The following is a 52,172-nucleotide window of genomic DNA, read 5'->3' on the forward strand; positions in this document are numbered from 1 at the left end:
GCTCCCTCTCCCCGGCGAGAGACTTGTTTTGCGTTTGGCTTTCTTTCCGGGGAGAGGGTCGGGGTGAGGGGCCAGATTTGCACCTGGGAATAGGGGCGTCATTATTGCTTAACGGCATTGAGGCTAGAAACTCTCCCGCCTCCCCGGAAATGCTCCCGCATTGTGCCTGCCTTGCGCATCCATGGGCATGCGTTGCGATGGCCTATGAGACGGCGGTGATGCTGCGTTGATGAGGTAACGCGCACTGAACTCCAATCTAATTGCACCCATGAAAACACTACTCGCTCCGCTCCTCCTCAGCTTGGCCATGACCGCCACCGTCTTCGCCGCCTGGCCGATCAACGACATCTGCCCGGTGGATGATAAACCCGCACGGCCCATTTACCGCGTGAAGACCGACGAAGGCTTCGTCGCTTTCTGCTGCACCGACTGCATGCAGACCTTCGCCAAATCACCGGGCAAATACACGGTGAAAAAGAAGGAAGTGGCGAAGTAGCCTGTGGCCGCATTTGTCGAAAGACAGCCTTTAACCGCTGATACGATGCGGGTTGAAGCCACACCGCAGAGATTGGAACGCCGCAGAGACTTGATGCAGAAGGCCATTCTCTGCGGCGTTCCTGACTCTGCGGTGTAAATCAGTGTTTCATTACCGTCACATCAGCGATTGAAATCGGTTTCGATGAATCAGCGCTGCCGTTTTAACCGGGCGCTGACATTTTTGTGCGGGATGACGCCAGTCTCGGGCGTTGGTTGGGCATGATTCCTTCCGTGTTTTCTCTCAATCAGCATGACATCTGGGTCTTCGGCGGCGCGGGCTACCTCGGTCAGTCCGTGGTGAAACAACTCGTCGCTATGCAGGCACGGGTGCTGTGTGTTGATCTCGAAGGCCGAGCGGCAGCGATGATCGAAACAGCCGGATTGCAGGCCGCCGTGACCGCCGCATCACTCAATGCAGCCGATACCACGGCTGTGGAGCAGTTTGTGCAGGATCAAATCGCCGTGCGCGGCGTGCCGCACGGCCTGGTGGTGATGACCTACGCCTCGACGGCGAAGCACTTCGACGATCTCAGCGTGGAAGACTTCGATCATGCAAACCACGGCAATCTCACCGCCACCTTCGCACTCGCACGGGCTGTCGGTCAGCGCATGGCGGAGCAGGGTAGGGGCAGCATCGTGCTGTTTTCGAGCATGTATGGCAGTGTCTCACCCGATCCCTCGGTTTACGCGGCCCCGATGAATCCGAATCCCATCGAGTACGGTGTCGGCAAGGCGGGCATCCAGCAGATGGCACGCTACCTGGCCGTTCATTGGGGACCGCAAGGCGTGCGCTGCAACAGTATCTCGCCCGGTCCTTTCCCGAATCCATCGCTCCAGCAGGAGAAGCCGGAGTTCATCGAACGCCTCGCGCAAAAAGTGCCGCTGCGCCGCGTCGGGCAGGCGGATGAGATCGCTGGCTCTGTCACCTTCCTGCTCAGCGATGCCGCATCCTTCATCACCGGCCAAAATCTGGCTGTGGATGGTGGTTGGACGGTGTGGTAGCCGATTTTCTGCGTTCAGCGAATGATCCACTGCCGCCGCGACGTGCATGAAGCCTCACTCATGACATCCTCACGCCGCCTTCCCCACAACGACCTGCTCCAGCTCAAACGTTGGAACACACCCACGATCTACAACGGCTGGGAGCAGATCACGCAGCACAACCCTGGAGCCGACGCTTTCAACATCGAGGAGACACGCGATTTCATGCCGCAGATGGGCCCGATGGTCGGCTACGCGGTCACGTTGGTCATCGAGCCCGGCAACGCTGAGCATCGAAAAACCAACCCAGGAGCCGGAGAAGAATTCCGCCGCTACATCGCCAGCATTCCCGGCCCGAAGATCGTGGTCGTGCAAGATCTCGACAAGCCGCGCGTCCTCGGCTCCGCCTGGGGTGAAGTCAGCGCGAACATGTTCCGCGCCCTCGGCTGCGTCGGCACCATCACTGACGGTGCCATCCGCGATCTCGATGAAATGACCAACGCCGGCTTCAAAGCCCTCGCCCGCCGCCTCTGCGTCGGTCATGCGCATGTGCATCCCGTGCGCTGGAACTGCGAGGTGGAAGTCTTTGGTCGCAAAGTCAGCCCGGGCGATCTCATCCACGCCGACAAGCACGGCTTCCTCGTCATTCCGCCCGAAGATCAGTCCAAACTGCTCGAAGCCGCCCGCTTCATGGACAGCAACGAATGCAACACCGTCATCCCCGCCGCTCGTGACAGTGCCGGACGCAGCAACGATGAACTCCTCGCCAATCTCGAAGCCTCCATCACCCAGTTCAGCGCCAACGTGAAAGCCAGGTTCAGCCGCGCAGGCGAGTGGTAATTTTTCAATCCTATCCTTCCTCCTCATGCGAAAATCTAAAATCCTCGCCAAGCTCCGCGCTGGCAAAGTCGCCCGCATCTGCTGCTGCGGCTCACCCATCGCCTTCTTCCCGGCCATGGCCGCCCACTTCCACTACGACGGCATCTGGCTCGATGGCGAGCACCGTGCGTGGGAAGCCCGTGAAATCGAAACCATGCTCGGGCGTCATCACGCCGCCGACATCGACTGCATGTGGCGTCCGCCCACCAAGGAAAAAAACGGCCTCTACCGCCTCCTCGAAGACGGTGCGGCCGGCCTCATGATTCCCCACGTCAGCACCGCCGAAGAAGCCCGCGCTCTCGTCAACGCGATCAAATTTCCCCCACTCGGTGATCGCGGCTTCTGCGGCGGCGGACGCGATGCCGACTACTGGATTGGCAAACCCGCCGACTACACCGATCAAGCAAACCGCGAGACCTTTCTCACCGTCCAAATTGAAACACCGCAAGCTCTCGAAAACGCTGAAGCCATCGCCGCTGTTCCCGGCGTGGACATCCTCTTCCTCGGCCCCGGCGACATGTCCCTGCGTCTCGGTTGCTCCCCCGCCGTGAACGATCCCGTCATGATGGACGTGCAGAAGCAAATCGCCGCCGCATGTCGCACGCACGGCAAAGCCTGGGGCCGCCCTGTCGGCACTGCTGCCGATGCCAAAGCGATCATCGACCTCGGCGCTCAATTCATCGTCCACGGCAGCGAGTTCGGTGCCGTCCACGCCCACTTCACCGCCTGCGCCGCCGACTTCGACTCCATCCTCAACGAAACCGCCGGTGCGCCTGTGATTCCTGAAGGCAAAACGTACTGAGGCGGCAATCACGCTACCATTGCACACGATGCCCGCCAAGCCGCCACCAGTCCCCATCTCCTTCGCCATCTTTCGTGATGACGAGCCGGCCATTGCCACCCTGGAGTTTGCGGACAATGCCGACATCATGTCTGCTACGCGCTGGCGCGTGCCCTCAGAGCTGGATGCCGATCCAGTCATGCGCGCTCGTGCCGCTGATGCCTGCGAGTTTGCCTTGCTCGCCGCCAAACGCTGGCGGCACTACCGCGACACCTCCGCCGTCGCGCTCACGCTTGGCGAATTGAGGCGGATGATTGCGAAACAGCCGAGTGGCGAGTTCTGCTTTCATCTCAAAATATCCGCTGACTGGTTTCAAGGCAGCCTGGGCGGTGCCATGGTGCGGCGCACCTGGCGTCACAACCTGATGATCGACTTCCTCTACGTTCACCCGCGCATCTCGGGTCGTGTGTTGAATGTGAAAGGCGTCGGCATTCGAGTTCTCCAGGCCTTGTGCAACATCGCTCAAGATCTCGGATGCTCCTTGGTGTGGGGTGAAGCCACGCAGGACTCGGCACCCTTTTACCAGCGGCATCTGCATCGCGATGTGGGAGATCAATTTGCCATTCAGCCTGATGAGATCGCCAAGTTTGCCGCTGAGATCGAAGCGGAACGGAAAAACCCTTGATGCGGCAACAGCCGCCTCTATCCTCGCCGCATGAAGAAGCCCTTGCACCTGCTCACACCCGCCGAAAAAGCCGAACTCGTCGCCCGCATGAAGGAACAGTTTGCCGCCGAAGAATTTTTCACCGGCGTTCTTGGCAACCGCCACGCCGTCGTGCTTCCACGGCGGCGTTCTCGCAAAGTGACCGCGAACAAGCCTCACACGACGGTGAAGTCGTCTTGATCTTGAGATCGATGGCGTGGTAACGGGCGCGTGAGTCAAAGGTGATGTTCATGAACTGAGAACAATGTAGCCGATGACCCTCCGGGAAAGAATGTCGCCGAGTTCGATGGCTACCTGACATGCAGGATGGCAGGAAAGAACAGCGTTTGAGCAGTACCTCACCGCAGACTGCTTCCATCATGAAACCGCTCATTTTCAGCCTCCTATTCACTTCCGTCGCATTCGCAGAGCAGCCCTCGGCATGGATGGAGCCCTTCCCGCCGCACAAGATCGCCGGGAACCTCTATTACGTCGGATCGAAAGACCTCGCGTCGTATCTCATCGCCACGCCGGAGGGCCACATCCTCATCAACAGCAGTTTTGAAGAGTCCGTGCCGCTCATTCGCGACAGCATCGAGAAACTCGGCTTCAAATTCACCGACGTGAAGATTCTGCTCATCAGCCACGCGCACTCCGATCATTGCGCTGGCAGTGCGACGATCATTCAGCAGACGAAAGCGCAGTATTTCGTCATGGAGCAGGATGCCGATGCCGTGGAGAGCGGCGGAGCGAAAAAATCCCGCCTCAAAGCCGACTACACGCAGTTCACGCCCGCCAAAGTGGATCGCCGACTCAAAGACGGCGATGAAGTCAAACTCGGCGGCAGCACACTCATCGCGAACCTCACGCCCGGCCACACACGCGGCTGCACCACCTGGACGATGAAGGTCGATGGACTCAACGCCGTCATCATCGGCAGTCCGAACGTGAACCCCGGCTACATTCTCGTCGGCAACAACGACTACCCCGCCATCGCCACCGACTACGAGCACACCTTCCGCTTCCTCAAAGCGCAACCCGTCGATCTCTTCCTCGGTGCCCACGGCGGTTACTACGACATGAATGCCAAGCATGCCCGATTCCTCATCGCTGGCGGCACCAATCCCTTCATCGACCCCGAAGGCTACCACCGCTACGTCGCTGACCGCGAGAAAGCCTTTCTCACAGAGCTGGCAAAGCAGCAGGCCAAGTAGCGCCCCGTGACTACCGCCGAAATTCTCCCGCATCTACAAACCGCAGGTTTGACCGCTGGTGCGGTGCGGGTCACACCACTCACCGGCGGTGTGTCGAGCGACATCGTGCTCGTGGAGTCCGACAACGCCCCGCTCGTCGTCAAAACGGCCTTGGAGAAGCTCCGTGTCAAAGACGACTGGTTCGCCGATGTCTCGCGCAATCGCGTGGAGCAGGACTTCTTCGAATACGCCGCCCCGATCATTCCGGAATCCGTCCCGCGCATCCTCGGCGGCGGCGCTGGCTGGTTCGCCATGGAATACCTCGGCGACATGCCGAACTGGAAATCGGCTCTTCTCACCGGCGATGTCGATGAGAGCACCGCGCAGCTCGCTGGCACGGTCTTGGGACGCCTGCACGCCGTGTCTTGGCTCGATGAAGCCGCACGCACGCGATTCGACACGCTGCCCAACTTCCACGCCCTCCGCATCGAACCGTATCTTCTCACCACTGCTGCTCGCGTCCCCGAAGCCGCCGACATTCTCCGCGCTGAGGCCGCACGCCTTGCCAAAACCAAACTCGCGCTCGTCCACGGCGACTACAGTCCGAAAAACCTCCTCATCGGCCCGCAGCGCCTCATCGTGCTGGATGCCGAATGCGCCTGGTTTGGCGATCCCGCCTTCGACACCGCCTTTCTGCTCACGCACCTGCATTTGAAGGCGCTGCTGCATCCCCTCGCCATCGCACTTGTCCCCGCGTTCTGGTCCGCTTACACCGCTGCATGCGATCATGACATTGAAGAACACACCGTGCGCCTGCTGCTCTGCCTCCTGCTTGCCCGCGTGCATGGAAAATCGCCCGTTGAATACCTCACCGAGGTACAACGCGGCTTCATCACGCGTTTTGTGCTCGCGCATTTGTCCAGCCCACCTTCGCTCGCAGCGCTCACGTCGGCCTTTCATCAAACCCTGATCCCACCATGAACACGCCCATCGACTACCCACCCGTCAGTCCGTATCTCGCCGTCGGCGATGCCGCAAAGGCCATCGCCTTCTACCAGGCCGCCTTTGGTGCCACCGAACTCTACCACATGAAGATGGGCGACAAAATCGGCCACTGCGAGCTGATGATTAACGGCACGCACTTCATGCTCGCGGACGAGTTTCCCGGCATGAATAAATCACCCGCCACACTCGGCGGCACAGCCGTCACCTTCTGCCTCATCGTTGCGGATGCAGACGCAGCCATCGAGAAGGCGGTGGCGGTAGGTGCCACGCTGCTGCGCCCGGCGGCGAACCAGTTCTACGGCTTTCGCAGCGGCAGCGTGCGCGATCCTTTCGGCCATGAGTGGATGCTCCAGCACATCCTCGAAAAACTCAGCCCGGCGGAGATTCAGCAGCGCATGGATCCGACGGCAGCGTGCTAAGCCGTAACCATGCAGTTGGGTTTGCGCTGAGCGCGGCAGCGTCCTGGAGTGCTCCAGCCCTCTGGAGCTTTCCGCAGGCCCGGGGACGCTTGAAAGCGCCAGAGGACTGGCGCACTCCAGGACGCTGCCGCGAGCCTTCACCTGCGGGTGTTTGAGTCTGTCTTCGTCCACTGCCTTTGACTGCATCGTTACGGCTAAGCCGTAACCATGCAGAAGGTGAACCACAGAGGCACCGGGTAACGAGGTGCGCTCCGAATGTGCGCTCCGAATGCTCACCAACTCAAGAAGGTCTGCGAAATAGCAGTGGGGTGATGAGCGTTGATGCTGTCCCATGAAACTGCTTACCCTCGCCACCACCCTCCTCGCTGCGGCCGCACTCAGTGCCGCCGACGCTCCAAAATCTGTTTACGACGTGCCGCTGAAAGACATCGACGGCAAAGACACCTCCCTGAAGGCTTACCAAGGCAAAGTGCTGCTCATCGTGAACGTCGCCTCGAAGTGTGGCAAGACGCCGCAGTACACGCAGCTCGAAGCGCTCAATCAGGAGTTCCAGAAAGCCGGTCTGGCCGTGCTGGGCTTCCCGAGCAATGACTTTGGCAAGCAGGAGCCTGGAACGAATGAGGAGATCAAGGAATTCTGCTCCACGAAGTACAAAGTGACCTTCCCGATGTTCGACAAGGTCGTGGTCAAAGGCCCGGAGCAGCATCCGCTCTATCAGGTGCTCAGCGGCCCGCAGTCGCCGTTCCCTGGCGATGTGAAGTGGAACTTCGGCAAGTTCCTCGTCGGCAAGGATGGCAAGATCTTGAAGCGCTTTGAGCCCGGCGTGAAACCCGATGCTCCTGAAGTCGTGGAAGCCATCAAATCGGCGCTCGCGGCGAAGTAACCGACAACATCCTCAAAAACGACAGCGGCGATGGCTCAGTGGAGTCATCGCCGCTTTTTTGTCAGTTGCATCGGGCTATGCGGATGTACTGCGGCCTTGAGGAGGGGGCTGGCTGATATTGTTGCCGCCCTCACGTGGTGCGGGGTGGCGTGACGGGTTTTCACCACCGCCGGGACCGGGGCGCACCTCGATGCGGGTGCCGTTGCCTGCGCCGTCCATCATGTGCAATGCGATGAAAAACGCGGGTGGGAGTTTCATGGTGGGGTTGGGACTTGGAGATGATGGGTTATTGGAAGGAGACGGGCTGCAAGAGTCTATTCTGGCTGGGGATTTCCACGGTCATCTGCGCGTAGCGGGGATCAACCCACGTCTGGAGCTCACGGGAGATGACGAGGGCGCGCTTCTCGGTCACACGGCCGCGGTGGATGCCGCTGCCATTCGAGTCATCCCATTCACGAATGGTGGAGACGGGCAGCATGGCGGACGTGGTGGCCAGCGTGGCTGAGCCACCTTGGCCATGCTGCTGCGGCAGATAGCTCATCACCGCGATGGCGGCGGCGGCGCCCATGGCGGCCCAGCCTGCTGACATGAGCCAGCGTGGCAGGGGCCGGGGTTTGCGATGGCTGGTGCTGAGCCAGCTCATGTCGAGCTTCAGCTCTTCATCGACGCGTTGCGCCAGGGCAGGGGATGCCGCCGCAGGGGCAAGTCCGCGCAGCAGGTTTTCGAGCTCTTGTTCATTCAGGTTGTTGTTCATGAGATGGCCTCGGTGGGGGGTGAAAATGGCAGGATGTTGATGGCGGGAGAGGTGGATTCACCGAGGAGATCGGCACGCAGGTGTCCGAGTCTTCGGTGCAGCGCCTGAATGGCGTAGCGATAACGTCCGGCGATGGTGTTGATCGAACTGCCGGTCAGCGCGGCGATTTCATTGAAGGTCAGATCGCCCCAAAGCTTGAGCGTGACGACTTCGCGCTGATCTTCGGGCAGGGCTTGCAGCGCCTGTTCGACGATGGCGGCGGTCTCTTTCTGTTCGGGGAGCGGATCAAAGGTGGGCGCGTTTTCATCTGCCACCACGAGGTCTGACTTGGCCTCGCGGTTCACCCGGCGGTGGTCGGAGCGGCGTTGATCAAGGGCGATGGTGCGGACGGCGGCGTAGAGCAGAGGGATGTGATTGTGGTCGCCATCCGGAAACCGCCGCCACCAGCGCACGAAGGCCAATTGGACGACGTCTTCAGCGTCGGCCTTCGAGTCCACGAGCTGACGCGCATACAGCACGAGCTGCGGGGCGATTTGCTCAAAGGTTCGTTTCCAGTCGAAGGCGGGTTCCATGCGGGGGCAGGTGTTCAACCCGACTAACGCCTCCGGGTTCGCGTTTTGTGTGCTTTATCGCGAAAAATCAGGCCTGCGCCAGGCCTTGCGCACCAAAACTCTGGGATCAGAAAGCCTGATTCATTGCCGCAGATTCAGGAAAACCGCAGATTTCCAAAGAAGAAAGCAATCTGTGGCTTCCCTGAATCTGTGGCTAAAACCAACTCAGGAGCGGAAATTAGATTGATCAGGTTCTTCGGTTTGTTTCATGCGTAAGCCCTGGGCCTGCGCCGCTCCGGGCGGAGATTTGCCGAACTTCAGGCCGTAGCCGATGAACAGCCCGCCGACCACATACATGAAGGTGGAGAAGAACTGGCCCTTCGTCAGGCCCAGGATCATCGCCGAGCCGCTGTCCGGCTGCCGCACATACTCCAGCGCGATGCGGGCGCTGGCGTAGAGGATGAAGAACAGCCCGGTGACGATGCCCTGGCGCAGGCGGGGGAACTTGAGGCGGATGAAAATCAAAATGGCGCTGAGCAGCAGGCCCTCACCGAGTGCCTCATAAAGCTGCGAGGGGTGCCGCGGATGCAGGATGCTTTCCAGCTCGGCACGGCCGCCGCGATACTTCTCAAAGTGGGCGATGATGTCTGGGCTGTGCTGCAAACCTTCAGGAATCAGCCCCGGCTGGCCGCCTTGCTTGTAGAAGTCCTCATGTAGCAGCTCGGTGGGGAATTTCACCGCCCATGGCACGTTCGTCACGCGGCCAAACAGCTCGCCATTGATGAAGTTCGCGATGCGTCCCAGAAACACGCCCAGCGGTGCGCCGCAGACGATCGAGTCGCCGATGCCGGCCCAGGAGATCTTGTGCTTCCAGGCATACCAGCCGCAAAACAGTGTCGTGCCTGCGATGCCGCCATGACTCGCCATGCCGCCTTGGTTCAGCAGGAAGAAAATCCACGGCGCACGGATGAACTCATCGAAGTTGTACAGCAGCAGGTACCCGAGACGACCGCCCAGCACGAGACCGAACAGCGACACCATCGTGATGAAGTCCGCCACCGCCTCCTCCTTGATCTCCGACAGGCCACGCTTCGCCAGAAAGCGCATGACCACGTAAGTCAGGTAAAATCCAAGCACATACGACAGGCCGTACCAATGCACGGCGATCTTGTCCGTGATTTTGAGCAGGTGCGGGCTGAGGTCGTGCAGGTAGTAGGCGAGAAACATTCCGCCACGCTTGGACGGGAGCTGCGTCTGCACAAGGAGCAAAATGTGAGACCGGCAGCGGAGAAACGGTGGCGAACATGAGGTTGCGGGCGCGGAGCTCCGTTGACGGTGGTTGACGCGCGTCCTCCGGCTCGTTCTCGTCCTCTGCCCGCAGCGCTACACGCAGCGTTGCAGGCGGGTCGATCACGGCGTGCGAATGGCAGCCAGGAGATTCAACCTGCCGTGAAGCGTGGTTAGCGTGGGCTTGAATGCTGGGAGTGTTGGCGGAGCGAAAGCATCGATGACGAGTAGGGTGCAACTGGCTGACCAATCATCGGGAGCACTCGGGTCATGCTATTTTGTCAAGCAGTTGCACCCTGACCCCGTTTCCTGACCCCGTTTCCCAGCGATTATTCGCATAGTCATAGCCATACGGAACATTGATGTCGTCCTTGATCGAACTGGTCTTAATTTTGAAGCGATACCGCGCTCTTTCCGCAAGGGATTCGAGAGTAGGGGCGCTTCGAGACGGAAGCTGCAAGCGCACAGCATCTGCCGGGATCAGGTGCGGGCTGGAGGTTCAGCGTCAGGTCTCAAATGGCCTTCATCGTCATATTGAGGCGGGTATGGGGACGGTCTTTTTTGAAGTTCTGTTCCAAACAATTCCATGTGACGTGCATTGATTTCAGATAAAGAAACTGTTTCTCCAGCGGACATCCGTTCCAGGAACGGCATGAACCATTCTGCATTAAGTCTTTGAAGTTCACCTTTATACCTTGTCAGAGCTTCTTTTGCTGAGACTGAACCTCCATCAGAGTTTGGCCCCGCAAAGGCATAGTCCCAAAAAGTTACGGGCAACGTAACTCCTGGGACATAATCTATTCCGGACTTTTCATTTTTGGTGCCGGCGACAAGTCCCCGCGCGATGATGTAAACTTTATTGGCCATTGCTCAGAGTGATTATTTCTTGGATGGTGAGGTTGCGACCCAGAGCGTAATCAAATATTTCAACGCCGTCACCAGTTAATTCAGAAGGTGTGACAAGCTGTGGCGAGCGCCCAATCCCGAATTGAGGGTTATCAGAAGTCATCGACTCGAGACGGTCTAACAGGCGTTCATTCGCATGATCATATCCATAAGGGATCTGGAGGTCTTGTTTGATTCCTTCTGTGCGGATTTTCATTCTGAAACGAGCACGTTCAGCATCCGAGACTCCAGGACGTGGCTTTAACTGCAATCGTCCAACAGCCTCCTCAGAGGCATTAAACAATTCCGGAGTCAAATAATGCACTCCATTATCTAATCTTGCCTGAAATGTAGCGTAGGCCGTGTCTCCTTCGCCTATTATTTTAACGCGATGCAAGCTGGTTTCTGGAAAGTAGTAATAAAGCGATGGATATACATCCGCTCACATAATGCCTGGCATCTTTTCTGGCATCTTTTCAACGTTTGCGGAATGCTCGACAAGCCAGGGCGATGACCAAGATCAATCCGCCGAGCAAGCCCAACCACATACGCCAGTCCGTCGTGCTAACTGGTGGCTCAGGCGAGACGGTGGTCGTGGTTGACGGCGCTGGCTTTGGCGTCGGAAGAGAAGCAGTCGCGGCTTGGGTCCGGCCTGTGGCTGCTTCCTGCTTCAGCCGGGTTTCCAAGGCTGTCACATGCCCGTTCAGCTCCTTCAAAAACCAGTACTCCTGATTTTTAGCTTGGAGACGTGCGGCCATCTGACGCATGGTTTCCAATGATTTACCGCCGCCAATGGCGGACAAAGTTCTAAAGGCCGACAAAAGGGTATGCACTTGCCGGTCATCACGCTCCAAGAACCGGAGGACGAGATCTTCGTGCTCAGGGGTTGGGTAATGACTCAAGAGGTTGATTCCCCCATTGACAAAGTATTTGTTATCCCCAGCCGACACCAACCGTTCCAACTCGTCGGCAATGATCTTTTGCTCGGCAGGGTTTAGATCCTTTCTCAATGCCAAAGCACCCAAGGCTGAAAAGCTGATCGATGCACCGGGAGTTTGTTTGGCGATAAAATACTCACGCTGAAGTTGCCGGAGCAGGTCCGGCTTGATGTCCGGTCGGGTGGTCAGTTCTTGTTGGGCTTTGGTCCAGGCGTTCACATCCGCCCATGGGGCATCGGTTTGATAGGCATCTAGCAACGCCTGCACCTCCGGCCGCATGGGGGCCGGCAGCGGTGTCTGTCCGCTGGCGGCGGAACTTAGAAGCAAAAGGCTGCAACAGCCAGCCAGCATGCTTCCATATTTGAATCCCAGGAGCGTTTTCATGGTTATTTCTTCCCCACGGTCTCAATGATTTTACTTTCTTGATACTGCGCGTCGATGCGGCAACTCGCGCCAATCTCAGGTCGGCGGCTGCCATCTCCCGCGCGCATCAGGTTGTTATAGATTCGCCATCCGTCCAGCGGGATGAGCGTCTCGTCCTTGTCTTTGCGACGCGGGTAGTTCACACCAAAATGCCCCTCGTTGGTCAGCAGATGCCCCAGCTCATGGGCCAGCACCATGAGCATGCCGTCGTTGCCAGGAGAGCCGTTCTTATCAAAGCCTGCCACAAAGGCCGTGTTGCCCAAATTGGCAGCCGTGCAGGAGGATGGTGGATAGGCATAACCACCGTATTGGGGTTCACCTTTGTTGTCCAAAACTTGCTTGCAGTACACGATGCTGAACTCGGACGGCAGCCGGTCGCAGGCCTCGATCAGCTTTTTTCCTTCTACCGAGGGGGTGCCAACGATGCGTTTCCGTGTTTCCTTGTCAGCGTTATTCGCCACAAATTCGTGCGCCCTGACGGCCGAATCCGTCATACTCGAAGGCAGTGGTACAACCTTCGGAAACCCCGCCGCCAGCTTGATCCGCACGCCGACCTGGGCGAACACGTCCCGCGCCACTTGCAGATCATTCCATATCCTGCCGCCGAAGGCGGTGCCGTTGACCACGCCAGAATCTGCGAAGGCATAGATCTTCACGGTTATGGTGTGTGGTGCCTTCACTGCAATCTCGAGCTGAGGATCACGGGATGGGATCTCTTTCAGCGGGTCTAGGGGGTAATATTTCAACGCCTTGATTTTAATCCTGCTCCCAAGCGCCGCCAAGTGAGTGCGGTCGCTGGCCGTCGTGAGGTGGTTGTCAGTCTGGTTCACCTCATCACTGCCAAACAACTGCGAAGAAGTCGGCGATGAAATATAGTTTTCTTTTCCAGCCGGGTAATCGTCGTCAGCCTTGTGGGCGACCAGGATTTGAGGGCGTGTTCCGTAGCCATACTTGGCTCCATCGTTGTAAGAGTGCAGCGGAATCTCTGTGGCTTCATCGTTTCGTATGTAAAATGGATCTACCGGATCCAAGTCCTTGGTTTCCAATAGCACAGTGAATTTTCCAGGAACAGTGGGGCACTGCGGCAGACGTACCACGAACTGATCCGGTTCGCTTTTAATGTCGAGAGTACCAACCCATGGCTCTGCCCCAAGCGCTGTGACTTGATTCGCGTGGCGCATGATGACGCTGCTGGGATTAGTATTGCTGAGTTTGGCAATTTTCAACTCGCTGACAGGATTGAAACTGCCCTCAGTAAACACGGCATTGGTGGCATTATAAAGGTCAACTGTGCCACCCACCGTTGCCCCGCCGCCTTCGGCCAGCGGTTCTGTTGCGGGTACGGGCGGAGGCTGGTCTGCATAAACCACAGGAACTTCAGGAACAGCGAACTCGATAGCAACCAGGCCAATCCTGATCGACTGGCCCATTTCCTCGCGCGGGATGATTTCGACGCGGTCGTTGCCGGTGATTTTGACCTGGCCTGCAGCCGTGCCTGAGAACGTCACGCTCTTGGTACCGTTGGCCGTGCGGCTGAAGTTCACGCTGCCCAGCACCTTGTTGAGCGGCAGGCTCCAATAACCGGCATATTCCTCTTTGGAGCCGCTGTATTCCACCACCAGGTAGCTGCGGCTCCAGTCTTCGGCTGGCGCATTCGTGATCGTCGGGGGCATGAGGCGCAGCTCCATCGCGGTCCCGCCTGCGCCCTTGTGCCCGGACGGCCCGTCCAGGTTGCCAATCGTGTAGGCAGTGGAGGTGGCATAGCTAGACTCGGCCACAAAGACATAGGGCCAGCCGCTGTCAGGGTTCAGTTCGTCATAACCGCCGTTCTCAAAGGCGGTGCGCATTTCTTGCGACCGATCAGCGCTGTCGATGATCGGGAAGGAGCCGTCGAAACCGGAAACGTACAAGTAGGTTTCGCCGCCATAGAGGCCGGCTGCTCCGTAATAGGTTGTCAGCACGGCGTTGTTTGAGTCTTGGGTCCATTTGTCGTAATGACTGATATAATTCTTTTCTCGAACTTCGATGGACGGCAGGGGGCGGCTGTCGAAATCAAACAGGTCACTGCCAAGCCGATATTCTTCCACGTCCGTGAAGCCATCCTGGTCATGGTCCCAACTGGCATTGGAGGAGAGCGGGTCGAGGCCATGCTTGATTTCCCAGGCGTCGGGGATGCCGTCACCATCCGCGTCGGGCGCAGGCGGGGGCGGCGCGGCCGCACCACCCCAGGGGCGGGCGGGAGACCCGCTCCCGGCCACCATCGAGCCTGCGAGTATGTGGAGGTTAAAACTCACGCTCTGGCTGCCGCCGGCCAGCGTGGCCGCCACCCCGGCGCTGCCGGGCACGACCGCCGCCAGATAACTTGCGCTAGCGATGCCGCCCGAGCCGGTGGTCATCGTCACCTGCACGCCGGTGCTGGCCGCCGCCGCGCCGCTGCGCAGCAGCCCCCCGCCCGTGATCAACGTGAACTCCACCTGCACTCCGAGCACCGGCTGCCCGCCCTGCGTCACCCGCACCGCCAGCGGGGCCGAGGCACCGCCGCTGCTCACATAGTGATTGCCGCTGGAGAGCAGCGCCAGCACCAGCGGCAGGCCCACCGCCCCGTCCAGCGGATCACCGCCCTGCGTCAGTTCCACGCCGTCCTCAAAGCCATCCCCGTCGCTGTCAGCCAGGCGCGGGTTCGTCCCCGCCGCGTATTCTTCGCTGTTGACCAGTTCATCTCCGTCCGGGTCGGTCCCGGCGTCCTCTGCATCACGCAGATTCAGCTCGTAACGGTATTCCCACAGGTCCGGCAGGCCGTCGCCGTCGCGGTCCACATCACTCGTGCCATCGCCATCGACGTCGATGAGGTTCCCGTCCCCGTCATAGGCCAGCGGCGGGTTTTCGATGGTCCATGCGTCCGGGTTGAGCCAGCCGAGATACTGGAGGGGATCGCACACATAAGTGCGGAAGGTCGCCAGCCCGTCGGGCACGTTGTCGTTGTTGGCATCGCCATCATCCAGCCACTCCAAATGAGTGTCCAGCGAGTTGGCAGCCAGCCAGCCCGTATTGATCGTCTCCCAAAACAACCGCACGGCATCCGTGTCCGTGTCTGGCGTCAGAGGGGCGCCGGCATTCAGCGTCCAGACCAGCACCTCCGTGTCCGTCAGTCCATCCGTTCGCGTGCTGGTGGTGGATGCGGCGAGGTCCAACCCCAGCCGCACCTCCTCGTAGTTCATCACGCCGTCCCCCTGATAGTACACGTTCCAGTCCAGATCATAGTACGCCGCCGCTCCACCCGCTTCCTGGTCCCATACCGCGTCGGCAAAGTTCAGCTTGCTCAGGATGCCCTGATACTGCGGCTGGCCCTCGATGCTGTCGCGGATGCGGTCGCCGTCGAGATCGTCGGGGTCGAATAACGGCAGCGTCGGGTGCATGAGGTATTCTTGCAGGTTGCTGATGCCGTCGCCATCCAAATCATCCGGCGTGGAACCCTCCGGCCGCCCCGCCTCCGGCAGCGCACTCCACTGCGCCTGCGCTGCCGCCAGCATGGCGTCAGGAATCTGCGCCAGACTGCCCGGGCCGCGATACTTCAGCTCAAAGGCAAACACATGCTTCAACTGGCCCAGGTTCACGAGCTGGTAGTCATCCCGCACACCGGAACTGCCCGCCCAGGGATAAGGCAGGCCCAGCCGCTCATAAAACGGCGCGGCTACCTGCTTGAGCTGGCCGTGGTTGATCGCCAGTCCGTTGTCCGGCTTCGCCGCCGTCGCGAGCGTGTCCCCCCAGGGCTCGATCAAGTTATCGATGGCCGTGCCTGCGCCGCCGGGCAGTTCCGCATCCATCGCCGCCGCCGCTTTCGCGGCCAGATATTTGAGCTGGCCCGCGTTTGCCACGGCAAAGTCGTCCGGAAGGGCGTAAGGATCGACCACACTTTGACTGCCCCACCACGCCGGGCCGGGAGCCACGGCGGTGGCGGACTGGAGCAGCAGCAGCGCCACCAGCAGGGCGGTGGTGGCTTCGCGGAAGAGCGGCTGGCGCAGGGTATTCATTGCTTTTGAAGTTCGCGGTTCGCAGTTGAGGGCGGCAGGCTGGCGCCAGCCGCTACGCGGGTGGCGGTCCTTGAACTCAGGGGGGATCACCCTCCTGGTAGATGCCCATCGGGATGTCCCCGCTCTGCGGAACCCGCACCGGCCCCTTGAACGAACTCGTACCCGCCGGGTCCAGCACGATGGCCGGCGCGGCGTAGCTGCCCGCCTTGTAGAGGTTCAGGCGATGATCGCTGCCCAGCCACATCACCGGGCGTAGTGTGTCCCCGTCCACCCCCTCTGCCTTCCACCAGCCCCACTGCGCCTGCGGGCGGCTCAGGATGCTGTGCAGCGTGGCGGTGCCGTTCAGATCCGTAAAGTTGAGCAGCGCACCCGCCAGACTGGCATCATTCTGCAGCAGCCCAAACGACAGGTTGTTGCCAATGATGTCCACGTCAGAGGCGATGGTGTGCAGATTGAAATCATCGGCATGCGCCACTGCCACCTGCTGGCCCGCCTCATTGCCGGAGAGCACCAGCGTGCCGTCCCGCAGGCGCACGCTGCGGCGCAGATCGCTCAGCGTGCCCTGGGTCGCCGTCGTCAAGGCAGCACCGGTCAGGCCATTGAGCGCATTCTGCACCGGGTCCGTCAGCGTCACCAGGCCGTCGGTCGTGCGCAGGCTCATCTGCTGCCCGTTGTAGAAGCCCTGGTAGGTGGCCACGCCGTTGTTCATCCCGGCAAAGCGCCAGGGTTCGCCGCGCACCAGAAAGGAGTCGGGCAGCCCGGCCGCATGCAGCATCCAGATGGCGTCGCTCCCGTTGGTGGGGTCCACGCCGATGACGGGCATCGGCAGGGCGTCGGTAGCGCCGTGGACCGTCTGGAACAGCCGTGTCGCGGGCTGGTAGCTGCCCGCCGTGCTGGCAGCGCTGCTGTAGTTGGTCAGCGTGACGGTGACCGCCGCCGTGTTTTCCACCCGAATTTTGAGCAGCTGATGCGGCTCGCCGCTGCCTGGGACGACGCGGGTGTTGCCATAGTAGGCGGCGGCAGCTCCTGCCGCACCCGTGCTGTCATCCGCCGCCACGCCGAGGAAATTCCAAACGGCATCGAACACCCGCACCGCCGGCGGAAAGTCCTGCGGCGCGGTACCGCAGAGCACATGAGTGCCGTCCGCATTGGCAGGGCAGGCCGCCAGCACCGCGCCGTTCTGCGTGAGGGCGATGACGCCGCCGCTGGCCGTGTTGAACGCACTATTTGCCAGGCATTTCCCGCACCAAATGCCGCATGGCTGCGGGCGACTCGGAAGCATTGAAAATCAGCGGCTTAGCGTTTGCAGATGCTCACATAATGCCTGGCATCTTTTCCATGGCATCTTTTCCACATAATGCCTGGCATCTTTTTTGGCATCTTTTCCTTACCATTCGCCCCACGCTCACGAACGCCGCTTGAGCAGCAGCCACAGCAGGCCAGTTGCCGCCACGATCAACACCACGATGATGCTCCAAGGCGGTGATGAAGGTGGTTCTTCGCTGGGTGTGGTTGGAGTTGGCATTGCTTCGGGTGCAATTTGTTCCGCTTGGGTAGGCTGCTGATTGCGGACCTGTAAGGAAGGTGACACATCAGCCCCCCACGTCGTGACATCGAAGAAGTAGCCGTCGTGCTCGTTTTTGTGAGCTTCCCACCATTGTTTCACTTTGAGGAGGTCTTCCTCCTTGTAACTCTTGTACCAAGGCATGTTCGGCAAAGGAATCTTGTCTGCATATCTTCTGGCCAGCGTTCCTTCCGCCATTAGCGCATTGGTAGCTGAACGTTTTCCTGTCTGCTCGAAAATCATCTGTAGTTCGGCCTCGCTGTACTTGCTGGTCAAAGGCCGCTTGTCATCGAGCTGTTTCGCCAGCAATTCCAAAGCCCAGCGCTTCGGAATGCTTGCCAGTACAGAAAGCCAAGCTCTCCGCTCGCCGGTGTTCTCATGCAGAAGCGGAAGCTCTGCCAGACTTCGTTCATAATACTCTGCCATGCCTGGCAGCTCGCCCAGCAGCCGATGAGCAGCTTTCGCCACCTCTGGCTGGCTCGTATCAAATCGTCTTTCCGCCTCTCGAAGCATGCTGTCAGCTTCTTCTACAGGCATCTTGCGCGCCAGTTCGAGTATCTCCACGTTTCCCTTCGCACCCTCTCTCAAAATGTCAGTCTCACTTGGCACAGTCTGAGACACAGCCAGCCCGCCGTGTGCAAAGACAGCGATCATGATGAGTAGTGATGTCATTGGTTTCACGTTAAAATTTCCATTCCTTTCTGAAGGCCGCGCATTCATCCTTGATGAACAGCGAATGCATGCGGCCGGTGGCACTGTTGATGGACGGGAAAGGAATGCCATACATCGTGCGCCTTTCATCAAGTTCGGGGGTTGCCAGCGGGATGCCGGGGCGCAATATATTATCACGCGAGCCATGTCGCGGATGTATCAACCCACCGGTGTGGCCGATCTCATGAGCAACAGTCCACATGACTTTTTCCATGTCAATGCTCTGGGCTGAAACATAACAGAGTTCATATCCGGCAACGGTATCGTAGTCCCCCAAAGACCTTTGAAACCCTTGCAGTGGTAATGCATCAAGTTTGCCTGTCGCTCGGCTAAACTTATTGATGGGGGTGCCGAACAAATACACATTAATATTTTTCGCAGGGTTGAACGCCGTTGTGAAGACAGCAACTTCCTCGCCGCTGGGTTCGTCTGTGTAAAAGAAGTCGAACGCATTGTTAACGCCCATGCTTGGTGGATGCATCGGCACCGCAGGCGTAGAACCACCAGTCAAGTCGTTTTCTCCAGGCACGCGATCGTAGGCGATTTCAACCGGGGTGAGCGTGACATCAAAAAACACATTCATTTGGTTTCCATACACCTTGTTGAGATATGCTTGGAGTTGCTCTGCTGAAGGCACATTCTGCGGTGCAACCTGAGGCGTTGGTTTGGGTGTCTGGCGTTTACCGTCCTCGCCGGTTGTCAGCGTCTGACCCGAGATTTTGTCATCCCCATCGGGCTTGGTGTTCAGGAAACCATTCTGCCCAGGCTCAATGATGGTGGCCCATGGCTCTCCTTGATTCAGTCGTATGAGTTGTTCATCGTGGCTGTCGGCGGTGGTTTGGCAGATACCATCAAGACCGGTGGTTATGGTCTTCGCGATCGGGTCAGCGACATCGTCTCCCTGCTTAGTGGTGAAGAGGATATTCTTTTTCGCTCGAACACAGACCGTATTGGGCTTGCCATTTTCCATTTTGATGTTCGTTTCTTGATCATCATTCTTCATTGTGACCGCCCAAACGGCGACATTGAGAGTCCGTTTGTTGTAAGATGCCACGTCAAGCATCCTTGCCTTTTCCACCTCAACGTACGCTTTGTCGTTCTGTCCGCCGTCTTGGATGGTAACCTCCAACGGATCGGACGTGCCAGTTTCCTGCGGAGTGATGATCTGAGTGCCATTCTTGACTTCGAGTTTGAGCTTTGTAGTCCCAGCCCCGTAAAGATCGGTCTTGGCCGGACGATCACCATCCCCAGGCACCATCAACCAAGGGCGTTCGAGTTTGTTATAATGGTCCGCGTGACGAGGGAAGTTATCAAATCCGCTCTCTGATTCATGCTCCTTAAACTCCACCGGGAGGAGGCCGACAATGGCATGCTGTCCTCCGCTGGCTGAATAGTCTTTCATTTCGCTTTTTCTTTGTCCGGGGCGTATTGTGAACGTCACTGGTTCAATTTCATCGACACGCAATGGATCATTGTTCACAGGGTCGTGACCTGGGTAACCTGCCAATGATGAAGCTGAAACTTTCAGAAAGTGCATCGAATGTTCTTCCTCTACTACTTTGTTTGCTTCGAGATATATCCGGCAATCTAATTGGGAAGTAACCGTTATATCGATGTCATCTGGAAAGGATGGAATCGTATCGCTATAGCTACTTACTCCAGCGACTATATGCATACTTGGGGTGGCATTTGTTGACTCGAAAGGCAACATTACCCAGTTTTCATATGATAGTGGCCAGTACTCGCTTAATAATAAAGCCGTTCCGCCGTTAAATGGGACTTGTCCTGGATAGCTTGTTCTGTCCCATGCTTCTGAAAAAGAGATTTCATCAGACCCCGCTTCTCTGTTAGAGGACGCCCATATCGTTGCTTCTGGTCTTTCGCTGTTGTAATGAGCAAACCTTTGGAGGACTTGTAACCGTATGATCAGGGGTGTTTTTTCAGCGTCTTGATCATTAGTTGGGTCGTTTCCATGCTCAATTTCCTCTGCGTCGTACACACCGTCTCCATCCGTGTCTTTTGAACGAGCGTGGGTACCGTGCAGCCATTCTTCATAGTTGCTCAGCCCATCACTATCATCGTCGTCATCTCTTGAGCTGATCACATCCAAAGACCCGAATTTTGCCATTTCCCAGAGGTCTGGTAAAAAATCGCCATCGGCATCTACGGTGTAATCTGGAACCGTGAAGGCGAACATGTTTTTGAGCTGGCCCAGATTGGCCACAGCATGGTCTTTTGCTGCCTGGCTACTGCTTGTCCATGGGTAGATGCCTGTGGCACCTTGACCAACTTGCGCTAAGCGAGAATGGAACTTCATAGCCACGGCTTTAAGCTGGCCCAAGTTCAATGCTGCGTAGTCGCCTGAAGGTGTGAATGGCTGCTCCCATTTTGCGACCATCCGATCTATCGGGTGGTCGTAGTCGATCACCTTTTTTGCAAGCATTTCGTCCCGCGCTGCACGGGCGAGGTTTTTGAGCTGTCCTTGGTTGGCTGCCGCGTAGTCACTAGCTGTCACATCCGTGCCTTGTTTTAGGACTCCGCGTTCGGTCCACCATGCAGGTTGTTGGGAGTGGGCCACAGCTCCAAGAAGTGAGAAGCCAGCGGCGATTAGGTAGCCAATACGCTTCACCGTATGAGGCACTGCTTTTCGAATATGCCTTTGTATTTGGAGTTCCATCGTATTCATGGAGGGCTATAGAGTGATAAGAGTGGTTCGTTTTTGAGTGCCTGATAGTTGGCTCTCTACCAGTTTAAGGCACCGTCGGAGCCGGTCCTGAACGAAACACGCCCATGCTGATGTCCCCCGATTCAGGGATCAAAATTGGATTTTCAAAAACACTGTTCCCACTAGAATTCAGCGAAATCGAAGCAGTGCCATCACCGCCGGTTTTGGGATAAAGCTGAAGCAGGTGGTTCTTATCCAGCTTCATCACCTTCAGCGAACTCTGTGCCGAACTCGTCGCCGCGTGCTGCCACACCCACTCGGCCTGCTCACGGCTCAGCGTGTTGTGCAGCGTGGCGGTGCCGTTCAGATCCGTAAAGTTGAGCAGCGCACCCGCCAGACTCGCGTCGCCTTGCAGCAGCCCAAACGACAGGTTGTTGCCAATGATGTCCACGTCAGAGGCGATGGTGTGCAGCTTGAAATCATCGGCATGCGCCACCGCCACCTGCTGGCCCGCTTCATTGCCGGAGAGCACCACGGTGCCATCCCGCAGGCGCACGCTGCGGCGCAGATCGCTCAGCGTGCCCTGGGTGGCCGTCGTCAAGGCAGCACCGGTCAGGCCATTGAGCGCATTCTGCACCGGGTCCGTCAGCGTCACCTGCCGCGCCATGCTGCCGTCCGGCATGGCGATGGGTGCCCCTAGCAGCATGCTCTGGCCTTCATAATAACCCAAATAGGTCGCCACGTCGCTGCTGCTACCCGTGCCCATCCCGGCAAACCACCATGGCTGCCCACGGATGATGAAGCTCGGCGGCAGGCCTGGCCGGTCCGTAGCCGATAGCAGATCCCGCACATATTGGTCCTGACCTGCCAGCGTGGCATGGACGGAGGGGAAGCCACTCGTCGGTGTGCTGGTCTGGAATAATTTTGCCCCTGGCAGATAGGTGCCAACGGTGGAAGTCACGGTGGTGGTGCCCGCCGCGTAGTCCGTGCAGGTCACTGTGGCCGGTCCAGCCCCGCCACCCAGGCGGATTTTCAGCAACCGAGTGAGGCCACCGGCCTCGGTCATGTGCCCGTAATAGACCGCTGACGAATCGGGGGCGCCGTCATCCGCCGCCGTGCCCAGGTGATCAAACGGCACCCCACCCACGGAAACCGCCAGCGGCCAGGCCGGATTGGACGGCCCACCCGCCGCGAGGTGCAGCGAGCCATTGGCCTCCGAGGCCACGGCAGGCAGTGGTGCCCCTCCCGCATTATTATTCAGTAAGAAGACCCCCTTCACGTTGCTCACCGTGGTGCCACTGAAGGCGATGGCACCCCCCGACGTGTAGCCCGAGATACTGATCTCTCCCGGCGCACCCCCAGCAGCCACCGTCAAGGAACCATTACCTGCAGAGGTGAAAGTGTTGGACTCCGCAGACTCGCGCACAAAAAACTCCCCACGCACCCAAAAAGCAGCTGATCCGAAAGTCTCGACTTTTGAAATGGCACAGCCTGGAACCGTGAACGTGTTATTAATCAGCGTGCCGGAAATGAAAAACGTGGCGCTATTCCCCACCACAAAGGCGGTGCCTGCCGTTGTTCCTGCCAGGTGCAGCACGCCGACACTGGTATTCTCATACACATCCACATGGTTGCCATAGCTGTCGTAGAAACCCTCCTTGTAGGCATACGGCGTGCCATCCACCCAGAGTGTCATCTGCTCCGGCAGGAAGTAAGGCTGTGTGGACGTACTCCCTGCTGAAGTTGTGACCACCCAGCCCGTGACCGCGGTGCTTCCATTGTTGTAGATCGTGCCAACGTCGGTCCCTTGAATTTTGATGGACGCCGTTTGATTGTAGTCCCGTTTAAAAGGCCCGATCTGCCCCGAGATGGTCAGGCTCAATGGGCTGGCCGCAGGACCACCCGAATACACATCCGTCACCGTGCCTGCATTATTCACCGTTCCAGACTGCCACTGCAGCAGGTAGCCATTCACCCACAACTGCGGCGGCGCAAAGGCGGGTGCCGTGCGTGGATCAAACACCCAGATGATCGCTGAAAGATCCGGGTTGATGGTGTTAGCCGTAGCGGAAAAACTCCCCAAATAAGTGTCCGTACCGCTGACCGTCGTGCTCCGCGTGTCTGCCACATTGTCATACCCATAGGAAACGCTCAGCGTGCCATCTGAATGCGAGTAGGTGTCCGAGCCAGAGCCATAATCGTCCTCCATACCCGGGTAAGCCGTTGTATCGTATTGGTATAACGAACCGCTGCCGGACTGCCAATTGTACATGTTACCAAACAAGCTGATGGAAGCGCCGCTGCTGCTGTTGTTCCAGGTCTTCGAATCTGTCCAGGAACCGCCTGCGCCGCCCCCTGAGTCACTCCACGATTCAGAAGTGTATCCGCCAGAGAGGGACGCTCCGCCATAATAGGAAGAGTAAGAATACGAGTAATCATTCCAACTGATGGCACCCGTTGCCAAATTCACCGTGTAGTCTCTCGTGTTGTAACTGTCCGTCCAGGTTTGAGTTCGTATGTGGTTCTTCGTGTAGCTCCCATCGCGCCAGTGCCCATCCACCGCACCTGCAGCACCTTGACCACTGACCAGAGCCAAACTGGGAGAATTCAGCAGAGTCGTCACCGTCACCGCATAACTTAGGGCACTGCTGAAATAGGTGTCCGTGCGGTAATCTGTATCTTCAGTCGCTTCTTGCCATGAATAGGAATAACCGTCAACCTCCAGAGAGGTCGTAGGAGTCCCGTTAAAAGACAATGGGACGCTCGTATCACTGGACCAAAGTGGCACGGGTGCCAGACCAACGCCGCAGCACAGCGCTAAGACTCGGATGAGAGGAGAGGGCGTTTTCATAATCTTGGTTTTGGGTTCTTGGTTCTTGGTGCTTCATGCTTGGCTTTCGTCCTCGTCCTCGTCCTCCTACTCGAACTCGTCCTCGGAATGGCGTGAGGGGTGCGGCGCGGAGCTGCTGGATCGAGGACGAGTAGGAGGAGGACAAGTAGGATCACCGGTGGTGGGTTAGCCGCCGACGGTGATCTCCACCGTGTTGCTCCACTGGCCCACCTGTGCATCCCCCACGCGGTAGATGGCGCGGTATTTCCACTTCGTCGGCGTGGCGGGCAGCGGAGTGGTGTCGGTGTAGTTCGGCGTGGTGTCGTAGGTCAGGAAGACGAAGCCTTTGCCGTCGCCACGGTCCACCTGGAGTTCCAGCATATCCAGGAAGGCGCTGAAGCCCTGCCAGCCCCAACTGATGAGCACGGCGTTGCCGATGATGGAGAGCGCGATGATGGCCTGGATGATCGCCAGGTCCGGCCCGGCCTGCACGGTGCCTTCGATGCCGAGGGCCTGGCCGATGGGGGGCGTGTAGTTCTTGATGGCCTTGAGGCGCTTCACCAGATCACGGAAGCGCCGCACGATGCCGGCGGGCACCGCAACGGGGAAGCCAGCGGGCAGCTCTGGCACGGTCTGGCCGGCAGGAGCGGAGTCGCCGCCGTCGCGCTCGTAGTTTTTCTCGGCAGTCCAGCCCTGCGCGGCATTCTGCATGTTGCCGCAGAAGTCCACGATGGCGCGGAAGCGCGTGGCATCCGCAGCCTGCTGCACGATGTCGGCATCATTGGCGGCGATGCCAAGCGTGGTCAGGTGCTGGCCGACGTTGTCACGGAAGAGAACGAACAGGCTGGCTTTGCCATGGTCGTCGGTGGGCATGAAGTCTGATTTAGGCATGGTGTGTTTTTTGGTTTTCTGGGTTGGTGCAGGAAGAAATTGACCGGGATAGGGCACGAAGTCGGGATCCGAAGGCTCCAGGTACATGCCGATGCCGTTGACGAGTTTGAGGTTTCTGTCGTCCAGCGTGAAGATCTTCCCGGTAAATGGATTCACGGCATCGAGTCGGAGCGGCTGCATATGCAAATGAGGGCAGAAAGGTGCGTTGGAGGCTCGAAATGTGCCGTGGAAGTGGCAAATGCGCACATTTCAGCCCTGGTACGGCACCGTGGGACGATTGCGCGATACCGCAGAATGACTGCGCGATACCGTGGAATGACTGCGCGATACCGCAGAATGGCTGCACGGCACCGTGGAGGCGTCCATGGGACTGCAAATCAGGGCTGCTACGCACCGAGCGATGAAGGTACGGCACCGTGGAGTCATTCCACGGTATCGCGGAATCACTGCGCGGTGCCGTGGAATGACTCCAGCGCACCGCGCGATCACTGCAACGTATCGCAGAATCATTCCCGGGAATGGTGCAACGGGTCATAGATACCCTGCCGGTCTGTGCGGGTGCGCCGCTATGGAGCCGTGGAGCCGTGCCCGCAATGCTTCCTGCCCGCAGTGCTACGCACAGCGTTGCAGGCGGGCGCATAGCGATGCAGGCGGGCGGGGAGGCCGTGAATGCGGGAAGCTTCATCGGCGGCGTTTTTAACTGGATCGGTCAAATCCTACAAGAATCTTTTTTGGTGCCAGCACTCCGCGTTGCTTGAATGATTCATTCTCAATGCATTGCCGCTTCATTTTTTCTGCGCTCCTAGGCATTCAGCCATGGATGGCTTTACCCACCATCTTTTACCATCTGTATCCTGCCCAGCCGTCCAACGCCCAAGGCATCTGGTAAAAGATGCGGGGTAAAAAATGGCAGGCCGGAACTCTGAAGCCGAGGTTTTGCAAGAGTCTCTGCGAACTGTCCCGTTGAGAGGTGCGAGAGGCAGATGGATGAGTGGGGGGGCGTTGCGCCTGCATCATCCTTGAACTGAAATGCGGGGTGACTAAAAAACGAACGTGCTTCGTGGATACGCCGCACGTATCCATGGCGCATGCTCAGCCTGAACGTTCCCCCCACCATGAACCCATTGACCCGCCGTTTATTCCTTCCCGCGCTCGCGGTCACGCTGCTGCTGGGCACCGCCGGTGCTGGCGCCGCCGGGGGCATCCAGGATGATGGCACCTTCTTTTCCGAGTTTGCCAAGGTGAACGCCACGGGCTCGATCAAAGACGTCGCCACCCGGCTGCATAAGGACATCGTGGTGCAAACCTTCGCGGCAGTGCCTGATGACATGAAGTCCACGGTGCTCCAGCCAGACAAGGCCGCCACCAACCGGGGTTTTTCGCAGTGGGCGGAACAGCTCGCCCGCGCCAAGCAGGTGAACGGCGTCCTCATCCTGCTCGTCAAACAGCCCGCGCACTTGCAGGTCGTCGTCGGCACGGAGACCCAGCGGCAGGCGTTCACGCTGACGGATCGTGCGACGCTGGTGCAGCGCATGCTGGAACAACTGCGGCAGAAAAAGCCTGATGACGCACTGATTGATGCGGTGAATTTCATCGCCACGACCATGACCGCGCACCGCAACGGCGGAGCGGCACCGCTTGGTGCCAAAGCGCATGCCCTGCAGCAGGGCGGCACTTCATGGCTGTACACGATTGGCATCGTGCTGCTGATCTGGCTGGGGTTCAGTCTCATTCGCGGCCTGTTCCGTGCCATGTCCGGCGGCGGGGGTGGCGCTGGTGGCGCGGGCCAGCCTGCGTATGGTGGCGGCGGCTTCATGCAAAACATGATGGGCAGCATGTTTGGCGCTGCGGCCGGGATGTGGATGTACGATCAATTTTTCAGTTCGCACAGCTCCGCCGCCGCCAGCACGGAACACACCGACGCCACGAACCCTGACGCCGGCTTCTCGGGCACCGACACGGACTACTCCAGTTCCGGTGGCAGTTTTGGCGATGATTCCAGCAGCAGCTTCGGCGGTGGTGACTCAGGTGGTGGTGGCGACTTCGGCGGTGGCGGCGACTTTTAATCTGTCACCTGAGCCACTTGCAAAACCCCTGCTTGGCCACCTTTTACCCACCATCTTTTACCATCTGAATCCTGCCCAACCGGCCAACGCCCAAGGCCTCTGGTAAAAGATGAGGGGTAAAAAATGGCAGGCCGGAACTCTGAAGCCGAGGTTTTGCAAGTGCCTCACCTTGCTGCTGACATGAGCCGCTACGCCAGCCACCATGACGAACACGAATGACTGGATCGAGGACGAGAACGAGTCGCCGGACGAGGATGCTGACCCGGAACGGGGGCGGTTGGACCGAGCACCGGCTACTGACCGCTTGATGGAGGGGGAACGGCGGTGCGGGCGAGGCACTCGCGGACGAGGCGCAGGCATTCATCCGCACTGGCGGGCATGGGCAGGGTGAGGGGTAGGTCGTGGACGCGGAGATGGCGCAGCCCGCCCTCGCGGCGCACCTGGGTGACTTCAATGCCGTGGGCGGCGAAGAAGCGCACGACTTCCTGATTGCTGGCATAGCGGCTCATGGGGGGAAGAAAGACTGGGAGGCAAGGAGACTGGGAGACTGGGAGACTTGGAGACTTGGAGACTTGGAGACTTGGAGCGGCGTGCTATAGCATGGGGCGCGGTGCTTGCCGCTCGTTTCCTTTTGAACCCATCCTGCCATGACTCTGCGCGAACCTGAAATCGTTGAACTCGCCACGCCGTCCGGTCCCATGCGCACGATGGTGCTGCGGCCTGCGACGGCAGGTCGGTTTCCGGGGCTGCTGTTTCACTCGGAGATTTTTCAACTCACGGCACCCATCTGCCGCACGGCGGCGGCACTGGCGGGGCACGGCTTCATCGTGGCTTTGCCGGAGATCTACCATGAGTATCTACCGGCTGGAACGGTGCTGGGTTATGATCAGGCGGGCTCGGACACGGGCAATCGGTTGAAGACAGAAAAGCCGGTGGCGGCCTATGACGCGGACAATCGCGCGGTGCTGGACTATTTAAAGACGCACGCGGACTGCACGGGCCGCCTCGGTTCCTTTGGCCCCTGCATCGGCGGGCATCTGACCTATCGCGCCGCGTTGCAAACCGACGTGGCGGCTGCGGCGTGCTTTTACCCGACCGATTTGCACAAGCGCAGCCTCGGTGCTGGCATGAACGATGACTCGCTGGCGCGTGCGGCGGAGATTACCGGCGAGCTGATGATGGTCTTTGGCCGCCAAGATCCCCATGTACCTGCCGAGGGCCGCGCGTTGATTTATCAAACGCTCACCGCTGCCGGAGTGAACTTCACGTGGCATGAGTTTAACGCCGCTCATGCCTTCCTCCGCGATGAGGGCCTGCGCTACGATGCCGAACTGGCGCGGCAAGCGCTGGGTTTGACGGTGGATTTTTTCCGCCGGTGTCTGGCTTAAAAAGAGAAGACTTGGGAGGCATCCGGGAAGTTCGTGCACTCAAGCAAACGCGACAGACCGCGCCAACGGCGCGCAGGAACCCAGCCCAGGGCAAAGGAGCCTTGGCGAGTGCCGCCCTGGGTCGGCGATCAATGGACCTCATGCCCCGCAGGCCGCGCTCTCAAAGAGCGCAGGAACGGCTGCGACAGCTCTCCTGCGCTCTTTCAGAGCGCCATGACCTTGAGCTGGCTGGCTTCACGTTTTCCCAGGGCTTTCGCCCTGGGCTGGAATCCTTCAGCCCTTCAGGCCGATGCTTTCACAATTCACCGCACTCACCTCCCGGATGAACCAGACTTGGAGATGGGTAGAGCAGGAGGCTTGGGGATGATCTCCATGTCCCCGGAGCGAAGCGACTCTCCGTGTCTGCGCTCCTAGTGCAGGAAGTGCCGCACGCCGGTGAAGACCATGGCGAGCTTGCGTTCATCGGCGGCGGCGATGACTTCGGCGTCTTTGACGGAGCCGCCGGGCTGGATGGCGGCGGTGGCCCCGGCTTCGGCGGCGGCGATGAGACCGTCGGGGAAGGGGAACATGGCGTCGGAGGCGACGATACTGCCTTTGAGGCTGAGTCCAGCTTCTTTGGCCTTCCAAATGGCGATGCGGCAGGAATCGACGCGGCTCATCTGGCCGGCGCCGATGGCGAGGGTGCGATCATGTGTGGCGAAGACGATGGCGTTGGATTTGACGTGCTTCACGACGCGCCAGCCGAAGCGCATGGCTTCGAGTTCGTCGCGGGTCGGCGGACGGACGGTCTTCACTTTCGTTTCGAGATCGTCGAGGCCCAGCGCACGGAAGTCGCTATCCATGACCATCACGCCGCCAGGAGCGGAGCGAACGATCGGTTCGGCGAGAGCTTCGGCCACGCCGGGGAGCATCTGAATGAGGCGCAGGTTCTTTTTCTTCTGCAACAGGGCGCGGGCATCGGCATCGAAGTCGGGGGCGATGATGACATCCGTGAAGATCTCGGAGATGATGCGGGCGAGGCCGAGCGTCATGCTGCGGTTGATGACAATGACACCGCCAAACGGAGCCTGCTTGTCGGTCTCGAAGGCCTTCTGCCAGGCTTCGCGCAGATCTTCATCCGCACAGCCGACGCCGCAGGGATTGGTGTGCTTGAGGATGGCGACGGTGGGGCGGCGGAATTCGAGGGCGATCTCGGCGGCGGCGTGGATGTCGAGGACGTTGGTGTAGCTGAGGTCTTTGCCGTGCAGTTTGACGAAGTAGTCGCCGAAATTGCCGTAGAGGGAGGTCTTCTGGTGCGGGTTGTCGCCGTAACGCAGCTCGGCGTAGAGGGGCAGGGAGAGGTTGAAGGTCTTCTGCGTAGTCTGCTCCTTGTTCAGGAAGCTGGCGATGGCAGCGTCATAGCTGCCGGTACGGTGGAAGACTTTGCAGGCGAGACGTTCGCGCGTGGCGAGGGTGGTGTCGCCGGCGTTTTCTTTCATTTCGGCCAGCACGGCAGCGTAATCGGACGGATCGCAAACGACGGTGACCCAGCGGTGGTTTTTGGCCGCCGAACGCAGCATGGAAGGACCGCCGATGTCGATGTTCTCGATGGCTTCTTCGAGCGTCACGTCCTTTTTGGCGACGGTCTGCTCAAAGGGGTAAAGATTGACGATGACAAGGTCGATGACCGGGATGTCGTGCTTCTTGGCGTTGCGCTTGTCCTCGTCGTTGTCGCGGCGCTGGAGGAGTCCGCCGTGGACCTTGGGGTGCAGCGTTTTGACGCGACCATCGAACATTTCAGGGAAACCGGTGTGCTCGGAGACGTCGGTGACCTTCAAACCGCCATCCTTGAGATGCTTGGCCGTGCCGCCAGTGGACAGAATCTCCACTCCGAGCGCCGCCAGGCCCTTGGCGAAGTCGAGGAGGCCGGATTTGTCGGAAACAGAAAGCAGGGCGCGAGCGATGGGCATGTGTGGCGGGGAGAGGTTCGGGAGGGCGCGGAGTAAAGGGAGATTTGCGGGGGTGCCAAGCGCATTCTCGGTGCGCACCAAGGATGCCTTTCAAGGCGCAATCTTCGGCTCGTACGGCGGATAAAACTTCCGCGCACCGAACTCGATGTAGCGGTTCTCGCCACTCTTTAAATACACGGAAGCCCTGGCATTGCCGAAATCCTCCGCACGCTGGTAAACGAGGTGCCCGCCCGTCACATCAAGCGCGAGTTTGAGCATCGTGGCGTCGTCGAACTCGACGGGATCAGTCGCACGACGATAAGCACCTTTGTCCTGGCCCGTGAAGCGCAGGTTCGGCTCGTAGCGGTCCTCTTTGCCGAGGGCGGTGTAGTAGTTCGTGTCGCCGAGGGCGGTGGGGTATTCCGTCCACTCGTAGTCGGCCGGGTGGAGGTGGATGCGCCAGGCGAGAATGACTAACGCAGTCATGAGCACCGCCCAGCCGAGCAGCAGGCGGCCGGGTGTGTCGCGGATTTCATTGGCGGCCATGCGTGGATGAAATCGAGCCGGAGACAGCAGGCAAGCGCGGGCTTGCTGCTGTCTCCCGCAAAGAAATCAACGCCTGATCACACCGCTTTGGCGGGGGCGTGCAAGCTCATAGAGCACGAAGCTGACGAGGATGCATTGCAGCACACCGAAGATGACCCATTTCACGCACAGCAGTCCGGGGATCGGCATCACGGCATGAAACATGGGCGCATACGCGGAGGCGAGCAGACCGGCGAAGAGGCCAAACCTGAAGGCGTCGGCGGGTCTCGCCGTGGCAGCGAAGGCATTGACCCAGACAACGGTCAGACCGGCGGCAGCCATCAACTCAGCAACCAGTATCCAGTTGAAGAGCAGCTTCATTTCTGCGGGCGAGCGCCAGAGGCTCTTCGTGGCCAGGTAGTCGGCTTTCAGGATGACTTGGTGGATCAGGTAATCCGTGGCCGATACCACCGCAAAAGCGGCGAAGACGGTGATGATGGTGTGTTTGGCGTTCATTGAGGTGTGCTGGTTTGGTTAGCGGGGATTAATGGCAGGATACCAAGGTCGGACTTTGAAGTGCAATGCTGGAGTTGCCCCAGGTCGGCTCATTCCGACTGGCCGGGGTCAAAATCAGATTGTCATTCAGCGGCGTCTCGGCTTCGATGCGCGCCTTATGAGCAAACTATGGCGCATCGCGGGCATCAATTTCGATCACTTTCACATGGGCGATCTGCTGCGGCAGACCTCGGAGCATCCGAACGCTGAGATCGTCGGTATTTGCGATGAGCAGCCGGAGCGCATGGTGAGCGCCGCGCGGAATTTTGGCCTCAGTGCGACGCAGGTGTTCACGGATTACCGGGCCTGCATGGAGCAGACGCAGCCGGACATCGTCATCCTGTGCCCGGCAGCCTCGAAGCATGGTGAGTGGGTGGCAAAGATCGCCCCGTTTGGCACGCACATTATCATGGAGAAACCCTTTGCCGGATCGCTGGCCGAGGCAGATGCGATGATCGCCGCCATGCAACCGCACGGCAAGCTGCTCACCGTGAACTGGCCGCTCGTCTGGGATGCTGGGCAGCAGACGGCGCATCGCTTGATCCGGGAAGGCGTCATCGGCGAGGTGCGCGAATTTCACCACCACGGCGGCAATCGCGGCCCGCTGTACCATGGCGCTGACAAGATCGAAAAGGAGCCCAGCGCCGCCGACAAGGCCGCGAGCTGGTTTTACAGCCAGGCGCAGGGCGGGGGATCTCTGCTCGACTACATGGGCTACGGCACCACGCTCGGCACCTGGCACCTCGGCGGCAAGGCCCCGCTCGAAGTCACCGGCGTCTGGGACGAACCCGCCGGACTGGAGGTCGATGAACACGCCGTGGCCGTCATCCGCTACAGCTTCGGTTTGAGCAAAAGCGAGACCCGCTGGGGCACTTTTACCGATCCCTGGACCTTCCAGCCGCAGCCGAAGTGCGGCTTCGTCCTCAAAGGCACCGACGGCACCATTTCCTGCTACGACTACGAGCCGACTGTCCGCGTCCAAACCCGCGCCAAGCCCGCAGGCTTCAACGTGCCGGTCGATCCCGTCCTCGCGCCGAACCGCAACCCCGTCGAGCACGTCATCCACCACCTCGAAACCGGCGCACCGCTCATCGGCCCGCTCCGCCTCGACATCTCCCGCATCGGCCAGCAGATCGTCGATACCGCGTTTCAGAGTGCACTGGCAAAGCGGACGCTGAAGCTGGTGGGGTAGGCGGCCAATTTAAGGCTCCATAGTTGATCTGAACCACCCTCTAATAACTACAAACAATCAATGTAAAGTCCACCTATGAGGTGTCGGTGCCGGTTCATTATGGTTCTTCATCGGTCTCCCTTTCCAGATCATACTGAACGCCCGCTTTCTTGACGGCAGGATTCGGGCCTCCGCTTTCAGGGTCGAGCTACCACGGCGTCAGCGGTGCCGTTGGTTCACAGGAAGAAGCGTTCGATATGCAGACGGACGGATGTCGGTGCCGCAAATGACAAGTTGCGGCAGCGGCTCCTTATGCCAACATCCCGACGCTGATTCTTTGAACCATTCAGTACAGTTTTGTGGGTTGCAGCCCACAAACACGCCCGCCAAAGGGAAACCTTGAAGGGTCTTTGCATTATTCCAAATGGCAGTTTTCACTTGGCTTCTAGAACCCGACCATTGGCGAATATTCGTAGGCGTCGTATCAATGATCGGTACGGGCGTAAACCTTTGGGTTGGATGGAAAGTGTGGCAGCTACGTAACGATTATAGGCTGGGCGTCCGGTTAACTGAGTTCCTGAATTCAGTTGCCACGGCTCGTGAACTTTGGGGCGACTTCCTCTCCTCAGCGTCCTTTAACGAAAAGGACGTTCGCGAGTCAGCAGCAGCATTGAAACCAAAACTCAGGACTCTTATGGATGTCGGAACTCCTTCGATAAAAGCTGCCAGCAAAAAACTGTATTCTGCGATCACTCCGCGACGCAATCCCCTGAGGTTATGGCTGGTGTTCGAGCCGCTCTCAATTGACAAAGATCACGTTAACAATGGCTGGAACTGCATTGTTGATTTGCATGAGCAACTCAAAGATCAGCAGAAAGAAAGGAAGGCTAGACCCGCCCTATGAGCATAACAGACAAGGCTGAACAAGCCGTAAAGAAACTTCTTGAGGCAACGCGAGAGAATCTCATCGAATGGGAGCGTTCGCCCATCAGAGACAATATAGAGGTCCTTGGCCTTATTTTTGTCGGCCAATTCCAAGGGAAAAAGTTCGCAGTGTTTAAGAGGAAACTGCCACTCCCCCCGCCTGCTCCCCCCAGCTACGGACTTCCACCACCAATGTCGGCATTCGCATTCACGCTTTCTCCTGGACCTCCTCGTACTGAGGTGAACGAGATTGCCCTGCTCGACAGCGTGAAGACGATACTGTGGGTGTTTCCTGAAACAAAATATACTGATGACTTGTACCGAGTGGTTCATCTGAAAGCGTGCAAAATCGAAGAGACGTTGGATGAAATTGTGAGTGGCTTTTAAACCTACCTGCTGAGATTCTTCCGTGCCTCGGCCAGCAGCTTAAGGTGCTTCACGCGCCCTTCCAGAGGCGACACGGCTGCTTTGGTGAAATCCATCACCATCCTGATGAGCGTGGTGGAGATGTTCGCGTACTCTTTTAGCCTGTTCGTTCTCCACAAACCGCAATTCGTGCTCAGGCCACTCGCTGGTGTTCCCGTTTCGTTTGGCATGAAAACGAATCGCTGCTGCCTGCCTGTGCGGTTTTATCATTTCATGGGGCCGAGGACAGTTTCTCGCGCTATTGAATCAACCCCTCCAGATCCGTCTCACTCAAGCCCTCCATCATCGGCGCTTGGTCGTTCAGGGCGGCTTCGACGAGGCCGCGTTTTTGAGCTTGGAGTTTGAGGATGCGTTCCTCGACGGTGCCACGGATGGCGAGGCGGTAGGCGTTGACGACCTTTTGCTGGCCGATGCGGTGGGCGCGGTCGATGGCTTGGGATTCGACGGCGGGATTCCACCACGGGTCGGCCAGGATGACGTTGTCGGCGGCGGTCAGGTTCAGGCCGTAGCCGCCGGCTTTGAGGCTGATGAGGAAGATGCGACAGTTCGGGTCTTTCTGGAAGCGCTCCACTTGGGCCGAGCGGTCCTGGCTGCTGCCATCCAGGTAGGCGTGATCGAGTTTTTCAGCCTTTAAATGGTCACGCATGAGTCGTAAGAACTGCACGAACTGGCTGAACACGAGCAGTTTACCTCCAGATTCCAGTGTGGATTCGATTTGACCGATGAGCGCCGGCCATTTGCCGGAAAGATCCTCCTGCCCCAGCCCCTTGAGCGCCTCGGGTTGGACGCCGGTGAGTCGCAAATCACAGCAAACCTGGCGCAGACGCAGCAGTACGGTGAACATGGTCATCTTGGCCCCGCCTTGGCCAGAGCGGCGGCGGGCGGCCTTGATCTCCTCCCGACCCTCCTCCAAAATCCTGCGGTAGAACTCGGTCTGGGCTGCGCTGGGGGCGCACCAGAGCACCTGTTCGATCTTCTCGGGCAGATCCTTGAGTACCTGCCGTTTCGTCCGGCGCAGGAAGAACGGCTGCGTCAGCTTCTGCAGCCGCAGCGCGGCTGATTTGCCCGCCGGGAGGTCCAAACCGGACTGGATCGGGCTTTCAAAGCGCTCTTTGAAGGAACTCTGGTTCCCGAGGTAACCCGGCAGTGCGAACTGGAAGATCGACCACAAATCCAGCACCCCATTTTCCAACGGCGTCCCCGTCAGGGCGATTCGACCGTTCGATTTGAGGCTGCGGAGCGTTTTGGCCGCGTCGGTGTCGGGATTGCGGATGAAGCTAGCCTCATCGAGCAGGAGCAGACCAAACTGAATACTTTTGTAATGTTGAATATCTCTGATGATCAATTGATAAGATGTCAATATCACGTCATGAGCGTTGATCGAAGCCAGGGCCTTTTCCCGGCCTGAACCCTGGACCTGGAGCACCTTCAGGGTTGGCGCAAAGCGCTCAAACTCAGCCTGCCAGTTGCCCAGCAGCGACTTGGGGCAAACCACCAGCACCGGGCCGCTTTGGGCCCCTTTCCGCTGCTTCAGAAACAGCGCCAGCGCGATGCTCTGGACGGTTTTGCCGAGACCCATCTCGTCAGCGAGGACGCCACCCCTGCCCCGCAGAATGCGGGAGGTCATCCAACAGACGCCTTCCATCTGGTAAGGTCGCAGCATCCCGGCCAGTTCGCCGATTTCAGCCCGGATCTCGTCATCCGTGACCTTGATCTCATTCGCCGCTCCGGCGGCTTCATCGCCAAAGTACGCTGCATGCGCCCCGTGAACCCGGGCACCTTCCGGTGTCAGCTCCAGCGGGACATCCCGCAGCGACTCCTCCAAATCGTCCACAGCGGCGATGTCGAGGATGTAACGCTTCCCATTGCGCCCCTGCACCGAGCGCTGGCCGGAGCGCACCAGTCGCAGCACCTCGGCACGCGGCAGGCGGAAGCCGTCGGCCGATTCATAGGCCAGTTCCATGCTAAGCCAGTCGCCACCGCCCGCTTGACCGCCCTGCGGCACAAACGTGGTTTTTGGAGCGATGCGCTGGATTCCCCGGATCACACCCCGCCAGCGTTCGCCTTCCAGAATCGTTGCCAGTTCTCTCAACCGCGGCATCTCGGAGGCGTAGAAGCGCAGGACGTTTTCACTGCCCTGCAAACGCCAAGTTTGACCTTCCAGCGTGAATCCTAGCCCCTCCAAGCGCCGCAAAAGGCGGGACTCAGCCTCTCTGTTCCACACGTAAAATAAAAGCTCAGATGATTGATCCTGAATAGGAAAGATGGATGTTGTAGTATTCGGTTTGGCGCCTTCTGCCATCACCGTCCAGCGATGGGTGCCGTATCGGGCTGAAACCTTGGCCTCCACGGCTTGCAGTGAGCCATCGAGCTGAATTTCGAACTCACAGGGCACCGGCGAGACGTGGAAGTTTTCCAAACCGCCCCGCAGTTCCATCTGGAAGCATTCGCCCAACGCCTCCCCCTGCTCCGCCAGCCAGCGTAGCGGTCGCGTGACCGCCCCTCGGCTCAAATCACCCGCCAAGGTGCTCAGTTCGGGGCTGTCGGCCAGATGGCGGAACAGTGTGGCCGTTTCCTGACACAGCCACCACGCAGCCAGCACATGCCGATGCTGGCTGCCTTCCAGTTTGAGCCGGACGTTCTGCGCATCGACCGACTCGACCACCAGCGGCAGCCGCACCAGCTCCGGGGCCACATGGAGAGGGACTTCCTTGCCGTTCGGCTTTCCTGCAAAAACCCGCGGATGCTCCGCCAGCGATTGCAGGAACACGTTCAAACCTTCGCCCTTGAGCGAGATCGGCAGGCTCTGCGGCTGTTTGATCCCCTGCCCCGCCAGCCAGGCGGCAAACAACGATGACTCCGCATCGCGTCCGGCGTCAAATTTAACAAACACGCCAAACGGCTCCCGGACCTGCCCTTGGAGCAAAGTTTCCGGCAGGTAGAGCGAGTAGCGTCCCTGGATCGTCAGCGGCACACTCGGCGCTGGTGGTGTTTCGCGCTGCGGGGGCGATGGAGGCGAAGCGGATGGCCTCGCCGTCGGTCTGCTGACTCCGCTTTGCTCCCGCACATGCGCCAGCGCCACCGCCAGCGCATGTTCACACATCATGCCGCTGCGGCGTGCATGCGGGCAGGTGCAGAGATTCTCCACGTCCGATGCCGTGCGAATGCGCAGGCCGGTGGTGAACTTCATTTTGCCTGATCCGGCTGTGCCGCGAATCATCCCATCACTCGTGCTGGTCACTGCCGCCAAACCAGCATCCACCAGCGAACGTGCGGCCTTCATGACCGCCCAGCCGCCGATCTCGCCAAGCCATTTCTCGGTGATTTCCATTTCGTGCTGGCGTGTCTCATGGTTTATCTGCAAAGTCCAACGCCAAGTGCCTATGCGGATCGTTGCCATCTCAAATCAAAAAGGCGGAGTCGGAAAGACGACCACCGCCGTAAACCTCGCCGCATGCCTCACCCAGCGCGGCGTACGTGTCCTCCTGATTGATCTTGATCCCCAGGCCAACGCCACCAGCGGCCTCGGCCTCGCCCAGGAAGAGCGCGGCAGCCTCTATCCGGCGCTCGTTGAGGGATCCGATCCCCGTCTGGCCATCCGCAGCACCCGACTGCCGAATCTCTCCATCATTCGCTCGCACCAAGAACTCGCCGGTTGCGAGGTCGAACTCGCCCAGGCCGGCAACCACATGGCACGTCTGCGCGAGGTGCTGGAACCGCTGCGCTCCTCCGGCCACTTCGATTACGCCATTATCGACACCCCGCCTTCCCTCGGCGTCCTGATGACCTCCGCCCTCGCTGCTGCAGACGAACTGCTAGTGCCCATCCAGTGCGAGTACTTTGGCCTCGAAGGCCTCTCCAAGATCGTCAACGTCGTGCAGCAGATCCGCGACTGCGGGGCCAACCCCAATCTCCTGCTTGAAGGCATCGTCATGACCATGTTCGACAGCCGCGCCAACCTCTCCCAGCAGGTCGTCGGCGACGTGCGCAACTACTTTGCCGAAACCTGCTATCAGACCATCATCCCGCGCACCGTGCGCCTCGGCGAGGCCCCCAGCTTCGGCAAAAGCATCATCGAATACGAGCCCTCCGGTCGCGGTTCTTTGGCCTACCGGGCGCTGGCAGATGAATTCCTCGCCCGCCGTGCCGTGGCACAGCCAGCGGCTGCTTGAGGTGGCAGTAGGACTGGCTCAAGCCGGGACGACACGCGCTTCCGCCACCCACCCTGCATCCGGCAGCGCGAATGGTCGGAAAGTCTCCAGGCGTGATTCGTGCTCGCTGTAGAACAGCGCTCGATGCAGGCCGAGCATGCTGGCTTTGGGCGAATCGATGAGGCTGGCGCTGTCATTGGCGCTCATCTGGAAGAGCACGCGCATGCCGAGCTCGCTGACGGCCTTGCGGCTGAGGCAGCGGTTGACGTTGTTGAGCGTGTCGAGGCTGGTGATGAGATGGATGCCGAGCGACGGGCCTTCGGCGATGAGGTCGTTGAGCTGGTTGCCGGGCTTCGGTGTGTCGTCGCCACCAAAGGAGAAATCCTCCTCGTGGCGCAGTTTGCGGAATTTCTGCAGGCCGTGAACGAACAGGAAGATCGGCGGATCACCCGCGCTGCCTTCATCGCTGCGGCGTTTCATCTCGGCATGAATTTCGGCGATGAACTCCGGCGCTTCGTGTCCCTGACTGATCTTGGCACGGCCTGCGGCGATGCCTTCGAGAAATTCGCAGTCCGGTGTGCCCGCAAGAGCACTGTGAACGAGATAAAACTGTGGTGATCGATCACGCGGATGCTGCGCAGCGAGCGCGAGCATGCCCAGGCCCATGATCGCGGCGATGGCTTCGTCGTTCTGGCCGACGAGCAGCAGATGGCGGCCGCTCTGACGCGGAAACAGCGCTTCGGTGGGGCCTTTGATGGCGTTCGGCATGCCGAGCCAGCATTTGGGATCGGCAGGAGCTTTGAGCGGCGGATTTGCCAGCGCGGCGGCGAGCAATGCATTGTCGCGCACATCGGCGGGCATGTTACCCTCGAAGACGATGGGGCGCTTCGCGCTGAAGCCGCGCTGCTGCGCGAGTTGCGTGACCTTGAGGAGATTCGCGTCGCGTTCCTCGTCGGTGAGCCAGACGACTTGGAAGGGACTGTTCCCTTCCACCGCACCCGCAGCGTCGTTGTAGATGCCTTCACCAGGACGCGAGAGCAAACGCGGCGCGGTGTTGGTATCATCCATGATGAGCGCGGCGTCAGCCTCGTTGCACTGAAGGGCGATACGAATGACCATCTGGCCGAGCGTGGTACGCGCGAGCGTGTACGCGCCACCGAGTGTCTGTGAACCGAGGAAGACATGAATGCCAAAGGCGCGGCCTTGACGCACGATGCGGTCGAGCAAAAGAGCGGCGCCCTGTGCCACGGCGTCGTCCTCGACAAAGAACTCCTGAAACTCGTCGATGATGAGCATGCAGCGCGGCATCGGCTCCGTGCCACCGGCTCTCTTATAACCAGCCAAATCCTGCGCGCCGATCTTGCGATACATCTCGCCACGACGGCGCAGTTCTTCGTCGATGCGTTGCAGCACACTGAGCGCGAACTCGCGATCACTCTCAATGGCGATAACCTTGGCGTGTGGCAGCTTCGCGTCGGCATAGCACTTGAACTCGACGCCTTTCTTGAAGTCGATGAGGTAGAACTCCACCTCATCCGGGCTGCATGTCAGCGCGAGATTGGTGATGATGATGTGCAGCAACGTGGACTTGCCGGAACCCGTTTTGCCGGCGAGCAACGCGTGCTGCTTCGTGCCTTTGCCGATGGCGAGGTATTGCAGCTTCGTCGCGCCCGTGCGGCCGATGGCGATGCGCAATTCGTTGGTGGTGGACTCGGACCACATCTCCTTTGGCGTGACGACACTGAACGGCACCTGCACGCGGTTGGAATCAATGCTGGCCTGCCCGATTTGATGCGCAAGCTCAGCAGCGATGGCGTCCGGCGGCGGCGCATCAAGCGCGAGGCTGGTGATGCCGCCGAAGCTGACAATCCCCTTCTCCCGCACGATGCGTACGCAGTTCTTGCGCAGATCCTCGGCCACCAGGCCTTCCGGCAGTGCCTGACGGCGATCCCAATGGATGAGCACAAACACGCCGCAGCGCGCGCCGCTCATCACGATGCTCTTGAGCCGAGCCATCGCTGATTCACTGAATGCGGCGGGCAGTCCGGCGATGACGAGGAAGTGGTATTTTTCGGCCACGCTGCCAGCCTGCTCGTTGTACTCGGTGATCGTCGCGTATTCGTTGCGAAGATACATCTGGATCACCTTTTCGACATGCTCGTTGAGTTCGGCGAGACGCTCCTCGATTTGATCACGCTGTGTCCAGATGCGGCGGTTGATCAGCGCTGGCTCGTAGTCGGCCAGATGCATCAATCCGGCGAAGTTCTGGCCGAGACCCACCGCATCAATAATCGTGAAGTGTACCTTCCCCGCCGGAGCTTTGGAGAACAGCCGGAAAATGACGCCATTCATCACCTCTGCCACCCATTTGCCGCCATCGTCATCGGTTTCGATGAGCAGCGAGCCTTCCAACGGAAAGGAGAGCGCCAACGGCAGCGAGGTGCGCTCGTGTCCGGCAAGACTGAGCGGTGTTTCCTTCGCAAACAAGGCTGCGGGTGCGCTGAAATCGAGATTGAGCTGCCCAAAACGACAGGCGGGCGGGAACAGTGCCTGCGGCTGATAATGGGTGCTCCAGGCCTCGAACTTTGCGACCTGATCAAGGCTGATCTCATCCACGGCGGCAAGCAGCGGCGGCATTTTCTGATTCCACTCGGCGAGCAGCTTGCTCCAGCGTTGTTCGGAAGCGACATGCATCGCGTTCAGTTCGGCAGCATGCTGGTTATTGAGCTGCTGGCGCTGCTGCGCGGCGGGGCCGTTCACTGCCACAAGTGCAGCGGCTTTTTGCGCCTCAAAGTGTTGCAGATTGCGGGTGAGCAGACGTTCGTTGCGTGCCAGACAGGAGGGAATCTGCGTGGCGAGCCGCTTCAACATCGCCGCACGATATTTCTCGCCCACTTCCTCGGCACGGTTCCAGTCGGCAGTGACCAGCACATCCACGCTTTCATACTCCGCTTGAATCTGTGCTGCCGCCGTCGCGTTCGCGGCATTCAATTCCTCCACGCAGGTTTCGTAATCCAGCACGGCCTGGCTGAGCTGCTGCAAGTTCACGCTCGGCTTCGAGAACATTTTAAACACCCCGGAGCTTTTGCCGGAGGCGAGTTGCTCTTCCAAGTTCTGCGCCTGCGCTTCGAGGGCTTCAACGCGTGAGGGAATGTCTGCGAGGGTGAGACTGGTGTCCGGTTGCGGGGCACCTTTGCGGCCAAGGCGCTCGCCAGAGGCTTTCAACACGGCCAGGAGGCGGTCCTTGGCGGCGGTGAGGCGTTCCAGCAGCGCACCGGCGGTGTGTTCGGTTTGCTGGAGACCGCGTTTGCGAATCGAATCTGCATGCATGCGGCGCATCTGCTGTTTGCCGAGCCAGCGCTCACGTTCCTTCTGGATCATCGCCGGCAGGTCACGCTTGATGCGGTCCTCGTAGCGTTTGAAGGCGGTGGTGCGTGCTGCGTGCCGCGCATGGATGGTCTGCGCGTATTCATCCCACTGTGCCGCAGTATCACCAAGGGCGATGCCATGCTCCGCGTCGAACGCTTCGAGCTGCTGGAGGTGGTTCTGCTCGGCGGTGTAGCGGCGGGAGCGGATTTCGCGGGCGATCTGCTCGCTGCGCTGTGCGAAATCACCGATGGTGTCGCGCAGCGTGGTATGCAGGGCCAGAAGGCGCGAGGCGCGCAGGTCAAGGTTGCTGTTCACAGTCTTTGCGGATCTTTTTGAGCAGGTTTTCGAGTTCGTTCATCACCGCGCCAGTTTTGCTGACGAGGCCGGGCAGCGGCTCCAGATAGCGCTTTTCAAACTCCACCGCCTTGGCATCGCGCCAGTGCGCCTTGGTGGCGTGCCAGTGCTCGGAGAGTTCGCGGGCGTTTTGGATCAGGTTCACGATTGAGTTTCAGGTGCGGCCGCAGGCATGGGAGTTTCGTTGTAGGCGTCGAGAATTTTCTGGATTTCGACCAGATGAGCGATGGCGAGCGCGAGATCGCTGTCGATGAAATCACGCAGGGAATCGAGTTTGCGCGCCAGCGGATCGACGGTGCGGTCGTAGTCGCGGGACCAGGCCTTGGTGCGCTCCATTTTGGCCTGCGCTTCCTCCAATGCGGCACGAGCCTTGCGCACGGCCATCTGCTGTGCGGCAGGGGTCTCCACGAACTCGGACATGCGTGCGCTCATGAGTTCCTGCTGCGCCTGATCGAGCCGTTTCTGCCGCTGCTTGATCTGCGAGGACCAGAAGGCGGGCTGCTCGGTCTGCAGCCATGCGCGATTCTTTTTCACTGCATCCTGCACCGTGTCGAGCGCCTGGCGTGTCTTGCTGATGAACACGATGAGCGCGGAGCGAAACGCTTCGATGGCATCGAGATTGGAGATGCGTGCCTGGTCGGCCATTTCAAAGTTCGTTGTTCAATGTTCGTTGTTCAACGTTGGCTGAGATATTCCTCGATGCGCTGGGCTTTGCGCAGCAGGAAGGGCGTGTGCTGCTCGGACATCTCCATGAACCGCTTGATGGCCTTCATCGTCGTGGTGAACTCACCCGCGAATTTTTCATGCTCCGCGTCCTGCCAGGTCTCGCCCAGCGCGGAGAAACGCGATTGCAGCGACGCCGAGCGCTGCTGCATGTCCGTGTTGAAACGTTTCAGCTCCGCCGCAAAGCGCCGGACCTCTTCGGGATTCATGATTGCCTGGGCCATGTGGCAATGATGAATGACGAATGACCTGCCCGCAACGCTTTGCGTAGCGATGCAGGCGGGCGAATGACGAGAGAATTCCTGAATGATCTGCCTGTCTGTGCCTCGCCTGGGAAAGAGAGTTCTTCGCCCCAGCGTTTCGTTCTTCGTTCCAGACGGCCACAAACCATCACACGTCATGCTCAAAATCCTCGCCCCTGCTGATCACGCCAGCCCGCTATGTGACGGTGTGTCGCGGCGGAACTTCCTCAAGATCGGCGGACTCGGTGCAACGGGGCTCTCCTTGCCAAAACTGCTCGCGCTTGAATCCCAGGCCGGCATTCGCAACTCTCACAAGTCAGTGATCCTCATCTACCTCGTCGGCGGGCCGCCGCATCAGGACATGTTCGACCTCAAGCCGAACGCACCAAGCGAGGTTGCCGGACCGCACAAGCCCATCGGCACCAACGTACCCGGCATCGAAATCTGCGAACTCTTCCCGCGCATGGCGAAGATGATGGACAAGTTCACCATCATCCGCTCGCTCGTCGGCGCTCAGGCGGGTCATGATGCAGCCCAGTGCTACACCGGTCATGTGCCCATCGGTCCCGCTCCGCCCGGCGGCTGGCCGCAGTTCGGCAGTGTCGTCAGCAAACTCCAGGGAGCCTTTGATCCTGCCGTGCCGCCGTTCGTCAGCATGTGCTACGACTGCACCCACGGTCCCTACAACGAACCCGGCCCCGGCATGCTCGGTTCCGCCAGCGCTGCTTTTCGTCACATGGGGCCGAGTCGTGGCGATCTCACCCTGCAAGGCATCACCTATGACCGCCTCGCCGATCGCGCCCGCCTGCTCTCTAGCATCGACCGCTTCCGTCGTGATGTTGATTCGAGTGGTCGCATGGATGGCATGGACATCTTCACGCAGCAGGCCATGGGCGTGCTCACTTCATCGAAACTCGCCGATGCGCTCGACCTCTCCAAAGAAGATCCGCGTCTCGTCGCACGCTATGGCACTGGCGACACCGTCAAACGCATCGACGAAAACGGCGCGCCGCGTGTCCCGCAGAGTTTCCTCACCGCACGCCGCCTCGTCGAGGCTGGTGCGCGCGTCGTCACCGTGAACTACAGCAAGTGGGACTGGCATGGCGGCAAGGGCAACGAGATCTTCAAGCGTGAACACGAAGATTTTCCCATTTTCGATCAAGCGATCACCGCACTCGTTGACGACCTGCATCAGCGTGGCCTCGACAAGGACTGCACCGTGCTCGTCTGGGGTGAATTCGGTCGCACGCCCATCATCAGCAAGCAGGTGGGCCGCGATCACTGGCCACGCGTCGCCATGGCCTTGCTCGCCGGTGGTGGCATGCCCAATGGCCAGGTCATCGGCTCCACCGACCGCCTCGGTGGCGAGGCCGACAGCCGCCCCGTGACCTTCCCTGAAGTCTTCGCCACGCTGTATCGCAACCTCGGCATCGACGTGAACACCGCCACCGTCACCGACAACAAAGGCCGCCCGCACTATCTCGTTGAAGGCGGTGCCCAGCCCATCCGCGAGTTGATTTAAGCACTACGGCAATTGGCAGCCTTGGAAACTCGGTTCAGCCCGCGAGCGGGATCTGGGGCACGGTGATGATGAACTCCGCCCCCTGCCCTGCTTCGCTCGTGACGGCAACAGTGCCGTGGTGGGCTTCGACGATGGCTTTGACAAGACTCAGACCGAGGCCGAGCCCGCGCTGCGTGCGACTCTTGTCGCCGCGATAAAGACGCTCCCAGATACGCGGCTGATCGGTGGCGGGAATGCCCATGCCGGTGTCGCGCAGGCACACGGTTACGGTGTTTGCGCCGGTTCTGCATGAGAGATGAACACGGCCACCGTCGGGCGTGTATTTGAGGGCGTTGTCGAGCAGATTGGCAAAGGCCTGGCGCAAGCGGGTGGCGTCCACGGAGGCTTTGCAGTCTTTGGCGAAATCCGTGGTGATGGTGATGTGCTTTTCTTCGCTGATGAGTTCGTAAAGCTCGATTACTTCCTTCAGCAGCGTGGGAATGGAGGTCAGCTCGCGATGGAGCTTCATCATGCCTGCCTCGGCCTCGCTGATGTCCATCAAAGCCTTGAGCATGGTGAGCACGCGGTCGGATTCTTCGACGCAGTCGACGAGCGCTTCACGCGCGATGGGATCGGGGGTCGTTTGCAGCGCCGCCTCTGCGGTGGCGCGCAGGCGGGTTAGCGGCGTGCGCAGATCGTGCGCCACGTTGTCCAGCGCGTCGCGCATGCCTTGAATGAGCGACTGATTTTTGTCGAGCACGCGGTTGAACTCGGTCGCCAGCTCCTGCAGTTCGGCCTGACTGGCACGTGCGGTCACGCGGGCGGAGAAATTGCCGGTGTCTGAGATGGTGCGGGCGGTGGCGACGACTTCGCGCACCGGCTGCGTGGCGCGATGGGCGAAGTAAGCACCGCCGAGTACGGCAAGCAGCAGCGTCGGCGTCATCACCAGCAGAAAGTTACGGCGGAAGGGTTGCAGCACGGTTTCACGGCTGTTGGTGCTGCGTCCCACTTGCAGGATCGAACCATCGGTCAGACGTGCGGTGGCGACGATGAGATCGCGTTCATCGTCCTTCGGAATGCGCAGCCAGTCGGGCTGTGAGGTGTCGCTCTGCGGCTGCGTGGGTGCGGCACCCACCTGCAACCACTCATTTGGCACATTGACAAAGAGCACGCTGCCGAGATTGCCGGTGACACGCACGAAAAAGGACTTCGACTTATCGGCATCAGTGCTGTTGCGCTCCACAAGGTTGCGCAAAGCGGGCAGGCCGCCGTTGGCATAGACGGCGGCGCATTCCTTCAAGCGTGCTTCGATGACTTCACGATCCTTGCGTTCCAATGCCGAGGCGAGCAGGACATAGAGCAGACCAAAGAGCACGACGGCGCTCAGCGTGAAGATCATCGCGTAGCCGAGCGTGAGCTTCACCGCAAAGCTGCGGCCCCAGGTCTTAAACAGGTTTGAGGACATAGCCGACGCTGCGGATGGTGTGGATGAGTTTCACGTCGAAGTCCTTGTCCACCTTCGCCCGCAGGCGATGCACCAGAACGTCCACGACATTGGTCTGGGGATCGAAGCTGTAATCCCAGACATGTTCCAAAATCATCGTCTTGGTGACGACGCGGCCTGGATGACGCATAAGCAGCTCCAGCAGGGCGAACTCGCGCGTTTGCAGCTCGATCTTGCGGCCTTCACGCATCACTTCACGCGACAGCAAATCGAGCGTGATGCCGGTGGCCGTGAGCGTCGTCGGCTCGACGACATGCGTGGCGCGGCGGATGAGCGCTTGCACGCGAGCCAGCAGTTCAGAGAAAGCAAAGGGCTTGGTGAGGTAGTCGTCTCCACCGGCCTGCAGGCCCTTCACGCGATCATCCACTGTCGCCTTGGCGCTAAGGATGAGCACCGGCGTGTGGATCTTTTCACGACGCAACTGCCGCAGCAGCGAAAGGCCGTCGAGTTTGGGCAGCATGAGATCGAGCACGATGCAGTCGTAGGTCACAGTGCAGGCCAGTTCGAGGCCCTGCTCGCCATCCCGCGCCGAGTCCGCACCGAAGCCGTTCTGCTTCAGCCCGTTCACGATGAACGAGGCGATTTTGCTGTCATCTTCGATCACTAGAATGCGCATGGTGGAGAAGTAGCCCGCGAGTCCTCTCGCGGCAGGTCAAGGGGTCAGAGTCAAGGAGGTTAAGAAGTCTAAGGCTCGTTCGCTGTCCAAACAATGGCCCGCCCTGCCGTCTTGGCAACGACAGGGCGGGCCGGGCAACGGGGAGGGATCAGCCCGCCTTGCTTTCATTGACCACGACAAAGCGGCTGCCGCCGTGGCTCCAGATTTTCACCAGCGAGACCTTGTTCGTGGGCTTTTCACACACGGCCGTGGCCTGCTCGGCGTTCTTGATGGCCTGGCGATTGATCTCGGTGATCACGTCGCCCTGGCGGAGACCGGCTTCATACGCAGCGGAGCCTTCCTCCACGTCGGTGACGACAGCGCCTTGAATCTGCGAGGGCACCTTGAGTTTGTCACGGCTGGCTTGATCGAGATCGGCCACCGCGACGCCGTGCAGCGCATCCTCGGTCTTGTCAGCGCCAGACGTTGCCTGGGCAAGTTTTTCGCCGGGCAGTTCTTTGACGGTAACCGTGAGGCTGGTGCTCTTGCCATCGCGCAGCAGGGTCATCGGCACGGCGGAACCGGGAACGGTGGTGCCGACTTCAAGCTTCAAATGACGGCTGTCGGTGACGGGCTTGCCATTGAAGCTCGTGATCAAGTCACCGCTCTGCACGCCGGCTGTTTCAGCGGGGCTGCCGGGGGTAACTGCGGCCACGAGTGCGCCGCTGGTCTGGTCGAGTTTGAACTGCTGCGCCAGTTGCGGGGTGAGATCCTGGATGTTCACGCCGAGGAAACCGCGCTCCACGCGACCGTGGTTCACGAGGCTTTCCATCACCCAGCGCGCCATGTTGGTGGGCACTGCGAAGCCGATGCCCTGATTGCCGCCGCTATGGCTCAAGATGGCCGTGTTCATGCCGATCACGCGGCCTTCGATGTCCACCAGCGCACCGCCCGAGTTGCCCGGATTGATCGCGGCATCGGTCTGGATGAAGTCTTCATAGTCGAGCCCCAGCGTGGCGCGGCCTTTCGCGCTGATGATGCCGGTCGTCACGCTCTGGCCGATGCCAAACGGATGACCGACGGCGAGCACGACATCACCGACTTCAATCTTGTCGCTGTCCGCAAAGGTGATGGCGGGCAGGTCTTTGGCATCGACCTTGATCACCGCCACATCCGTCTTCGGATCACGGCCGATGACCTTGCCGGTGAACTCGCGTCCATCGGTCATGGCGACTTTGATCTCGCTGGCGCCATCGACCACATGGTTGTTGGTCAGGATGTAACCGTCCTTCGTCACGATGACGCCGGAGCCCACGCCTTGCTCTTTGGGCATGTGACGCTGCTGCTGCAGTTCATTGGGCATTTCGAAGCCGGGGCCAAAGAAGCGCCGTAGATCCATGCCGCCGGGCATTTCCATGCGGCTGGCCTTGGCCTGGCTCGACACCGAGACTTTCACGACACTCGGGGAGACGGCTTTGACGATGGGCGAGAAGCTGGGGAAGCCGCGGCCTGCGACGGAGAGCGGCGCCTCGCTGACTTGAATGTGCAGCGGATCGGCCTTGGCCGGCGTGTCCATGCCGGGCGTGAAGGCCACGAGCGAGGCAGTCATGAGGCACACGCCGCCGAGCATGGCGGTGCGCTGCCAGAATGGTTGGGTGGATGATGGAGTTTTCATGGTGGGTTCTATTGAGTTCATCGGTCTGTGTTTGAGTTGGGGTGGAATGGTTTCCGCGAGATAGAGACAGCCCCTGCATGGCGGCAGTCTTGCTGGAGCATTACAAGCCTGTAAGGTTCGCGGCGGCGGTGCGGACATGAGTTCGGGCGTCTGCTTCGCTACCCCTTGCGGACCAAACCCACATTTTCATTGCCCTATCACGGCATAGGCGTGTAAAACGACACCCATGCACACAAGAAGCCGTCATAGTCCCACATTTCTGTCGCCTGTAACGCTGCTGACAAACCTCGCACTCTGTTAACCATCTTCACTGTTCGCTGAAAAAGATGAACTCACATTTCTTCCTATTACTCGCCATCGCTTTCATGGTCGGATGCACCACGACGAGGCAGGTTGGTAGCAGGGGCGATGCTACTTTGCACAATACCAAGTCGTTTTGGCCGATGGCTTACCCTTATTCGGCTTCATTTGCCCCGATCACTCTTGGTCAGCGGGGGCGCTCCCTTTTCAAGGTCCAGGGACTTCGTGAGGCCGCTATCAGTCGGTTCGACATAGAGGTTCACTCGACAGAGCCATTGGTTGACCAGTCTGGCGAGCAACTGAACAAGTCTCCGTTGCTCGCAGCGGGGTTTGCATCCTGCACGATCCGATTTGTAGTCACCGATGATCAAGGCCGAGTTGCGCACTCCAAGACCATTCGGTGCTCTGAGGAGACTTGGTATGTCGAGTCCATACGTAAAGGAGATTACCGGGTTTCGTATCCCATCGGGATCAATGATCGTCACGTTTCGAGCGGAGAGTTTTCAGTTCTGATCGAGGTGATAGCACCTTCCACAACAGCCGGTGACTACCTTAGAGTTGCGGGATTCGGCTTCCCCCCCTTCGATCCCGAAGCAACGTAATCAGCGAACAAGAGCGCTGCTGGCAACAGGAGGGGCTCCTTTGTCGTATCATCGTTCATCTTTACTTCAACCACACCCGCTTCGTTCATGCTCTCCGCCACCCCTCCCGTCGCCAGAGCTTGAGACGTTAGCTGTCAATCCACATATAGCAGCGCATTCGAACTCATCAGCGCATGACACAGCGCCGTGAGGCCGAGCAGCGCTGGATCAGCGGGTGTTTTCGATGGTGCACCAATCTGGACTTCCAGCGACGTGGGATTGGCCTTGTAGAACTCCGTCTGTGCCTGCACAAACTCAACGCTCTGCTGCACGTCGGACTCGGACGGCGCTCTGCCATGCACGAGCTTCCAGGCGCAGCGCACTTCGTCAGCAATGTCCTTGCCGCCTTCGGTCTGCACACGCTGCGCAAACTGCTGGGCATAGACGCGCATGATGGCGCTGTTCATGAGCAGCAGGCTCTGCGGGCTGACGGTGGTGACGGAACGAATGTCACAGCTCGGTTCCATGAGCGGCGCATCAAAGGTGGCGAACATTTCCAACTGCCGTGAGCGCCGGGCCTGCACGTAGATGCTGCGGCGGAATTCATCACCGTTGAGCGGGATGATCTTGCCGGAGGGACGACCAGCGGTGTCGGTGGTGTCGATGCCGATGACCACCTGCCCTTCTTCGTTAAACATGACGGGCACCGGCGCGCCGCCAACCTTCGGATTCAGCTTGCCGCTCACCGCTAGCAGTGTGTCGCGCAGAATTTCAGCCTCCAGACGGCGCACGTTCATGCGGCTGAGGTATTGATTGTCGGGATCGATGCGGTCGCGTATGGCATCGCGGGTCGATGACTGGCGGTAGGTACGCGAGGTCATGATCTGGCGATGCAGTTGCTTCAAACTCCAGCCACGCGCCATGAAATCGGTCGCCAGCCAGTCGAGCAGTTCGGGATGCGTCGGTTTGCTGCCAAGCTGACCGAAATCGCCAGGACTGGCGACGATGCCTTTGCCAAAATGCTGCATCCAGATGCGGTTCACCATCACGCGGGCGAACAGCGGATGCTTGCCATCGGTCAGTTCGTTGGCCAGGGCAAGACGACGGCCCGTGGTGGGCAATGCGGCATTCTTCTCTGGAATCTCGATCTGTCGATGCGCGGCGAGCACGGTGAGATCGCCCGGCTTCACCTGCCCTTTCGGCTGATCAAACTGACCACGATTGAAGATGAAGGTCGCAGGCACGGCTTCAGGTTTCTTCGGCAACTCGGTGAAGACATGGAGAAATTCTTCCTTGGGCTTCGTCGCACGCACCGCCGTCGCTTCCTCGGTCATCTTCTTGAGCGTGTCGGCGTGCTTGGTCTTGTTGGTGGTGTCGTAGAGATAAAGTGATCCGGCGCTGAGCTGGTTCACGCGTGGCCACGCTTTGAGCAGCTTTGTTTGATCAGCGGTGCGTTTCGCAACGACGGTGCGATAAGCGGTGCGCAGAGCCTCACGATCCTGCTCCGGGGCCTTGGCGAGTTCCTTCTCCAAGACTTCGGTGATGAACCCCTCCCCCTTCGCGATGCGTGCGGCATCCATCTTCTTCGCCTCGGCTTCGATCTTGGCCGATTCGGCGATCTCCGCCTGCGTCAGCAATGACACCAGTCTGCTGCCGGGTCCACGCCACGCTTTCGTGTCGAAGCCCGGCTCGAACACCGCACGCAGTCGGTAGTAATCGGCCTGCGTGATCGGATCGTAGCGATGGTCATGACACTGCGCACAGCCGATGGTGAGGCCGTAAAGCGACGTGCCCACCATCTTGATCGTGTCGGCGATGTTCGCGTTCTGCGTCGCAGCATCATTGGTTTCACCCGTGCCGTTGGGCGACATACGCAGGAAGCCAGTGGCGGACAGTTTTTCAATCGCATCCGCCGACAGATCTTTGTATGGCTGCGGCACCATCTCATCGCCCGCAAGCTGCTCGCGAATGAACTGATCGAAGGGCTTGTCCTTGTTGAGCGAGTTGATGACGTAGTCGCGATACTTCCACGCCCACTTACGCTCCAGATCCTTCTCGCCAAAGCCCTCGCTGTCCGCATAACCCGCCGCATCCAGCCAATGACGTCCCCAGCGCTCACCGTAGTGCGGGCTGGCGAGGAGTCGGTCGATCAGATGCTCGTAGGCTTTGGGGGTGGAGAGGGAAGAAGTGCTCAGTGCTGAGTGCTCAGTGCTCAGACTGGCCTTTTTCGTCGGCTTTGAGCGGGAGTTCTGTTCCTGAATCACCTCGGTGACGAAGGCATCGACTTCGGCGGGTGTCGGCGGCAGGCCGAGCAGGTCGAAGGTGGCGCGACGGATGAAGGTGACGGGATCAGCTTCAGGCGAGAACGAAAGACCTTTCGCGGTCATCTTCTCCGCAACGAATGCATCAATCAAATTCGCCTCACGCCTCGACTGAGCACTAAGCACTGAGAACTGAGCACTTCCCCCCGCAATCGGCTGCAACGACCACCAAGCCCGTTCTTCATCCGTGAAAGCATGCTCAGGCCCGAGCTGTTCCGGCTCAGGGCGTGCGGTCTTCGCGCCTTGTGCGATCCAGGCTTCGAGCGTGGCGATGTCGCGATCCTTGAGCTTCGCCTTGCCCTTCGGCATCTCGCCTTCTTTCACGAGTTCGAGCAGATGACTCTCCGCCACCTTGCCAGGAACGATAGCAGGGCCATGCTTGCCGCCTTTGAGGATGAATCGCGCCAGACGCACATCGAGACCGCTCTTGGTCACTCCTTCCTCGCCGTGGCATTGAAAGCAGTGCGTCTTCAGGATCGGGCGCACGTCTTTTTCAAACGTCAGCGGTACGGGCGCGCCCCGGACGGGCGCGGCAGTCAGCATCGCCAAAGCGATGATCAGATGGGGGGGACGAAACATGCGCTTGGCATACGAGCCGCAATGCGAGCCTCTTGCATCACCGCTCTGCCGCGCTGCTGAATGGCAACAATCCGCTCGCAGGAAAGGGTTAGCGGTCGATTCGTGACAAGCCGAGCATTCAGTCAACTATCGACCCTTTCTTGCCGCTTCTTCCGCCGTGCGGGTGACATGCTGGAGGAGTTCGCTGTAAGCGGCAAAAAAAATCGCTTCCACCAGCATTCAGGGCTTCTGGGTGAAGCCTGCGAAGGATGAAGGCAACGGAGAATTTTCAGATCTCCGCTCTCTCCCGCCTGCAACGCTGCGCAGCACTGCGGCAGGTCGTTTTCTCCTGTTAAAATCTGTCTAGGTGGGGCAAAAGCGCGTTCATCGCCGCGATTTTTTGG

The 52,172-nt window shown here is 59.5% G+C and carries 44 protein-coding genes; 17 read left to right on the plus strand and 27 right to left on the minus strand.

Annotated features, from left to right (window positions below):
* Positions 1 to 268 precede the first annotated feature (268 nt).
* The 10 genes from ACKVY0_RS29350 to ACKVY0_RS29395 all read left to right on the plus strand — a co-directional run bounded on the left by ACKVY0_RS29350 (position 269) and on the right by ACKVY0_RS29395 (position 7,381).
* Positions 269 to 496 (plus strand): hypothetical protein, encoded by a 228-nt coding sequence (locus tag ACKVY0_RS29350; RefSeq protein ID WP_409218443.1) that lies wholly within the window; start codon positions 269 to 271, stop codon positions 494 to 496.
* 272 nt (positions 497 to 768) lie between these two features.
* Positions 769 to 1,539 carry an SDR family oxidoreductase gene (locus tag ACKVY0_RS29355; protein ID WP_409218444.1) on the plus strand — a complete coding sequence of 257 codons (771 nt, stop codon included), beginning with the start codon at positions 769 to 771 and terminating at the stop codon, positions 1,537 to 1,539.
* A gap of 60 nt (positions 1,540 to 1,599) precedes the next feature.
* The gene (locus tag ACKVY0_RS29360; protein ID WP_409218445.1) at positions 1,600 to 2,358 is read left to right on the plus strand and encodes an RraA family protein; all 759 of its coding nucleotides are present in this window, start codon (positions 1,600 to 1,602) and stop codon (positions 2,356 to 2,358) included.
* 25 nt (positions 2,359 to 2,383) lie between these two features.
* On the plus strand, positions 2,384 to 3,199 hold the full coding sequence (locus ACKVY0_RS29365) for an HpcH/HpaI aldolase family protein (protein WP_409218446.1): 816 nt from the start codon (positions 2,384 to 2,386) through the stop codon (positions 3,197 to 3,199).
* Positions 3,200 to 3,227: 28 nt separating this feature from the next.
* Positions 3,228 to 3,863: a hypothetical protein gene (locus tag ACKVY0_RS29370; RefSeq protein WP_409218447.1), complete on the plus strand. Its 636-nt coding sequence runs from the start codon at positions 3,228 to 3,230 to the stop codon at positions 3,861 to 3,863.
* A 30-nt stretch (positions 3,864 to 3,893) separates the two neighbouring features.
* On the plus strand, positions 3,894 to 4,082 hold the full coding sequence (locus ACKVY0_RS29375) for a hypothetical protein (protein ID WP_409218448.1): 189 nt from the start codon (positions 3,894 to 3,896) through the stop codon (positions 4,080 to 4,082).
* Positions 4,083 to 4,261: 179 nt separating this feature from the next.
* Complete coding sequence (gene bla / locus ACKVY0_RS29380; RefSeq protein ID WP_409218449.1) at positions 4,262 to 5,095, plus strand: subclass B3 metallo-beta-lactamase; 834 nt, start codon at positions 4,262 to 4,264, stop codon at positions 5,093 to 5,095.
* Positions 5,096 to 5,101: 6 nt separating this feature from the next.
* On the plus strand, positions 5,102 to 6,055 hold the full coding sequence (locus tag ACKVY0_RS29385) for a phosphotransferase family protein (protein WP_409218450.1): 954 nt from the start codon (positions 5,102 to 5,104) through the stop codon (positions 6,053 to 6,055).
* Positions 6,052 to 6,498 carry a VOC family protein gene (locus tag ACKVY0_RS29390; protein ID WP_409218451.1) on the plus strand — a complete coding sequence of 149 codons (447 nt, stop codon included), beginning with the start codon at positions 6,052 to 6,054 and terminating at the stop codon, positions 6,496 to 6,498. Before ACKVY0_RS29385 ends, ACKVY0_RS29390 begins: the two co-directional genes overlap by 4 nt.
* Positions 6,499 to 6,829: 331 nt before the next feature.
* Entirely contained in the window at positions 6,830 to 7,381 is a 552-nt protein-coding gene (locus ACKVY0_RS29395) for a glutathione peroxidase (protein WP_409218452.1), read from the plus strand.
* A gap of 75 nt (positions 7,382 to 7,456) precedes the next feature.
* On the opposite strand, the gene ACKVY0_RS29400 is transcribed toward ACKVY0_RS29395, so the two are convergent.
* From ACKVY0_RS29400 to ACKVY0_RS29460, 13 genes are all read right to left on the minus strand, one after another.
* Positions 7,457 to 7,639, minus strand: coding sequence for a hypothetical protein (locus ACKVY0_RS29400; protein WP_409218453.1), 183 nt, complete (start codon positions 7,637 to 7,639; stop codon positions 7,457 to 7,459).
* A gap of 28 nt (positions 7,640 to 7,667) precedes the next feature.
* Positions 7,668 to 8,135 carry a hypothetical protein gene (locus ACKVY0_RS29405; RefSeq protein WP_409218454.1) on the minus strand — a complete coding sequence of 156 codons (468 nt, stop codon included), beginning with the start codon at positions 8,133 to 8,135 and terminating at the stop codon, positions 7,668 to 7,670.
* Complete coding sequence (locus ACKVY0_RS29410) at positions 8,132 to 8,707, minus strand: RNA polymerase sigma factor (protein WP_409218455.1); 576 nt, start codon at positions 8,705 to 8,707, stop codon at positions 8,132 to 8,134. The genes ACKVY0_RS29405 and ACKVY0_RS29410 overlap by 4 nt, the downstream gene beginning before the upstream one ends.
* Positions 8,708 to 8,911: 204 nt before the next feature.
* Positions 8,912 to 9,946: a prolipoprotein diacylglyceryl transferase gene (gene lgt, locus ACKVY0_RS29415; protein ID WP_409218456.1), complete on the minus strand. Its 1,035-nt coding sequence runs from the start codon at positions 9,944 to 9,946 to the stop codon at positions 8,912 to 8,914.
* Between the two features lie 507 nt (positions 9,947 to 10,453).
* Positions 10,454 to 10,840: a hypothetical protein gene (locus ACKVY0_RS29420; RefSeq protein ID WP_409218457.1), complete on the minus strand. Its 387-nt coding sequence runs from the start codon at positions 10,838 to 10,840 to the stop codon at positions 10,454 to 10,456.
* The gene (locus ACKVY0_RS29425) at positions 10,830 to 11,255 is read right to left on the minus strand and encodes a hypothetical protein (protein WP_409218458.1); all 426 of its coding nucleotides are present in this window, start codon (positions 11,253 to 11,255) and stop codon (positions 10,830 to 10,832) included. Before ACKVY0_RS29425 ends, ACKVY0_RS29420 begins: the two co-directional genes overlap by 11 nt.
* Positions 11,256 to 11,334: 79 nt before the next feature.
* Entirely contained in the window at positions 11,335 to 12,180 is an 846-nt protein-coding gene (locus ACKVY0_RS29430; RefSeq protein WP_409218459.1) for a hypothetical protein, read from the minus strand.
* Positions 12,181 to 12,182: 2 nt separating this feature from the next.
* Positions 12,183 to 16,250: a hypothetical protein gene (locus ACKVY0_RS29435; RefSeq protein ID WP_409218460.1), complete on the minus strand. Its 4,068-nt coding sequence runs from the start codon at positions 16,248 to 16,250 to the stop codon at positions 12,183 to 12,185.
* A gap of 76 nt (positions 16,251 to 16,326) precedes the next feature.
* The gene (locus ACKVY0_RS29440; RefSeq protein WP_409218461.1) at positions 16,327 to 17,532 is read right to left on the minus strand and encodes a hypothetical protein; all 1,206 of its coding nucleotides are present in this window, start codon (positions 17,530 to 17,532) and stop codon (positions 16,327 to 16,329) included.
* Between the two features lie 123 nt (positions 17,533 to 17,655).
* On the minus strand, positions 17,656 to 18,486 hold the full coding sequence (locus ACKVY0_RS29445) for a hypothetical protein (protein ID WP_409218462.1): 831 nt from the start codon (positions 18,484 to 18,486) through the stop codon (positions 17,656 to 17,658).
* 10 nt (positions 18,487 to 18,496) lie between these two features.
* Positions 18,497 to 21,211 carry a thrombospondin type 3 repeat-containing protein gene (locus tag ACKVY0_RS29450; protein WP_409218463.1) on the minus strand — a complete coding sequence of 905 codons (2,715 nt, stop codon included), beginning with the start codon at positions 21,209 to 21,211 and terminating at the stop codon, positions 18,497 to 18,499.
* Positions 21,212 to 21,275: 64 nt separating this feature from the next.
* Positions 21,276 to 23,462 carry a hypothetical protein gene (locus ACKVY0_RS29455; RefSeq protein ID WP_409218464.1) on the minus strand — a complete coding sequence of 729 codons (2,187 nt, stop codon included), beginning with the start codon at positions 23,460 to 23,462 and terminating at the stop codon, positions 21,276 to 21,278.
* A 744-nt stretch (positions 23,463 to 24,206) separates the two neighbouring features.
* Positions 24,207 to 25,091: a hypothetical protein gene (locus ACKVY0_RS29460; RefSeq protein ID WP_409218465.1), complete on the minus strand. Its 885-nt coding sequence runs from the start codon at positions 25,089 to 25,091 to the stop codon at positions 24,207 to 24,209.
* Between the two features lie 935 nt (positions 25,092 to 26,026).
* Here ACKVY0_RS29460 and ACKVY0_RS29465 point away from each other — a divergent pair.
* Positions 26,027 to 26,977, plus strand: a complete 951-nt coding sequence (locus tag ACKVY0_RS29465) for a hypothetical protein (protein WP_409218466.1) — start codon at positions 26,027 to 26,029, stop codon at positions 26,975 to 26,977.
* Between the two features lie 293 nt (positions 26,978 to 27,270).
* On the opposite strand, the gene ACKVY0_RS29470 is transcribed toward ACKVY0_RS29465, so the two are convergent.
* On the minus strand, positions 27,271 to 27,486 hold the full coding sequence (locus ACKVY0_RS29470; protein WP_409218467.1) for a hypothetical protein: 216 nt from the start codon (positions 27,484 to 27,486) through the stop codon (positions 27,271 to 27,273).
* A gap of 138 nt (positions 27,487 to 27,624) precedes the next feature.
* Between ACKVY0_RS29470 and ACKVY0_RS29475 the strand changes: the two genes are divergently transcribed.
* A complete protein-coding gene (locus tag ACKVY0_RS29475; protein ID WP_409218468.1) occupies positions 27,625 to 28,365 on the plus strand; it encodes a dienelactone hydrolase family protein in 741 nt (246 codons plus the stop codon).
* 410 nt (positions 28,366 to 28,775) lie between these two features.
* Here the strand turns inward: ACKVY0_RS29475 and purH are convergent, their stop codons facing one another.
* The 3 genes from purH to ACKVY0_RS29490 all read right to left on the minus strand — a co-directional run bounded on the left by purH (position 28,776) and on the right by ACKVY0_RS29490 (position 31,334).
* Positions 28,776 to 30,314 carry a bifunctional phosphoribosylaminoimidazolecarboxamide formyltransferase/IMP cyclohydrolase gene (purH, locus tag ACKVY0_RS29480; protein ID WP_409218469.1) on the minus strand — a complete coding sequence of 513 codons (1,539 nt, stop codon included), beginning with the start codon at positions 30,312 to 30,314 and terminating at the stop codon, positions 28,776 to 28,778.
* A gap of 90 nt (positions 30,315 to 30,404) precedes the next feature.
* Positions 30,405 to 30,839, minus strand: coding sequence for a hypothetical protein (locus ACKVY0_RS29485; protein ID WP_409218470.1), 435 nt, complete (start codon positions 30,837 to 30,839; stop codon positions 30,405 to 30,407).
* Positions 30,840 to 30,905: 66 nt separating this feature from the next.
* A complete protein-coding gene (locus ACKVY0_RS29490; RefSeq protein ID WP_409218471.1) occupies positions 30,906 to 31,334 on the minus strand; it encodes a hypothetical protein in 429 nt (142 codons plus the stop codon).
* A gap of 157 nt (positions 31,335 to 31,491) precedes the next feature.
* Here ACKVY0_RS29490 and ACKVY0_RS29495 point away from each other — a divergent pair, with 157 nt between their 5' ends.
* The 3 genes from ACKVY0_RS29495 to ACKVY0_RS29505 all read left to right on the plus strand — a co-directional run bounded on the left by ACKVY0_RS29495 (position 31,492) and on the right by ACKVY0_RS29505 (position 33,855).
* Positions 31,492 to 32,565: a Gfo/Idh/MocA family protein gene (locus tag ACKVY0_RS29495; RefSeq protein ID WP_409218472.1), complete on the plus strand. Its 1,074-nt coding sequence runs from the start codon at positions 31,492 to 31,494 to the stop codon at positions 32,563 to 32,565.
* Positions 32,566 to 32,968: 403 nt separating this feature from the next.
* A complete protein-coding gene (locus ACKVY0_RS29500; RefSeq protein ID WP_409218473.1) occupies positions 32,969 to 33,448 on the plus strand; it encodes a hypothetical protein in 480 nt (159 codons plus the stop codon).
* A complete protein-coding gene (locus tag ACKVY0_RS29505) occupies positions 33,445 to 33,855 on the plus strand; it encodes a hypothetical protein (RefSeq protein WP_409218474.1) in 411 nt (136 codons plus the stop codon). Before ACKVY0_RS29500 ends, ACKVY0_RS29505 begins: the two co-directional genes overlap by 4 nt.
* 277 nt (positions 33,856 to 34,132) lie before the next feature.
* Here ACKVY0_RS29505 and ACKVY0_RS29510 read toward each other — a convergent pair whose 3' ends face one another.
* Positions 34,133 to 37,225 carry an SNF2-related protein gene (locus ACKVY0_RS29510; protein ID WP_409218475.1) on the minus strand — a complete coding sequence of 1,031 codons (3,093 nt, stop codon included), beginning with the start codon at positions 37,223 to 37,225 and terminating at the stop codon, positions 34,133 to 34,135.
* Between the two features lie 52 nt (positions 37,226 to 37,277).
* Between ACKVY0_RS29510 and ACKVY0_RS29515 the strand changes: the two genes are divergently transcribed.
* Positions 37,278 to 38,066, plus strand: a complete 789-nt coding sequence (locus ACKVY0_RS29515) for a ParA family protein (RefSeq protein ID WP_409218476.1) — start codon at positions 37,278 to 37,280, stop codon at positions 38,064 to 38,066.
* An 18-nt stretch (positions 38,067 to 38,084) separates the two neighbouring features.
* On the opposite strand, the gene ACKVY0_RS29520 is transcribed toward ACKVY0_RS29515, so the two are convergent.
* From ACKVY0_RS29520 to ACKVY0_RS29535, 4 genes are read right to left on the minus strand one after another with little or no spacing between them, the layout of a single operon-like run.
* A complete protein-coding gene (locus ACKVY0_RS29520) occupies positions 38,085 to 41,729 on the minus strand; it encodes an FtsK/SpoIIIE domain-containing protein (protein ID WP_409218477.1) in 3,645 nt (1,214 codons plus the stop codon).
* Complete coding sequence (locus ACKVY0_RS29525; protein WP_409218478.1) at positions 41,713 to 41,913, minus strand: hypothetical protein; 201 nt, start codon at positions 41,911 to 41,913, stop codon at positions 41,713 to 41,715. The genes ACKVY0_RS29520 and ACKVY0_RS29525 overlap by 17 nt, the downstream gene beginning before the upstream one ends.
* A complete protein-coding gene (locus ACKVY0_RS29530; RefSeq protein ID WP_409218479.1) occupies positions 41,910 to 42,413 on the minus strand; it encodes a hypothetical protein in 504 nt (167 codons plus the stop codon). The genes ACKVY0_RS29525 and ACKVY0_RS29530 overlap by 4 nt, the downstream gene beginning before the upstream one ends.
* 29 nt (positions 42,414 to 42,442) lie before the next feature.
* Positions 42,443 to 42,715 (minus strand): WXG100 family type VII secretion target, encoded by a 273-nt coding sequence (locus ACKVY0_RS29535; RefSeq protein ID WP_409218480.1) that lies wholly within the window; start codon positions 42,713 to 42,715, stop codon positions 42,443 to 42,445.
* A 175-nt stretch (positions 42,716 to 42,890) separates the two neighbouring features.
* On the opposite strand from ACKVY0_RS29535, the gene ACKVY0_RS29540 reads away from it, so the two are divergent.
* On the plus strand, positions 42,891 to 44,255 hold the full coding sequence (locus ACKVY0_RS29540) for a DUF1501 domain-containing protein (RefSeq protein ID WP_409218481.1): 1,365 nt from the start codon (positions 42,891 to 42,893) through the stop codon (positions 44,253 to 44,255).
* Positions 44,256 to 44,289: 34 nt separating this feature from the next.
* Here ACKVY0_RS29540 and ACKVY0_RS29545 read toward each other — a convergent pair whose 3' ends face one another.
* The 5 genes from ACKVY0_RS29545 to ACKVY0_RS29565 all read right to left on the minus strand — a co-directional run.
* Positions 44,290 to 45,699: a sensor histidine kinase gene (locus tag ACKVY0_RS29545; protein ID WP_409218482.1), complete on the minus strand. Its 1,410-nt coding sequence runs from the start codon at positions 45,697 to 45,699 to the stop codon at positions 44,290 to 44,292.
* The gene (locus ACKVY0_RS29550) at positions 45,680 to 46,354 is read right to left on the minus strand and encodes a response regulator (protein ID WP_409218483.1); all 675 of its coding nucleotides are present in this window, start codon (positions 46,352 to 46,354) and stop codon (positions 45,680 to 45,682) included. The genes ACKVY0_RS29545 and ACKVY0_RS29550 overlap by 20 nt, the downstream gene beginning before the upstream one ends.
* 148 nt (positions 46,355 to 46,502) lie before the next feature.
* Positions 46,503 to 48,008, minus strand: coding sequence for a DegQ family serine endoprotease (locus tag ACKVY0_RS29555; protein WP_409218484.1), 1,506 nt, complete (start codon positions 48,006 to 48,008; stop codon positions 46,503 to 46,505).
* A 1,036-nt stretch (positions 48,009 to 49,044) separates the two neighbouring features.
* A complete protein-coding gene (locus ACKVY0_RS29560) occupies positions 49,045 to 51,789 on the minus strand; it encodes a DUF1553 domain-containing protein (protein WP_409218485.1) in 2,745 nt (914 codons plus the stop codon).
* Positions 51,790 to 51,911: 122 nt separating this feature from the next.
* Positions 51,912 to 52,172 (minus strand): hypothetical protein (locus tag ACKVY0_RS29565; RefSeq protein ID WP_409218486.1); only part of this gene is annotated, 261 nt, incomplete at its 5' end.

Origin of the sequence: Prosthecobacter sp. (assembly GCF_046154365.1) — a bacterium.
Taxonomy (GTDB): Bacteria; Verrucomicrobiota; Verrucomicrobiia; order Verrucomicrobiales; family Verrucomicrobiaceae; genus Prosthecobacter.

Excerpts from the sequence above, each read along its gene's own strand:
- ACKVY0_RS29360 (WP_409218445.1), top strand. The coding sequence starts at position 1,600 with ATGACATCCTCACGCCGCCTTCCCCACAACGACCTGCTCCAGCTCAAA.
- ACKVY0_RS29365 (WP_409218446.1), top strand. The coding sequence starts at position 2,384 with ATGCGAAAATCTAAAATCCTCGCCAAGCTCCGCGCTGGCAAAGTCGCC.
- ACKVY0_RS29350 (WP_409218443.1), top strand. The coding sequence starts at position 269 with ATGAAAACACTACTCGCTCCGCTCCTCCTCAGCTTGGCCATGACCGCC.
- ACKVY0_RS29560 (WP_409218485.1), bottom strand. The coding sequence starts at position 51,789 with ATGTTTCGTCCCCCCCATCTGATCATCGCTTTGGCGATGCTGACTGCC.
- ACKVY0_RS29485 (WP_409218470.1), bottom strand. The coding sequence starts at position 30,839 with ATGGCCGCCAATGAAATCCGCGACACACCCGGCCGCCTGCTGCTCGGC.
- ACKVY0_RS29420 (WP_409218457.1), bottom strand. The coding sequence starts at position 10,840 with ATGGCCAATAAAGTTTACATCATCGCGCGGGGACTTGTCGCCGGCACC.
- purH (WP_409218469.1), bottom strand. The coding sequence starts at position 30,314 with ATGCCCATCGCTCGCGCCCTGCTTTCTGTTTCCGACAAATCCGGCCTC.
- ACKVY0_RS29410 (WP_409218455.1), bottom strand. The coding sequence starts at position 8,707 with ATGGAACCCGCCTTCGACTGGAAACGAACCTTTGAGCAAATCGCCCCG.
- ACKVY0_RS29430 (WP_409218459.1), bottom strand. The coding sequence starts at position 12,180 with ATGAAAACGCTCCTGGGATTCAAATATGGAAGCATGCTGGCTGGCTGT.
- ACKVY0_RS29465 (WP_409218466.1), top strand. The coding sequence starts at position 26,027 with ATGAACCCATTGACCCGCCGTTTATTCCTTCCCGCGCTCGCGGTCACG.
- ACKVY0_RS29445 (WP_409218462.1), bottom strand. The coding sequence starts at position 18,486 with ATGACATCACTACTCATCATGATCGCTGTCTTTGCACACGGCGGGCTG.
- ACKVY0_RS29405 (WP_409218454.1), bottom strand. The coding sequence starts at position 8,135 with ATGAACAACAACCTGAATGAACAAGAGCTCGAAAACCTGCTGCGCGGA.
- ACKVY0_RS29440 (WP_409218461.1), bottom strand. The coding sequence starts at position 17,532 with ATGCTTCCGAGTCGCCCGCAGCCATGCGGCATTTGGTGCGGGAAATGC.
- ACKVY0_RS29400 (WP_409218453.1), bottom strand. The coding sequence starts at position 7,639 with ATGAAACTCCCACCCGCGTTTTTCATCGCATTGCACATGATGGACGGC.
- ACKVY0_RS29490 (WP_409218471.1), bottom strand. The coding sequence starts at position 31,334 with ATGAACGCCAAACACACCATCATCACCGTCTTCGCCGCTTTTGCGGTG.
- ACKVY0_RS29450 (WP_409218463.1), bottom strand. The coding sequence starts at position 21,211 with ATGAATACGATGGAACTCCAAATACAAAGGCATATTCGAAAAGCAGTG.
- ACKVY0_RS29470 (WP_409218467.1), bottom strand. The coding sequence starts at position 27,486 with ATGAGCCGCTATGCCAGCAATCAGGAAGTCGTGCGCTTCTTCGCCGCC.
- bla (WP_409218449.1), top strand. The coding sequence starts at position 4,262 with ATGAAACCGCTCATTTTCAGCCTCCTATTCACTTCCGTCGCATTCGCA.
- ACKVY0_RS29460 (WP_409218465.1), bottom strand. The coding sequence starts at position 25,091 with ATGCAGCCGCTCCGACTCGATGCCGTGAATCCATTTACCGGGAAGATC.
- ACKVY0_RS29505 (WP_409218474.1), top strand. The coding sequence starts at position 33,445 with ATGAGCATAACAGACAAGGCTGAACAAGCCGTAAAGAAACTTCTTGAG.
- ACKVY0_RS29515 (WP_409218476.1), top strand. The coding sequence starts at position 37,278 with ATGCGGATCGTTGCCATCTCAAATCAAAAAGGCGGAGTCGGAAAGACG.
- ACKVY0_RS29390 (WP_409218451.1), top strand. The coding sequence starts at position 6,052 with ATGAACACGCCCATCGACTACCCACCCGTCAGTCCGTATCTCGCCGTC.
- ACKVY0_RS29375 (WP_409218448.1), top strand. The coding sequence starts at position 3,894 with ATGAAGAAGCCCTTGCACCTGCTCACACCCGCCGAAAAAGCCGAACTC.
- ACKVY0_RS29370 (WP_409218447.1), top strand. The coding sequence starts at position 3,228 with ATGCCCGCCAAGCCGCCACCAGTCCCCATCTCCTTCGCCATCTTTCGT.
- ACKVY0_RS29455 (WP_409218464.1), bottom strand. The coding sequence starts at position 23,462 with ATGTACAATTGGCAGTCCGGCAGCGGTTCGTTATACCAATACGATACA.
- ACKVY0_RS29435 (WP_409218460.1), bottom strand. The coding sequence starts at position 16,250 with ATGAATACCCTGCGCCAGCCGCTCTTCCGCGAAGCCACCACCGCCCTG.
- ACKVY0_RS29475 (WP_409218468.1), top strand. The coding sequence starts at position 27,625 with ATGACTCTGCGCGAACCTGAAATCGTTGAACTCGCCACGCCGTCCGGT.
- ACKVY0_RS29395 (WP_409218452.1), top strand. The coding sequence starts at position 6,830 with ATGAAACTGCTTACCCTCGCCACCACCCTCCTCGCTGCGGCCGCACTC.
- ACKVY0_RS29545 (WP_409218482.1), bottom strand. The coding sequence starts at position 45,699 with ATGTCCTCAAACCTGTTTAAGACCTGGGGCCGCAGCTTTGCGGTGAAG.
- ACKVY0_RS29555 (WP_409218484.1), bottom strand. The coding sequence starts at position 48,008 with ATGAAAACTCCATCATCCACCCAACCATTCTGGCAGCGCACCGCCATG.
- ACKVY0_RS29535 (WP_409218480.1), bottom strand. The coding sequence starts at position 42,715 with ATGGCCCAGGCAATCATGAATCCCGAAGAGGTCCGGCGCTTTGCGGCG.
- ACKVY0_RS29540 (WP_409218481.1), top strand. The coding sequence starts at position 42,891 with ATGCTCAAAATCCTCGCCCCTGCTGATCACGCCAGCCCGCTATGTGAC.
- ACKVY0_RS29495 (WP_409218472.1), top strand. The coding sequence starts at position 31,492 with ATGAGCAAACTATGGCGCATCGCGGGCATCAATTTCGATCACTTTCAC.
- ACKVY0_RS29530 (WP_409218479.1), bottom strand. The coding sequence starts at position 42,413 with ATGGCCGACCAGGCACGCATCTCCAATCTCGATGCCATCGAAGCGTTT.
- ACKVY0_RS29500 (WP_409218473.1), top strand. The coding sequence starts at position 32,969 with ATGGCAGTTTTCACTTGGCTTCTAGAACCCGACCATTGGCGAATATTC.
- ACKVY0_RS29550 (WP_409218483.1), bottom strand. The coding sequence starts at position 46,354 with ATGCGCATTCTAGTGATCGAAGATGACAGCAAAATCGCCTCGTTCATC.
- ACKVY0_RS29510 (WP_409218475.1), bottom strand. The coding sequence starts at position 37,225 with ATGGAAATCACCGAGAAATGGCTTGGCGAGATCGGCGGCTGGGCGGTC.